Source organism: Bradyrhizobium sp. WD16, assembly GCF_024181725.1.
Taxonomy (GTDB): domain Bacteria; phylum Pseudomonadota; class Alphaproteobacteria; order Rhizobiales; family Xanthobacteraceae; genus Bradyrhizobium_A.
On record NZ_CP028908.1, the window covers coordinates 4,132,839 to 4,186,341 of the forward strand.

Annotated in this window: 66 protein-coding genes (2 of these 66 only partly in view); 54 read left to right on the forward strand and 12 right to left on the reverse strand. The window is 64.8% G+C overall.

The annotated features are described in order from the left end of the window. From fusA to rplQ, 29 genes are all read left to right on the forward strand, one after another. Positions 1-240, forward strand: the final stretch of a protein-coding gene (gene fusA, locus DB459_RS19120; protein ID WP_253706827.1) for an elongation factor G. 1,833 nt of this gene lie to the left of the window's left edge; only the last 240 of its 2,073 coding nucleotides appear in the window; the start codon falls outside the window, past its left edge; the stop codon is at positions 238-240. 39 nt (positions 241-279) lie between these two features. Then, complete coding sequence (tuf, locus tag DB459_RS19125) at positions 280-1,470, forward strand: elongation factor Tu (protein WP_253706803.1); 1,191 nt, start codon at positions 280-282, stop codon at positions 1,468-1,470. A gap of 133 nt (positions 1,471-1,603) precedes the next feature. Next, entirely contained in the window at positions 1,604-1,912 is a 309-nt protein-coding gene (rpsJ, locus tag DB459_RS19130) for a 30S ribosomal protein S10 (protein ID WP_002712302.1), read from the forward strand. Between the two features lie 42 nt (positions 1,913-1,954). Beyond that, positions 1,955-2,668 (forward strand): 50S ribosomal protein L3, encoded by a 714-nt coding sequence (rplC, locus tag DB459_RS19135; RefSeq protein WP_253706828.1) that lies wholly within the window; start codon positions 1,955-1,957, stop codon positions 2,666-2,668. Beyond that, on the forward strand, positions 2,668-3,288 hold the full coding sequence (gene rplD, locus DB459_RS19140; RefSeq protein ID WP_253706829.1) for a 50S ribosomal protein L4: 621 nt from the start codon (positions 2,668-2,670) through the stop codon (positions 3,286-3,288). Before rplC ends, rplD begins: the two co-directional genes overlap by 1 nt. Next, on the forward strand, positions 3,285-3,581 hold the full coding sequence (locus DB459_RS19145) for a 50S ribosomal protein L23 (RefSeq protein ID WP_253706830.1): 297 nt from the start codon (positions 3,285-3,287) through the stop codon (positions 3,579-3,581). Before rplD ends, DB459_RS19145 begins: the two co-directional genes overlap by 4 nt. 12 nt (positions 3,582-3,593) lie before the next feature. Next, positions 3,594-4,427, forward strand: a complete 834-nt coding sequence (gene rplB, locus DB459_RS19150) for a 50S ribosomal protein L2 (protein ID WP_253706831.1) — start codon at positions 3,594-3,596, stop codon at positions 4,425-4,427. Between the two features lie 12 nt (positions 4,428-4,439). Beyond that, entirely contained in the window at positions 4,440-4,718 is a 279-nt protein-coding gene (gene rpsS, locus DB459_RS19155) for a 30S ribosomal protein S19 (RefSeq protein WP_074116739.1), read from the forward strand. Between the two features lie 10 nt (positions 4,719-4,728). Then, entirely contained in the window at positions 4,729-5,109 is a 381-nt protein-coding gene (gene rplV / locus DB459_RS19160; RefSeq protein WP_253706832.1) for a 50S ribosomal protein L22, read from the forward strand. Between the two features lie 21 nt (positions 5,110-5,130). Beyond that, the gene (rpsC, locus tag DB459_RS19165) at positions 5,131-5,835 is read left to right on the forward strand and encodes a 30S ribosomal protein S3 (protein ID WP_253706833.1); all 705 of its coding nucleotides are present in this window, start codon (positions 5,131-5,133) and stop codon (positions 5,833-5,835) included. 46 nt (positions 5,836-5,881) lie between these two features. After that, positions 5,882-6,295 (forward strand): 50S ribosomal protein L16, encoded by a 414-nt coding sequence (gene rplP / locus DB459_RS19170; protein WP_253706834.1) that lies wholly within the window; start codon positions 5,882-5,884, stop codon positions 6,293-6,295. An 11-nt stretch (positions 6,296-6,306) separates the two neighbouring features. Beyond that, positions 6,307-6,519, forward strand: coding sequence for a 50S ribosomal protein L29 (gene rpmC, locus DB459_RS19175; RefSeq protein ID WP_253706835.1), 213 nt, complete (start codon positions 6,307-6,309; stop codon positions 6,517-6,519). A 10-nt stretch (positions 6,520-6,529) separates the two neighbouring features. Next, positions 6,530-6,775 carry a 30S ribosomal protein S17 gene (gene rpsQ / locus DB459_RS19180; protein ID WP_253706836.1) on the forward strand — a complete coding sequence of 82 codons (246 nt, stop codon included), beginning with the start codon at positions 6,530-6,532 and terminating at the stop codon, positions 6,773-6,775. 39 nt (positions 6,776-6,814) lie between these two features. Further along, complete coding sequence (gene rplN / locus DB459_RS19185; RefSeq protein ID WP_042002496.1) at positions 6,815-7,183, forward strand: 50S ribosomal protein L14; 369 nt, start codon at positions 6,815-6,817, stop codon at positions 7,181-7,183. Next, on the forward strand, positions 7,183-7,497 hold the full coding sequence (gene rplX / locus DB459_RS19190) for a 50S ribosomal protein L24 (RefSeq protein WP_253706837.1): 315 nt from the start codon (positions 7,183-7,185) through the stop codon (positions 7,495-7,497). Before rplN ends, rplX begins: the two co-directional genes overlap by 1 nt. Then, positions 7,490-8,047, forward strand: a complete 558-nt coding sequence (gene rplE, locus DB459_RS19195) for a 50S ribosomal protein L5 (protein WP_253706838.1) — start codon at positions 7,490-7,492, stop codon at positions 8,045-8,047. The genes rplX and rplE overlap by 8 nt, the downstream gene beginning before the upstream one ends. A gap of 36 nt (positions 8,048-8,083) precedes the next feature. Continuing rightward, the gene (gene rpsN / locus DB459_RS19200) at positions 8,084-8,389 is read left to right on the forward strand and encodes a 30S ribosomal protein S14 (protein WP_253706839.1); all 306 of its coding nucleotides are present in this window, start codon (positions 8,084-8,086) and stop codon (positions 8,387-8,389) included. A 15-nt stretch (positions 8,390-8,404) separates the two neighbouring features. Next, positions 8,405-8,803, forward strand: a complete 399-nt coding sequence (rpsH, locus tag DB459_RS19205; RefSeq protein WP_253706840.1) for a 30S ribosomal protein S8 — start codon at positions 8,405-8,407, stop codon at positions 8,801-8,803. A gap of 17 nt (positions 8,804-8,820) precedes the next feature. Next, a complete protein-coding gene (gene rplF / locus DB459_RS19210) occupies positions 8,821-9,354 on the forward strand; it encodes a 50S ribosomal protein L6 (RefSeq protein ID WP_253706841.1) in 534 nt (177 codons plus the stop codon). A gap of 11 nt (positions 9,355-9,365) precedes the next feature. Next, complete coding sequence (rplR, locus tag DB459_RS19215) at positions 9,366-9,728, forward strand: 50S ribosomal protein L18 (RefSeq protein ID WP_253706842.1); 363 nt, start codon at positions 9,366-9,368, stop codon at positions 9,726-9,728. A gap of 116 nt (positions 9,729-9,844) precedes the next feature. Beyond that, positions 9,845-10,420 (forward strand): 30S ribosomal protein S5, encoded by a 576-nt coding sequence (rpsE, locus tag DB459_RS19220; RefSeq protein ID WP_253706843.1) that lies wholly within the window; start codon positions 9,845-9,847, stop codon positions 10,418-10,420. A gap of 22 nt (positions 10,421-10,442) precedes the next feature. Continuing rightward, positions 10,443-10,637: a 50S ribosomal protein L30 gene (rpmD, locus tag DB459_RS19225; RefSeq protein WP_253706844.1), complete on the forward strand. Its 195-nt coding sequence runs from the start codon at positions 10,443-10,445 to the stop codon at positions 10,635-10,637. A 12-nt stretch (positions 10,638-10,649) separates the two neighbouring features. Next, positions 10,650-11,141 carry a 50S ribosomal protein L15 gene (gene rplO / locus DB459_RS19230; protein ID WP_253706845.1) on the forward strand — a complete coding sequence of 164 codons (492 nt, stop codon included), beginning with the start codon at positions 10,650-10,652 and terminating at the stop codon, positions 11,139-11,141. A gap of 113 nt (positions 11,142-11,254) precedes the next feature. After that, complete coding sequence (gene secY / locus DB459_RS19235; protein WP_253706846.1) at positions 11,255-12,586, forward strand: preprotein translocase subunit SecY; 1,332 nt, start codon at positions 11,255-11,257, stop codon at positions 12,584-12,586. Further along, positions 12,583-13,563 carry an adenylate kinase gene (locus tag DB459_RS19240; protein WP_253706847.1) on the forward strand — a complete coding sequence of 327 codons (981 nt, stop codon included), beginning with the start codon at positions 12,583-12,585 and terminating at the stop codon, positions 13,561-13,563. The genes secY and DB459_RS19240 overlap by 4 nt, the downstream gene beginning before the upstream one ends. Positions 13,564-13,714: 151 nt before the next feature. Next, the gene (rpsM, locus tag DB459_RS19245) at positions 13,715-14,083 is read left to right on the forward strand and encodes a 30S ribosomal protein S13 (protein ID WP_253706848.1); all 369 of its coding nucleotides are present in this window, start codon (positions 13,715-13,717) and stop codon (positions 14,081-14,083) included. A gap of 123 nt (positions 14,084-14,206) precedes the next feature. Next, on the forward strand, positions 14,207-14,596 hold the full coding sequence (gene rpsK / locus DB459_RS19250; RefSeq protein WP_006021048.1) for a 30S ribosomal protein S11: 390 nt from the start codon (positions 14,207-14,209) through the stop codon (positions 14,594-14,596). Positions 14,597-14,705: 109 nt separating this feature from the next. Then, positions 14,706-15,737 (forward strand): DNA-directed RNA polymerase subunit alpha, encoded by a 1,032-nt coding sequence (locus DB459_RS19255; protein WP_253706849.1) that lies wholly within the window; start codon positions 14,706-14,708, stop codon positions 15,735-15,737. Between the two features lie 42 nt (positions 15,738-15,779). Next, positions 15,780-16,196, forward strand: a complete 417-nt coding sequence (gene rplQ / locus DB459_RS19260) for a 50S ribosomal protein L17 (RefSeq protein ID WP_253706850.1) — start codon at positions 15,780-15,782, stop codon at positions 16,194-16,196. A 116-nt stretch (positions 16,197-16,312) separates the two neighbouring features. Here rplQ and DB459_RS19265 read toward each other — a convergent pair whose 3' ends face one another. Then, a complete protein-coding gene (locus DB459_RS19265; protein ID WP_253706851.1) occupies positions 16,313-17,326 on the reverse strand; it encodes a zinc-binding alcohol dehydrogenase family protein in 1,014 nt (337 codons plus the stop codon). Between the two features lie 129 nt (positions 17,327-17,455). Between DB459_RS19265 and DB459_RS19270 the strand changes: the two genes are divergently transcribed. The 10 genes from DB459_RS19270 (at position 17,456) to blaOXA (ending at position 27,372) form a co-directional block, all read left to right on the forward strand. Beyond that, complete coding sequence (locus tag DB459_RS19270; protein ID WP_253706852.1) at positions 17,456-17,806, forward strand: helix-turn-helix domain-containing protein; 351 nt, start codon at positions 17,456-17,458, stop codon at positions 17,804-17,806. Between the two features lie 103 nt (positions 17,807-17,909). After that, the gene (locus DB459_RS19275; RefSeq protein ID WP_253706853.1) at positions 17,910-19,307 is read left to right on the forward strand and encodes a DegQ family serine endoprotease; all 1,398 of its coding nucleotides are present in this window, start codon (positions 17,910-17,912) and stop codon (positions 19,305-19,307) included. Continuing rightward, a complete protein-coding gene (locus DB459_RS19280; RefSeq protein WP_253706854.1) occupies positions 19,304-20,635 on the forward strand; it encodes a replication-associated recombination protein A in 1,332 nt (443 codons plus the stop codon). The genes DB459_RS19275 and DB459_RS19280 overlap by 4 nt, the downstream gene beginning before the upstream one ends. Positions 20,636-20,765: 130 nt before the next feature. Next, the gene (locus DB459_RS19285) at positions 20,766-21,215 is read left to right on the forward strand and encodes a hypothetical protein (protein WP_253706855.1); all 450 of its coding nucleotides are present in this window, start codon (positions 20,766-20,768) and stop codon (positions 21,213-21,215) included. Positions 21,216-21,340: 125 nt separating this feature from the next. Then, complete coding sequence (locus DB459_RS19290; RefSeq protein ID WP_253706856.1) at positions 21,341-22,819, forward strand: RluA family pseudouridine synthase; 1,479 nt, start codon at positions 21,341-21,343, stop codon at positions 22,817-22,819. A 34-nt stretch (positions 22,820-22,853) separates the two neighbouring features. Continuing rightward, a complete protein-coding gene (locus DB459_RS19295; RefSeq protein WP_253706857.1) occupies positions 22,854-23,174 on the forward strand; it encodes a hypothetical protein in 321 nt (106 codons plus the stop codon). 182 nt (positions 23,175-23,356) lie between these two features. Further along, entirely contained in the window at positions 23,357-24,133 is a 777-nt protein-coding gene (locus DB459_RS19300; protein WP_253706858.1) for an ATP12 family chaperone protein, read from the forward strand. 431 nt (positions 24,134-24,564) lie between these two features. Then, positions 24,565-26,178 (forward strand): flagellar hook-length control protein FliK, encoded by a 1,614-nt coding sequence (locus DB459_RS19305; RefSeq protein ID WP_253706859.1) that lies wholly within the window; start codon positions 24,565-24,567, stop codon positions 26,176-26,178. Beyond that, positions 26,175-26,453, forward strand: a complete 279-nt coding sequence (locus tag DB459_RS19310; RefSeq protein WP_253706860.1) for an EscU/YscU/HrcU family type III secretion system export apparatus switch protein — start codon at positions 26,175-26,177, stop codon at positions 26,451-26,453. The genes DB459_RS19305 and DB459_RS19310 overlap by 4 nt, the downstream gene beginning before the upstream one ends. Before the next feature lie 79 nt (positions 26,454-26,532). Then, positions 26,533-27,372 carry a class D beta-lactamase gene (gene blaOXA, locus DB459_RS19315; protein WP_253706861.1) on the forward strand — a complete coding sequence of 280 codons (840 nt, stop codon included), beginning with the start codon at positions 26,533-26,535 and terminating at the stop codon, positions 27,370-27,372. Between the two features lie 9 nt (positions 27,373-27,381). Here the strand turns inward: blaOXA and DB459_RS19320 are convergent, their stop codons facing one another. Together DB459_RS19320 and DB459_RS19325 are read right to left on the reverse strand one after the other, a co-directional pair. Next, positions 27,382-28,236 (reverse strand): dienelactone hydrolase family protein, encoded by an 855-nt coding sequence (locus DB459_RS19320; protein ID WP_371926781.1) that lies wholly within the window; start codon positions 28,234-28,236, stop codon positions 27,382-27,384. 427 nt (positions 28,237-28,663) lie between these two features. Continuing rightward, positions 28,664-29,062, reverse strand: coding sequence for a DUF4260 domain-containing protein (locus tag DB459_RS19325; RefSeq protein WP_253706863.1), 399 nt, complete (start codon positions 29,060-29,062; stop codon positions 28,664-28,666). Positions 29,063-29,448: 386 nt separating this feature from the next. Here DB459_RS19325 and DB459_RS19330 point away from each other — a divergent pair, with 386 nt between their 5' ends. Together DB459_RS19330 and DB459_RS19335 are read left to right on the forward strand one after the other, a co-directional pair. Then, on the forward strand, positions 29,449-30,981 hold the full coding sequence (locus DB459_RS19330; protein WP_253706864.1) for an acyl-CoA carboxylase subunit beta: 1,533 nt from the start codon (positions 29,449-29,451) through the stop codon (positions 30,979-30,981). Positions 30,982-31,009: 28 nt separating this feature from the next. Beyond that, positions 31,010-31,636 (forward strand): trimeric intracellular cation channel family protein, encoded by a 627-nt coding sequence (locus tag DB459_RS19335; RefSeq protein ID WP_253706865.1) that lies wholly within the window; start codon positions 31,010-31,012, stop codon positions 31,634-31,636. A 75-nt stretch (positions 31,637-31,711) separates the two neighbouring features. Here DB459_RS19335 and DB459_RS19340 read toward each other — a convergent pair whose 3' ends face one another. From DB459_RS19340 to DB459_RS19355, 4 genes are all read right to left on the reverse strand, one after another. Then, positions 31,712-31,999: a GCG_CRPN prefix-to-repeats domain-containing protein gene (locus tag DB459_RS19340; protein WP_253706866.1), complete on the reverse strand. Its 288-nt coding sequence runs from the start codon at positions 31,997-31,999 to the stop codon at positions 31,712-31,714. 155 nt (positions 32,000-32,154) lie between these two features. Continuing rightward, positions 32,155-33,189 carry an alpha/beta fold hydrolase gene (locus DB459_RS19345; RefSeq protein ID WP_305884141.1) on the reverse strand — a complete coding sequence of 345 codons (1,035 nt, stop codon included), beginning with the start codon at positions 33,187-33,189 and terminating at the stop codon, positions 32,155-32,157. Between the two features lie 103 nt (positions 33,190-33,292). Further along, on the reverse strand, positions 33,293-33,580 hold the full coding sequence (locus tag DB459_RS19350; protein ID WP_253706867.1) for a hypothetical protein: 288 nt from the start codon (positions 33,578-33,580) through the stop codon (positions 33,293-33,295). An 85-nt stretch (positions 33,581-33,665) separates the two neighbouring features. Beyond that, positions 33,666-33,953, reverse strand: coding sequence for a hypothetical protein (locus DB459_RS19355; RefSeq protein ID WP_253706868.1), 288 nt, complete (start codon positions 33,951-33,953; stop codon positions 33,666-33,668). A gap of 189 nt (positions 33,954-34,142) precedes the next feature. Here DB459_RS19355 and DB459_RS19360 point away from each other — a divergent pair, with 189 nt between their 5' ends. The 8 genes from DB459_RS19360 (at position 34,143) to DB459_RS19395 (ending at position 43,107) form a co-directional block, all read left to right on the forward strand. Then, entirely contained in the window at positions 34,143-34,361 is a 219-nt protein-coding gene (locus DB459_RS19360) for an ATPase domain-containing protein (RefSeq protein WP_256519212.1), read from the forward strand. 1 nt (position 34,362) lies between these two features. After that, positions 34,363-34,746, forward strand: a complete 384-nt coding sequence (locus DB459_RS19365; protein ID WP_253706870.1) for a response regulator — start codon at positions 34,363-34,365, stop codon at positions 34,744-34,746. Positions 34,747-34,946: 200 nt separating this feature from the next. Next, on the forward strand, positions 34,947-38,435 hold the full coding sequence (locus tag DB459_RS19370) for an indolepyruvate ferredoxin oxidoreductase family protein (protein ID WP_253706871.1): 3,489 nt from the start codon (positions 34,947-34,949) through the stop codon (positions 38,433-38,435). Positions 38,436-38,594: 159 nt separating this feature from the next. Next, a complete protein-coding gene (locus DB459_RS19375) occupies positions 38,595-39,743 on the forward strand; it encodes a thiolase domain-containing protein (RefSeq protein ID WP_253706872.1) in 1,149 nt (382 codons plus the stop codon). Next, positions 39,743-40,129, forward strand: coding sequence for a Zn-ribbon domain-containing OB-fold protein (locus tag DB459_RS19380; RefSeq protein ID WP_253706873.1), 387 nt, complete (start codon positions 39,743-39,745; stop codon positions 40,127-40,129). The genes DB459_RS19375 and DB459_RS19380 overlap by 1 nt, the downstream gene beginning before the upstream one ends. A gap of 59 nt (positions 40,130-40,188) precedes the next feature. Further along, entirely contained in the window at positions 40,189-41,049 is an 861-nt protein-coding gene (locus tag DB459_RS19385; RefSeq protein ID WP_253706874.1) for a MaoC/PaaZ C-terminal domain-containing protein, read from the forward strand. A gap of 12 nt (positions 41,050-41,061) precedes the next feature. Beyond that, positions 41,062-41,880, forward strand: a complete 819-nt coding sequence (locus DB459_RS19390; protein ID WP_253706875.1) for an NUDIX domain-containing protein — start codon at positions 41,062-41,064, stop codon at positions 41,878-41,880. A gap of 21 nt (positions 41,881-41,901) precedes the next feature. After that, positions 41,902-43,107 carry a CaiB/BaiF CoA-transferase family protein gene (locus tag DB459_RS19395; RefSeq protein ID WP_253706876.1) on the forward strand — a complete coding sequence of 402 codons (1,206 nt, stop codon included), beginning with the start codon at positions 41,902-41,904 and terminating at the stop codon, positions 43,105-43,107. A 50-nt stretch (positions 43,108-43,157) separates the two neighbouring features. On the opposite strand, the gene DB459_RS19400 is transcribed toward DB459_RS19395, so the two are convergent. Beyond that, positions 43,158-44,308 (reverse strand): IS630 family transposase gene (locus DB459_RS19400; protein WP_253706060.1). Its coding sequence is split into 2 segments (ribosomal slippage): positions 43,158-43,858 and positions 43,858-44,308, totalling 1,152 coding nucleotides; the frame shifts between segments, so codons are not numbered across the junction. 751 nt (positions 44,309-45,059) lie between these two features. Between DB459_RS19400 and DB459_RS19410 the strand changes: the two genes are divergently transcribed. Continuing rightward, the gene (locus tag DB459_RS19410; RefSeq protein ID WP_253706877.1) at positions 45,060-46,019 is read left to right on the forward strand and encodes a DUF1254 domain-containing protein; all 960 of its coding nucleotides are present in this window, start codon (positions 45,060-45,062) and stop codon (positions 46,017-46,019) included. Next, complete coding sequence (locus DB459_RS19415) at positions 46,009-46,590, forward strand: DUF1214 domain-containing protein (protein WP_253706878.1); 582 nt, start codon at positions 46,009-46,011, stop codon at positions 46,588-46,590. Before DB459_RS19410 ends, DB459_RS19415 begins: the two co-directional genes overlap by 11 nt. A 152-nt stretch (positions 46,591-46,742) precedes the next feature. Here DB459_RS19415 and DB459_RS19420 read toward each other — a convergent pair whose 3' ends face one another. Both DB459_RS19420 and DB459_RS19425 read right to left on the reverse strand, forming a co-directional pair. Continuing rightward, a complete protein-coding gene (locus DB459_RS19420) occupies positions 46,743-47,435 on the reverse strand; it encodes a response regulator transcription factor (protein WP_253706879.1) in 693 nt (230 codons plus the stop codon). Then, complete coding sequence (locus tag DB459_RS19425) at positions 47,432-48,835, reverse strand: histidine kinase (protein ID WP_253706880.1); 1,404 nt, start codon at positions 48,833-48,835, stop codon at positions 47,432-47,434. Before DB459_RS19425 ends, DB459_RS19420 begins: the two co-directional genes overlap by 4 nt. 200 nt (positions 48,836-49,035) lie before the next feature. Here DB459_RS19425 and DB459_RS19430 point away from each other — a divergent pair, with 200 nt between their 5' ends. The 3 genes from DB459_RS19430 to DB459_RS19440 are packed head-to-tail and all read left to right on the forward strand — an operon-like array spanning position 49,036 to position 51,015. Continuing rightward, positions 49,036-49,776: a MotA/TolQ/ExbB proton channel family protein gene (locus DB459_RS19430; protein ID WP_253706881.1), complete on the forward strand. Its 741-nt coding sequence runs from the start codon at positions 49,036-49,038 to the stop codon at positions 49,774-49,776. Next, positions 49,773-50,405, forward strand: a complete 633-nt coding sequence (locus tag DB459_RS19435) for a hypothetical protein (RefSeq protein WP_253706882.1) — start codon at positions 49,773-49,775, stop codon at positions 50,403-50,405. Before DB459_RS19430 ends, DB459_RS19435 begins: the two co-directional genes overlap by 4 nt. Position 50,406: 1 nt before the next feature. Then, positions 50,407-51,015: a hypothetical protein gene (locus tag DB459_RS19440; protein ID WP_253706883.1), complete on the forward strand. Its 609-nt coding sequence runs from the start codon at positions 50,407-50,409 to the stop codon at positions 51,013-51,015. 26 nt (positions 51,016-51,041) lie between these two features. Here the strand turns inward: DB459_RS19440 and DB459_RS19445 are convergent, their stop codons facing one another. Then, positions 51,042-52,700 carry an MFS transporter gene (locus DB459_RS19445; RefSeq protein WP_253706884.1) on the reverse strand — a complete coding sequence of 553 codons (1,659 nt, stop codon included), beginning with the start codon at positions 52,698-52,700 and terminating at the stop codon, positions 51,042-51,044. Between the two features lie 165 nt (positions 52,701-52,865). After that, positions 52,866-53,503, reverse strand: partial view of a bifunctional nicotinamidase/pyrazinamidase gene (gene pncA, locus DB459_RS19450; protein WP_253713635.1) — the 3' portion only. The gene runs 19 nt beyond the window's last position; 638 of the gene's 657 nt are visible here — the last part of the coding sequence; its start codon lies off the right edge, out of view — the gene reads right to left on this strand; the stop codon is at positions 52,866-52,868.

A 53,503-nucleotide genomic window follows, 5' to 3' on the forward strand; every position in this document is an offset into this window, starting at 1 on the left:
GAAGACTACACCGGATCGGTGATTGGCGACCTCAACTCCCGCCGTGGCCAGATCCAGGGGCAGGACATGCGCGGCAACGCCAACGTCATCAACGCGATGGTGCCGCTCATGAACATGTTCGGTTACGTGAACAACCTGCGCTCCATGAGCCAGGGTCGCGCGACCTTCACGATGCAGTTTGACCACTACGCCGAGGCTCCGGCCAACGTGTCAGCGGAAGTCCAGAAGAAGTTTGCCTGATCGCCTTTGACGACTGTCAAAGCCTGAACGGAGAGTGTCATGGCCAAAGAGAAGTTTGAACGTACGAAGCCGCATTGCAACATCGGGACGATTGGTCACGTCGACCACGGCAAGACGTCGCTGACTGCGGCGATCACGAAGGTGCTTGCGGAGACGGGCGGCGCGACGTTCACGGCATACGACCAGATTGACAAGGCGCCGGAAGAGAAGGCGCGCGGCATCACGATCTCGACGGCGCATGTCGAGTACGAGACTGCGAACCGGCACTATGCCCACGTCGACTGCCCGGGGCACGCCGACTACGTCAAGAACATGATCACCGGCGCGGCGCAGATGGACGGCGCGATCCTGGTGGTGTCGGCGGCGGACGGCCCGATGCCGCAGACCCGCGAGCACATCCTGCTGGCGCGTCAGGTCGGCGTTCCGGCGATCGTGGTGTTCCTCAACAAGTGCGACATGGTCGACGATCCGGAGCTTCTGGAGCTGGTCGAGCTTGAGGTCCGCGAACTGCTGTCGAAGTATAACTTCCCGGGCGACAAGATCCCGATCATCAAGGGTTCGGCGTTGGCGGCGCTGGAGAACAAGGATCCGAAGCTCGGCCACGACGCGATCCTGGAACTGATGCGCAATGTTGACGAGTACATTCCGCAGCCGGAGCGTCCGATCGACCAGCCGTTCCTGATGCCGGTGGAAGACGTGTTCTCGATCTCGGGTCGCGGCACCGTGGTGACCGGCCGTGTCGAGCGCGGCGTGATCAAGGTCGGCGAGGAAATCGAGATCGTCGGCCTGAAGCCGACGCAGAAGACCACGGTGACCGGCGTCGAGATGTTCCGCAAGCTGCTCGACCAGGGCCAGGCCGGCGACAACATCGGCGCGCTGCTGCGCGGCACCAAGCGCGAGGAAGTGGAGCGCGGCCAAGTGCTGTGCAAGCCGGGTTCGGTGAAGCCGCACACCAAGTTCAAGGCCGAGGCCTATATCCTGACCAAGGAGGAGGGCGGCCGCCATACGCCGTTCTTCACCAACTACCGTCCGCAGTTCTACTTCCGCACCACCGACGTGACCGGTGTGGTGCACCTGCCGGAGGGCACCGAGATGGTGATGCCGGGCGACAACATCGCCATGGAAGTGCATCTGATCGTGCCGATCGCCATGGAAGAGAAGCTGCGCTTCGCCATCCGCGAGGGCGGCCGCACCGTCGGTGCCGGCGTCGTCGCCTCGATCATCGAGTAAGCGATCGCGCCCTTGAACGGGCGCCGGGTCATCCGCGGTTCGCCGCGGATGACCGCTTTCCAAGAGACGCGAAGACCAAGAAGTTGTGACCGCCTCGCTCCCGAGGGGCGAAGACGAAAGAAAGACAACGGCAATGAACGGCCAAAACATCCGCATCCGGCTCAAGGCGTTCGACCATCGCATCCTCGATACGTCGACCCGTGAGATCGTGAATACGGCGAAACGGACCGGCGCTCAGGTGCGCGGGCCCATCCCGCTGCCGACGCGCATCGAGAAGTTCACCGTCAACCGTTCGCCGCACGTCGACAAGAAGAGCCGCGAGCAGTTCGAGATGCGCACCCACAAGCGCCTGCTCGACATCGTCGATCCGACCCCGCAGACCGTGGACGCGCTGATGAAGCTCGACCTCGCCGCCGGCGTGGATGTCGAGATCAAGCTTTAAGATCAAGGTCCGGTTTCGGACGAAGAGATAGGAAGAACGCCAATGCGTTCCGGAGTGATCGCTCAGAAAGTCGGGATGACGCGGGTCTTTACCGAGACCGGCGAGCATATTCCCGTCACGGTCCTGAAGTTGAGCAACTGCCAGGTGCTGGCGCACCGCACCAAGGACAAGAACGGCTACACCGCGCTGCAGCTCGGTTCCGGCTCGCGCAAGTCGGTGTATCTGCCGAAGGCCGAGCGTGGCCAGTTCGCCATCGCCAAGGTTGAACCGAAGCGCAAGGTGGCCGAGTTCCGCGTGTCCGACGATGCGGTGCTGCCGGTCGGCGCCGAGATCCAGGCCGACCATTTTGTCGTCGGCCAGTTTGTCGACGTCACCGGCACCTCGGTCGGTAAGGGCTTTGCCGGCGGCATGAAGCGCTGGAATTTCGGCGGTCTGCGCGCCACTCACGGCGTGTCGATCTCGCACCGTTCGATCGGTTCGACCGGCGGCCGCCAGGATCCCGGCAAGACCTTCAAGAACAAGAAGATGCCCGGCCACATGGGTGTCGACCGCATCACCACGCTGAACCTGCGTGTGGTGTCGACCGACGTCGAGCGCGGCCTCGTCCTGGTGGAGGGCGCCGTTCCGGGCTCCAAGGGCGGCTGGATCACCGTGCGCGATGCGGTGAAAAAACCGCTGCCGAAGGATGCGCCGAAGCCCGGCAAGTTCAAGGTAGCCAATGGCGGCGAAGCCGCCGTCGAGAAGGAGGGCGCGTGATGGAACTGAACGTCACCACGCTCGAAGGCAAGGCCGCCGGGTCGGTCAAGCTGTCGGATGAGATCTTCGGTCTCGAGCCGCGCGCGGATATCATCCAGCGCTGCGTGATCTGGCAGCTCGCCAAGCGCCAGGCCGGCACTCACAAGGCCAAGGATCGCGCCGAGGTCTGGCGCACCGGCAAGAAGATGTACAAGCAGAAGGGCACCGGCGGCGCCCGTCACGGCTCGGCCCGCGTGCCGCAGTTCCGCGGCGGCGGTCGTGCCTTCGGTCCGGTCGTGCGCAGCCATGCCATCGATCTGCCGAAGAAGGTGCGCGCGCTGGCCCTGCGCCATGCGCTCTCCGCCAAGGCCAAGGATGGCGGGCTCATCGTGCTGGATAGCGCCGAGCTCAACGACGCCAAGACCAAGGTGCTGTCCGGGCATTTCTCGGGCCTCGGCCTCACCAACGCCCTGATCGTCGACGGTGCCGAAGTGAACAACGGCTTCGCGGCTGCGGCGCGTAACATCCCCAATATCGACGTGCTGCCGGTCCAGGGCATCAACGTCTACGACATCCTGCGCCGTCGGAAGCTGGTTCTGACCAAGGCGGCCGTCGATGCGCTGGAGGCGCGCTTCAAATGACCATCGATGCGAAGCATTATGACGTGATCGTGGCGCCGGTCATCACCGAAAAGGCGACGACTGCCTCGGAACACAATCAGGTCGTGTTCAAGGTGGCGCCGAAGGCGACCAAGCCGCAGATCAAGGAAGCAGTCGAGAAGCTGTTCGACGTCAAGGTCAAGAGCGTGAATACGATTGTCCGCAAGGGCAAGACCAAGGTCTTCCGCGGCACCTTCGGTACGCAGTCTGACAGCAAGCGCGCAATCGTGACCCTGGAAGAGGGCCACCGCATCGACGTCACGACCGGATTGTAAGGCGACACGACGATGGCACTGAAGACATTCAATCCCACGACGCCGGGCCAGCGCCAGCTGGTGATGGTCGATCGTTCCGCGCTCTACAAGGGCAAGCCGGTCAAGACGCTGACCGAGGGCAAGTCCTCGAGCGGCGGTCGCAACGCCACCGGGCGCATCACCGTGCGCTTCCGCGGCGGCGGCCACAAGAAGGCCTACCGCGTCGTCGATTTCAAGCGCGCCAAGCAGGACGCGCCGGCGACCGTGGAGCGGCTGGAATACGACCCCAACCGCACCGCGTTCATCGCTCTGATCAAGTATCAGGACGGCGAGCAGGCCTACATCCTGGCGCCGCAGCGCCTCGCGGTGGGTGACACCGTCGTCGCCGGCAACTACGTCGACGTCAAGCCGGGCAACGTGATGCCGCTGGGCAACATGCCGGTCGGCACCATCGTCCACAACATCGAGATGAAGATCGGCAAGGGTGGTCAGATCGCCCGGTCGGCCGGCACCTACGCCCAGATCGTCGGTCGCGACCAGGACTACGTCATCCTGCGTCTCAACTCGGGCGAACAGCGCCTGGTGCACGGCCGCTGCATCGCCAGCATCGGTGCGGTGTCCAATCCGGACCACATGAACACGTCGATCGGCAAGGCCGGCCGCAAGCGCTGGCTTGGTCGCCGCCCGCACAACCGCGGCGTCGCTATGAACCCGATCGATCACCCGCACGGCGGCGGCGAAGGCCGCACTTCCGGCGGTCGTCACCCGGTCACCCCGTGGGGCTTGCCGACCAAGGGCAAGAAGACCCGCAAGAACAAGTCCACCACGAGATTCATTCTCGCCAGCCGCCACAAGCGGAAGAAGTAAGGATCGCACGCCATGGTTCGTTCGGTGTGGAAAGGCCCGTTTGTCGAGGGCTCACTGCTGAAGAAGGCCGATGCCGCGCGCGCGTCGGGCCGTCACGACGTTATCAAGATCTGGAGCCGTCGCTCGACGATCCTGCCGCAGTTCGTTGGCCTGACCTTTGGCGTCTACAACGGCCAGAAGCACGTGCCGGTTGCGGTCAACGAGGAAATGGTCGGTCACAAGTTCGGTGAGTTCTCGCCGACCCGCACCTTCCACGGCCATTCGGGCGACAAGAAAGCCAAGAGGGCTTGAGGATTAGGTTATGAGCAAACCAAAGCGCGAACGGAGCCTCGCCGATAACGAGGCCAAGGCGGTCGCCCGGATGCTGCGGGTGAGCCCGCAGAAGCTCAATCTGGTCGCGGCCATGATCCGCGGCAAGAAGGCGTCGTCTGCGCTCGCCGATCTCGAGTTTTCGCGCAAGCGGATCTCGATCGACGTCAAGAAGTGCCTGGAATCGGCTATTGCCAATGCCGAGAACAATCATGACCTCGAGGTCGACGACCTGGTCGTCGCCGAGGCGCATGTCGGCAAGGGTATCGTCATGAAGCGTTTCGCGCCGCGCGGTCGCGGCAGGTCGGGACGCGTGTTCAAACCGTTCTCGCAACTGACGATCGTCGTTCGTCAGGTCGAGGCGAGCGCGTAACGAAGGGCGCAGGAGACAACGATGGGTCAGAAGATCAATCCGATCGGGCTGCGTCTGGGTATCAACCGGACCTGGGATTCCCGCTGGTATGCCGGCAAGGCCGAATACGGCAAGCTGCTGCACGAGGACGTCCGCATCCGCGAGCTGCTGCACAAGGAGCTCAAGCAGGCCGCTGTCGCCCGTATCGTCATCGAGCGGCCGCACAAGAAGTGCCGCGTCACCATCCACTCGGCGCGTCCGGGTGTGGTGATCGGCAAGAAGGGTGCCGACATCGACAAGCTGCGCAAGCGGATTGCCGAGATCACATCGTCGGACGTGGTGCTGAACATCGTCGAGATCCGCAAGCCTGAGCTCGATGCGACGCTCGTCGCCGAATCGATCGCCCAGCAGCTCGAGCGCCGCGTCGCGTTCCGCCGCGCCATGAAGCGCGCGGTGCAGTCGGCGATGCGCCTCGGCGCCGAGGGCATTCGCATCAACTGCTCGGGCCGTCTCGGCGGCGCCGAAATCGCCCGCATGGAGTGGTACCGTGAAGGCCGCGTGCCGCTGCATACGCTGCGCGCCGACGTCGATTACGGTGTCGCCACAGCGTTCACGACCTTCGGCACCTGCGGCGTCAAGGTCTGGATCTTCAAGGGCGAGATTCTCGAGCACGACCCGATGGCGCAGGACAAGCGCCTCGCGGAAGGCGAGGGCTCCAGCCCGAGGTCGCGCCGCGACGCGGCCTGATCTGGTTTTTCGAGAAGGTTTGAAGGCGTAAGCCGGGAACAAGAACATGTTGCAACCAAAGCGCACGAAATTCCGCAAGGCGCACAAGGGCCGGATCCACGGCGTGGCGTCGTCCGGCGCGACGTTGTCGTTCGGCCAGTACGGGCTGAAGGCGATGGAGCCGGAGCGCGTCACCGCCCGCCAGATCGAGGCCGCCCGCCGGGCGCTCACCCGTCACATGAAGCGCGTCGGCCGCGTCTGGATCCGCGTCTTCCCCGACGTTCCGGTGTCGAAGAAGCCGGCCGAAGTTCGCATGGGCTCCGGCAAGGGCACCCCCGAATTGTGGGTGGCGCGGGTCAAGCCGGGCCGCATCCTATTCGAGATCGACGGCGTCACTGACCAGACCGCGCGGGAAGCGCTGACCTTGGCCGCCGCCAAGCTGCCGATCAAGACGCGCTTCGTCGCGCGCATCGCGGAGTGAGGATTTTCGCCATGGCCGAACTGAAACCAGCCGATGTCCGTGCGATGAGCGCCGATCAGATGGACGACGAGATCGTCAAGCTGAAGAAGGAGCGCTTCAATCTGCGCTTCCAGCGCGCAACCGGGCAGCTCGAGAACACCTCGCGCCTGCGCGAAGCCCGCCGCGACATCGCTCGCATCAAGACCATCGCCGCGCAGAAGAAGCGCGCCGCGAAGACCAAGTAAGGGGCCGAAGATGCCGAAACGTACTCTGCAGGGCGTCGTCGTCAGCGACAAGCAGGACAAGACGGTTGTGGTGCGCGTCGATCGCCGCTTCACCCACCCGATCTACAAGAAGACGATCCGCCGCTCCAAGAACTACCACGCTCACGACGAGAACAACGAGTTCTCGACGGGCGACCAGGTCTGGATCGAGGAAAGCAAGCCGATCTCGAAGTTAAAGCGCTGGACGGTCGTCCAGGGCCAGAAGAAAACAGCTTAAGCGCGCAGTAGCGCAGCAGAAAGAGGACGAGGTGCATCAATGATCCAGATGCAGACCAACCTCGACGTGGCCGATAATTCAGGCGCGCGCCGTGTCATGTGCATCAAGGTGCTTGGGGGTTCCAAGCGCCGCTATGCGACCGTCGGCGACATTATCGTCGTGTCCGTCAAGGAAGCGATTCCGCGTGGCAAGGTGAAGAAGGGCGACGTCATGAAGGCGGTCGTCGTGCGCGTGGCGAAGGATATCCGCCGTGCCGACGGGTCGGTGATCCGCTTCGACCGCAACGCGGCCGTGCTGATCAACAACCAGTCGGAGCCGGTCGGCACCCGTATCTTCGGACCGGTGCCGCGCGAACTTCGCGCCAAGAACCACATGAAGATCATCTCGCTCGCGCCGGAGGTGCTGTAATGGCTGCGAAGATCCGCAAGGGCGACAAGGTGGTTGTGCTCACCGGCCGCGACAAGGGTCGCACCGGCGAGGTGTTTGAGGTGCGTCCGTCCGAGGGCCGTGCCCTCGTGCGCGGCGTCAACCTCGTCAAGCGCCACCAGAAGCAGACCCAGAGCCAGGAGGGCGGCATCATCTCCAAGGAGGCGCCCGTCCACCTGTCCAACCTCGCCATCGTCGGCAAGGATGGCAAGCCGACCCGCGTCGGTTTCAAGATTCAGCAGGATGGAACGAAGGTGCGTGTCGCCAAGCGTTCGGGAGCAGAGATCGATGGCTGAGACCGTACAGGTTCCGCGCCTTCGCGCGCAGTACGACGAGGAAATCCGCACCAAGCTGACGGAGCAGTTCGGCTACGCCAACGTCATGCAGGTGCCGCAGCTGTCCAAGGTCGTCCTCAACATGGGTGTCGGCGAGGCGGTCAACGACCGCAAGAAGGTCGAGCTGGCAGCCGCCGACCTCGCGCTGATCTCCGGCCAGAGGCCGGTCATCACCCGGTCGCGCATGGCGATCGCGACCTTCAAGCTGCGCGAGAACCAGCCGATCGGCGCACGCGTCACGCTGCGCAAGGCAAGGATGTACGAATTCATCGACCGCCTGATCAACATCGCGCTGCCGCGCGTTCGCGACTTCCGCGGTCTCAACCCCAAGAGCTTCGACGGCCGCGGCAACTATTCGCTCGGCATCAAGGAGCACCTGATCTTCCCGGAAATCGACTACGACAAGTCCGGCGAGACCTGGGGCATGGATATCACGGTCTGCACCACGGCGCCGACCGACGACGAGGCGCGGGCGCTGTTGACCGCGTTCAATTTCCCTTTCCGGCAGTGAGACACGATCTCAAACGCGGAAATTCAGGAGCCTGATATGGCGAAGAAGAGTTCGATCGAGAAGAACAACCGGCGTCGGCGGATGACCAAGAACGCCGCGGACAAGCGTGGCAAGCTCAAGTCGATCATCAACGACAAGACCAAGCCGCTGGAAGAGCGGTTTGCCGCGACGCTGAAGCTCGCCGAGATGCCGCGCAATTCGTCGGCGACGCGGATCCGCAATCGCTGCGAGCTTACCGGTCGTCCGCGCTCGGTCTATCGCAAGAACAAGCTGAGCCGTATCGCGCTGCGCGAGCTCGGTTCGAAGGGCCTGATCCCGGGCCTCGTCAAGTCGAGCTGGTAAGGAGGGTCGGAAAAGATGTCCACGCACGATCCGATCAGCGATCTCATCACCCGCATCCGCAACGCGCAGATGCGCAACAAGTCCAAGGTTTCGACCCCGGGCTCGAAGATGCGCGCCAATGTGCTCGAGGTGCTCAAGACCGAGGGATACATTCGCGACTTCACCTCGGTGGAGCACACCGGCGGCCGCAGCGAGCTCGAGATCGAGCTCAAGTATTTCGACGGCGAGCCGGTGATCCGCGAGATCGAGCGCGTGTCGAAGCCCGGCCGCCGGGTCTACGCTTCGGTGAAGAACCTGCCGCGCGTCAACAACGGCCTCGGCATTTCAGTGCTTTCCACGCCGAAGGGAATCATGGCTGACCACGACGCTCGCGAGGCGAATGTGGGTGGCGAAGTTCTCTTCACCGTGTTCTGATAGAGAAGGGGATCATAATGTCCCGCGTTGGCAAGAAGCCTGTTGCGGTGCCGTCGGGTGTGACGGCGACCGTCGAGGGCCAGACCGTGAAGGTCAAGGGTCCGAAGGGCCAGCTCCAGTTCGTCGTCCACGACGACGTCGAGGTGAAGCTCGACAACGGCGCGATCACGGTCGATCCGCGCTTTACGACCAAGCGCGCGCGCTCGCTTTACGGCACCGCCCGCGCCCAGGTCGCTAACCTGGTCGAGGGGGTCACCAAGGGCTTCGAGAAGCGGCTCGAGATCACCGGCGTCGGCTACCGCGCCGCGGTGCAGGGCAAGAACCTGCAGCTCGCTCTCGGCTATAGTCACGATGTGCTCTATCCAATCCCGGAGGGCATCGCGATCACCACCCCGAAGCCGACCGAGATCGTCGTCAACGGTATCGACGTGCAGCGGGTTGGTCAGGTTGCCGCCGAAATCCGCGGCTATCGTCCGCCGGAGCCCTATAAGGGCAAGGGTGTGAAGTACGCCAACGAGTTCATCTTCCGCAAGGAAGGCAAGAAGAAGTAACGGAGCGGGTCATGTCGAAACTCAAGGTCACGAATGCCCGTCGCAAGAATCGCGTGCGGCTGCAGTTGCGGCGCACCGGTGCCGGCCGCCCGCGGCTGTCGGTGTTCCGTTCGTCGAAGCACATCTACGCCCAGGTCATCGACGACCTGAAGGGCGTGACGTTGGCTTCGGCCTCGTCGCTGGAGAAGTCGCTGCGCGATGGCAGCAAGACCGGCGCCGACATCGATGCGGCGAGCGCGGTCGGCAAGCTGGTGGCGGAACGCGCCGTCAAGAACGGCGTCAAGGAAGTGGTCTTCGACCGCGGGCAGTATCTCTATCACGGTCGCGTCAAGGCGCTGGCCGATGCGGCGCGCGAAGGCGGGCTGAGTTTCTAAGGGCGTGGTCCGGAAGGCCGGGGTGCCGGATCTTCCGATCGGGGCCAGGCTCAGTGGATTGAAGTTGAACGGACACAGGACAGGGGCGGAGCGCTCCTCAAGGATTGGACAGCACCATGGCAGGTGAACGCGAACGCGGCGGCCGCGAACGGAACAGGGAGCGCGAAGAGCGCGACAGCGAGTTTGTCGACAAGCTCGTTCACATCAATCGCGTCGCCAAGGTGGTCAAGGGCGGCAAGCGCTTCGGCTTCGCGGCGCTGGTCGTCATCGGTGACCAGAAGGGCCGCGTCGGCTTCGGCCACGGCAAGGCGCGCGAGGTTCCTGAGGCGATCCGCAAGGCCACCGACTCGGCCAAGCGCAATCTGACGCGGGTGCCGCTGCGCGAAGGTCGCACGCTGCATCACGACATTGCCGGCCGTCACGGCGCCGGCAAGGTCTATCTCCGCGCGGCCCCTCCCGGTACCGGCATCATCGCCGGCGGTCCGATGCGCGCCGTGTTCGAGACGCTGGGCATCCAGGACGTGGTGGCGAAGTCGATCGGTTCGTCGAATCCGTACAACATGGTGCGTGCGACCTTCAACGCGCTCAAGCATCAGGATTCACCGCGTTCGGTCGCCAACCGCCGCAATCTCAAGGTTTCCGTGCTGCAGTCGCGCCGTATCGGCGGCGACGCCGAAGCGGCCGCGGACTGATCGGCGCCGAGGAGTTTGAGCAATGGCCAAGGCCGCAAAGACCATCAAGATCGAGCAGACCGGTAGCCCCATCCGTCGCCACGAGTCGCAGCGCGCGACCCTGGTCGGGCTCGGTCTCAACAAGATCGGCCGCGTTGCCGAGGTGGAAGACACCCCGTCGGTTCGCGGCATGATCCAGAAGGTTCAGCACCTCGTCCGCGTCGTCGACGAGAAGTAAGGAGACAGGGCGATGAAGCTCAGCGATCTCGCCGACAATCCCGGCTCGCGCAAGAAGCGCATGCGAGTGGGCCGCGGCATCGGTTCCGGCAAGGGCAAGACCAGCGGCCGTGGCGGCAAGGGTCAGACCGCACGCAGCGGTGTCCGCATCAAGGGTTTCGAAGGCGGTCAGATGCCGTTGCATCGCCGTCTGCCGAAGCGCGGTTTCAACAACATCTTCCGGCTCGACCTCACCGAGGTCAATCTCGACCGGATCCAGGCGGCGATCGACGCCAAGAAGCTGGACGCTGGAGCGACGGTCGACGCCGCGGCGTTGGTCGAGGCCGGCGTGCTGCGCCGCGCCCGCGACGGCGTGCGCCTGCTCGGCCGCGGCGAGCTCAAGTCCAAGATCACGGTCGAGGTCCATGGCGCCTCCAAGTCCGCCGTCGAGGCGGTGGAGAAGGCGGGTGGCTCGGTCAAGATCCTGGCGCCGCGCGAGGCCGAAGGCGAGCAGAAGGCGTCTTAAGAATGCGTCAGGCCCGGCCTTGTGCCGGGCGTCCGCGTCTTTACCTGTGTCACTGCAGAAGACGGGGATGGCCGCTGCCTGGCGGCCATGATGAGTGAAAGGACCGGGGTTACATGGCCTCCGCAGCAGAACAACTTGCCGCCAACCTGAACTTTTCGGCGTTCGCGAAGGCCGACGAACTCAAGAAGCGCATCTGGTTTACTCTGGGTGCGCTGCTTGTTTATCGGCTCGGGACCTATATCCCGTTGCCCGGCATCGATCCTGCCATTTGGGAACAGGTGTTTCGCACCCAGCAGGGCGGCATTCTCGGCATGTTCAATATGTTCGCCGGCGGCGGCATCCACCGCATGGCGATCTTCGCGCTGAACATCATGCCGTACATCTCGGCGTCGATCATCATTCAGCTGCTGACGACGGTGTCGCCGTCGCTCGAGGCGCTGAAGAAGGAAGGCGAGGCCGGCCGCAAGACGCTGAACCAGTACACCCGCTATCTCACGGTGCTGCTGGCGGCATTCCAGTCCTACGGCATCGCCGTTGGTCTCGAAGGGGCAGGTAACGTGGTCGCCGATCCGGGCATGTTCTTCCGGGTCTCCACGGCCATCACCCTGACCGGCGGAACCATGTTCCTGATGTGGCTCGGCGAGCAGATCACCTCGCGCGGCATCGGCAACGGCATCTCGCTGATCATCCTGTCCGGCATCGTCGCCGAGTTGCCGTCGGCGATCGCCGGCACCCTCGAGCTCGGCCGCCAAGGCGCGCTCTCCACCGGCATCATCCTGCTGATCATGGTAATGGCCGTGGCGGTGATCGCCTTCATCGTCTTCATGGAACGGGCGCAGCGCCGGCTGCTGATCCAATATCCGAAGCGTCAGGTCGGCAACAAGATGTTCGAGGGCCAATCCTCGCATCTGCCGCTGAAGCTCAACACCTCGGGCGTGATCCCGCCGATTTTCGCTTCGTCGCTGCTGCTGTTGCCGACCACGGTTGCGAACTTCAACGCCGGCAAGGGGCCAGAGTGGTTCCAGTGGCTCACGACCCAGCTCGGCCATGGCAGGCCGTTGTTCCTGGTGCTCTACCTGGCGTTGATCGTGTTCTTTGCCTTCTTCTACACCGCCATCGTGTTCAACCCGACCGAGACCGCGGACAACCTGAAGAAGCACGGCGGCTTCATTCCGGGCATCCGCCCCGGTGAGCGCACCGCGGAATACATTGACTACGTGCTGTCGCGAATCACTGTGCTCGGCGCTATCTATCTGGCGATCGTCTGCCTGATCCCGGAAATCCTGATTTCCTACGCCTCGGTGCCGTTCTACTTCGGCGGCACCTCGCTTCTTATCGTGGTCAGTGTGACGATGGATACCGTCGCCCAGGTGCAGGGCTATCTGTTGGCCCACCAGTACGAAGGGCTGATCAGGAAATCAAAGCTGAGGGGCCGTCGTCGATGAGATTGATCCTTCTCGGGCCGCCGGGAGCCGGCAAGGGAACACAGGCGAAACTTCTGGTCGAACGTTATGGCATCGTGCCGCTGTCCACCGGCGACATGCTGCGGGCGGCTGTGGTCGCCGAAACGCCGATCGGGCTGAAGGCCAAGGACATCATGGCGAGCGGCGCCTTGGTGCCCGATGACGTCGTGATTGGCATCATCGCCGATCGCATTGCCCAGCCGGACGCCGCCAAGGGCTTCATCCTTGATGGCTTTCCGCGCACGGTGCCGCAAGCCGAAGCGCTCGATGCGCTTCTCAAGGCGCGGGGCCTGAAGCTCGACGCGGTGATCGAACTGCGGGTCAACGAGAGCGCGCTGCTGCAGCGGGTCGAAACCCGGGTGGCGCAGATGCAGGCCCGCGGCGAAACGGTGCGGGCCGACGACACTCCCGAAGTGCTGTCCAAGCGCCTGGGGGCCTATCGTGCCCAGACCGCGCCGCTGGTGCACTATTATTCCGAGCGTCGGATGCTGGTGACCATCGACGGCATGATGTCGATCGATGAGGTCACCCGCGAGATTGCCCGGGTGCTGGACGCCGTTGTTGGCCGCGATACCTTGAAAAAAGGGGCAAAGCCGGCTCGCAAGCGCTCGGCGAAGAAGGCCGGTGCCCCCCGGAAGCCGGTCAGGCCGGCGGTGAAGGCTGGCGCGAAAAAGGCTGCCAAGGCCGGCCGCAAGACGGGCAAGGCCGTACCGGAGACCGCGAAAAAGGCCGCCAGGAAGGCCTCCAGCGGGAAGAAGGCGGTGAAGAAGGCGGCCAAGAAATCCGCCGCGAAACCGGGCAGGGCAGCTGCTCGCAAGGCGGGGCGGGGTGCGGGGAGCCGGAAGGTGACCAAGGCGGCCCGGAGTACCGCCAGAACGGCAAAAAACGCGAAAAAAGCCGGCCGGAAGGTCGCCAAAACAAGGACCAAGGCATCCAGACGGTTGACGAAACGCCGTTGAATCCTTTAATAAGCCCGCATCCAGTCGGATACGTTTCGGACGATGCCGGGCCCCGAGAGCAACCAGGGCAGGGCGTCGTGTTTGCGTTTGTGAACACCGCCCGACGACAGAGCAAGATCCGGCCACTAGGCTGGTAACAGGAGTGAAGACCGTGGCCCGTATCGCCGGTGTCAATATCCCGACCAACAAGCGCGTGCTGATTGCGCTGCAGTACATTCATGGCATCGGCCAGAAGAACGCGGCCGATATCCTCGACAAGGTGAAGATTCCGGTCGATCGCCGCGTCAACCAGCTCACCGACCAGGAAGTGCTGCAGATCCGCGAAGTCATCGACCGCGACTACCTGGTCGAGGGCGATCTGCGCCGCGAGGTCGGCATCAACATCAAACGTCTGATGGACCTCGGCTGCTATCGTGGCCTGCGCCATCGTCGCGGCCTGCCGGTGCGCGGTCAGCGCACCCACACCAACGCGCGCACCCGCAAGGGTCCCGCGAAGGCGATTGCCGGCAAGAAGAAGTAAGTTTCGGCCGGCGCTAGCGCCGGCTTTCGTTGAGATCGACGGTCCCGCGTTTCGCTCGGCCGAACGAAGAAAAGTTGTATTCCCCAGCGTCCGGAATCACGGACGCGCTTGAAGGAAGAGAAAATGGGTAAAGAGGCCACCCGCGTCCGTCGCCGCGAGCGCAAGAACATCGCATCCGGCATTGCGCACGTGAACTCGTCGTTCAACAACACGACCATCACCATCACCGACGCGCAGGGCAACACCATTGCCTGGTCGTCGGCTGGTACCATGGGTTTCAAGGGCTCGCGCAAGTCGACCCCCTATGCGGCGCAGGTCGCCGCCGAGGACGTGTCGAAGAAGGCGCAGGAACACGGCATGCGCACCCTCGAGGTCGAGGTTGCCGGACCGGGGTCCGGTCGTGAATCGGCGCTGCGCGCGCTGCAGGCGGCGGGCTTCACCGTCACCTCGATCCGCGACGTGACCACCATCCCGCACAACGGCTGCCGGCCGCGCAAGCGCCGCCGCGTGTGAGGGCAGACGGCGGACGGCTCGGCCGTCCGCCTTGCTTTTGAAGACATTTGTTGCGCGGACAGATCCGCTATCTCAAGCGCCAGTATCCTCCAACGCCAGCTAAGATGGCATGGGTGAGACAGTGACGATCCAGAAGAATTGGCAAGAACTTATTCGTCCCAACAAGCTCCACGTGACGCCGGGCGGCGATGCCAGCCGCGTCGCGACCGTGGTGGCCGAGCCGCTTGAGCGTGGCTTCGGTCAGACGCTCGGCAACGCCCTGCGCCGCATCCTCCTGTCCTCGCTGCAGGGCGCGGCGGTGCAGTCGGTGCACATCGACGGCGTGCTGCACGAATTCTCCTCGATCGCCGGCGTGCGCGAGGACGTTACCGATATTGTCCTCAACATCAAGGACATCTCGATCAAGATGCAGGGCGAAGGCCCCAAGCGGATGGTCGTGAAGAAGCAGGGCCCTGGTGTCGTCACCGCCGGGGATATCCAGACCGTCGGCGACGTTGTCGTGCTCAACCCGGAACTGCAGATCTGCACCCTCGACGAGGGCGCCGAGATCCGCATGGAGTTCACCGTGAATTCCGGCAAGGGCTACGTGGCCTCCGAGCGCAACCGCCCCGAGGACGCGCCGATCGGCTTGATCCCGGTGGACAGCCTGTTCTCGCCGGTCCGCAAGGTCTCCTACAAGGTCGAGAATACCCGTGAGGGACAGATCCTCGACTACGACAAGCTGACCATGACCATCGAGACCAACGGCGCGATCACGCCGGAGGACGCGCTGGCCTACTCCGCCCGCATCCTTCAGGATCAGCTCAACGTCTTCGTCAACTTCGAGGAGCCGCGTAAGGAAGTGGCGGCCGAGGTCATTCCGGATCTCGCCTTCAACCCGGCCTTCCTCAAGAAGGTCGACGAGCTCGAATTGTCGGTGCGTTCGGCGAACTGCCTGAAGAACGACAACATCGTCTACATCGGCGATCTCGTGCAGAAGTCGGAAGCGGAAATGCTCCGCACCCCGAATTTCGGTCGCAAGTCGCTGAACGAAATCAAGGAAGTGCTGGCTCAGATGGGGCTGCATCTCGGCATGGAAGTGCCGGGCTGGCCGCCCGAGAACATCGACGAGCTCGCCAAGCGCTTCGAAGATCATTATTAAGTTCGGTTAAGACCGCCCGCGGGCGGCAGCAGGAGAGACGCCATGCGTCACGGCAAGGTTCACCGCAAGCTCAATCGCACCGCCGAGCACCGGCGCGCGATGTTTGCCAACATGTCAGCGGCCCTGATCAAGCACGAGCAGATCGTCACCACGCTGCCGAAGGCCAAGGAATTGCGGCCGATCGTCGAAAAGCTGGTGACGCTCGGCAAGCGCGGCGGCCTCGCCCTGCGCCGCCAGGCGATCGGCGAGCTGCGCGACGTCGAGCAGGCCAAGAAGCTCTTCGACGTGCTGGCGCCGCGCTACAAGGACCGCAATGGCGGTTACCTGCGCATCATCAAGGCCGGCTTCCGCTACGGCGACAACGCGGCGATGGCGGTGATCGAGTTCGTCGACCGCGACGTCGACGCCAAGGGCCGGGACTCCGGTCCGGTGCAGGAGCGGGTTGAAGAGGCGGCCTGAGCCTCGACGCTTCCTTCGACGACGTTGCCTTCAACGACGTCCCCTTGAACTGAGTTCTGAAAGCGGCGCTTCGGCGCCGCTTTCGCGTTCCGGATGGTGGCTCGGCGCTGCCGAGGTCACCAGCCCTCCAGCACCAATTTGCCGGTGGTGCGGCCGCCTTCGATCGCGGCGTGGGCCTTCTTCAGCGTCGCCGCATCGATGCGGCCGAGCACCTTGTCGAGCGTGGTGCGCAGCACGCCGTTGTCGATCAGGCTGGCTGCGTCATTGAGCAGGCGGTGCTGGGCGATCATGTCGGGTGTCTGGAACGACGATCGCGTGAACATCGATTCCCAGTGCAGCGAGCCGGCCTTGCCCTTGAGCAGCGTGGCGTCGAGACTCGTCGGATCGTCGATCAGGCCGATCTTGCCCTGGGGCGCCAGAATGTCGGTGAGGGCGCGATAGTGTTGGTCGGTGTTGGTCAGGCTGGCGATCAAGCGCACCGGCGGCAGCTTGAGCCCCTCGACCTGCTCCCTGAGCGGCTTGGAATGGTCGATCACCGCATGGGCGCCGAGGTCGTGGCACCATTTGGTGGATTCGGGGCGCGAAGCGGTGGCGACCACGGCGAGGCCGGTCAGGCGCCGCGCCAGCTGGATCAGCATCGAGCCCACGCCGCCGGCGCCGCCGACGATCAGCAAGGTCCGCGGGTCGATGCTCTTGCCCGGCTGCACCTCGAGACGGTCAAATAGCAGTTCCCAAGCGGTGATGGTGGTTAAAGCCAGCGCCGCCGACTGGGCGAAGGAGAGCGACTTCGGCTTGCGACCGACGATCCGCTCGTCGACGAGGTGAAACTCGGAATTGGTGCCCTGGCGCTGGATCGAACCGGCGTAATAGACCTCGTCACCCGGCTTGAACAAGGTCACCTCGGGACCGACGGCATCGACGACCCCGGCGGCGTCGAAGCCGAGGATCTTGAATTCCCCGGCTTTCGGCTCGGCCCGCTTGCGCACCTTGGTGTCCACCGGGTTGACCGAGACGGCGCGCACTGCGACCCGCAGATCGCGTGCCTTGGGCTCGGGCTGCGGCACCTCGATGTTGCGCAGCGAATCCTCAGCTTCGATGGGAAGGGATTTGGCGTAGCCGACAGCTTTCATCGGATATCTCCTGAAGGGGAAACGCGCCCCTAAGGGCGGCCATGCCGTTAGATTCCGTGCCAGGGCTATGATTGCAAGTACGGTCCATTAGTGGCTATAGTGCCTAAAGGGATACTATTGGCTCGACCCATGAAGCGGAAGGATTTCGACTGCGCACCGGGCTGCCCGGTGGAGGTCACCCTCGATCTCATCGATGGCAAATGGAAGGGCGTGATCCTCTATCACCTGCAGCAGGGCACCTGCAGGTTCGGCGAACTGCGGCGCCGGCTGCCGCGGGTGACGCAGCGCATGCTGACCAAGCAGCTCCGCGCCCTGGAGCAGGACGGGCTGATCCTCCGCAAGGTCTATGCTGAGGTGCCGCCCCGGGTGGAATACAGCCTGACCGAGACCGGCGAGCGCTTGCGGCCGGTGATCGAGGCGCTGCGCGTCTGGGGTGAGGATTATCGCGACCGCGCCCGCCAGCAGGGCGCCGCGGCCTGACGCGCGGTTCGCCGAAGGCGGGGAACGGACCCCGCGGGACGTGCGTCGAGGCTCCTGAGGCCCTATATACGGCGCGATTTTCCGCCAATTGCAGGACGATTCGATGCTCCGTCAGATTTCCTTTGCCGTCGCCGCCCTGACCTTTGTGGCGCTGGCGCCCCCTGCGCTGGCGCAGGATCGGGTGGTGCCGACCTCCCAGAACCAGCTCCGGCTGTCCTACGCGCCGATCGTCCAGCGGGTACAGCCGGCCGTGGTCAACGTCTATGCGGCGAAGGTGATCCAGAATCGCAATCCGCTGCTCGACGATCCGATCTTCCGCCGGTTCTTCGGCGTACCCGGCCAGCAGCCCGAGCAGATGCAGCGCTCGCTGGGCTCGGGCGTGATGGTCGATGCCGCGGGCCTCGTCGTCACCAACAACCACGTCATCGAGGGGGCCGACCAGGTCAAGATCTCGCTCGCCGACAAGCGGGAGTTCGAGGCGGAGATCGTCCTGAAGGACACTCGCAGTGATCTCGCGGTGCTGCGCGTCAAGGACGCCAAGGAACGTTTTCCGACTCTCGACTTCGCCAATTCCGACGAGTTGCAAGTCGGCGACGTGGTGCTGGCGATCGGTAATCCCTTCGGCGTCGGCCAGACCGTCACCCACGGGATCGTCTCGGCGCTGGCGCGCACCCAGGTCGGTATTACCGACTACCAGTTCTTCATCCAGACTGACGCGGCAATCAACCCGGGCAATTCCGGCGGCGCGCTGGTCGACATGAACGGTCGCCTGGTCGGCATCAACACCGCGATCTTCTCGCGCTCCGGCGGTTCGCAGGGCATCGGCTTCGCCATCCCCGCCAACATGGTGCGGGTGGTCGTCGCCTCCGCCAAGAACGGCGGCAGCGCGGTCAAGCGTCCCTGGCTCGGTGCCCGGCTGCAGGCGGTCACGCCGGAAATTGCCGAGACCATCGGCCTGCCGCGCCCTACCGGCGCGCTGGTCGCGAGTGTCGTCGCCGACAGCCCGGCGGCGCGCGCCGGGCTGAAGCTGTCGGACCTGATCACGGGGGTCGAGGGCCAGACCATCGACGATCCCAATGCCTTCGACTATCGCTTCGCCACCCGGCCGCTCGGCGGCAGCGCCACCATCGATGTGATGCGCGGCGGCAAGACACTTCGCCTTGCGGTTCCGCTGGAAACTGCGCCCGACACCGGTCGCGACGAGGTCTCCATCACCGGCCGCAGTCCCTTCCAGGGTGCCAAGGTGGCCAATATCTCGCCGGCACTCGCGGACGAGATGCATCTCGACGCCGCGGCCGAGGGCATCATCATCACCGGCGTTGCCGAGGACGGGCTTGCGGCCAATGTCGGTTTCCAGAAGGGAGACATCGTCACCGCGGTGAACGGGCAGAAGATCACCCACACGCGCGATCTCGTGCAGGCGACGCGGGAGGCGAGCCGGATCTGGCGGATCACCGTGATCCGTGGCGGCCAGCAGCTCTCGGTTGTGCTCGGCGGATGAGCCGTAACAAGCCGCCGGCACCCTCGCTGTTCGCCGCCGCCGGCCTCGAACAGGACACGCCGCATCCGCTGCCCGACCGGTTGCGCCCCAGGACGCTCGCCGATGTGGTCGGCCAGGACCACATCCTCGGCCCCGACGGCGCGCTGACCCGCATGCTCGAGACGCGCAGCCTTGGCTCGCTGGTCTTCTGGGGGCCGCCCGGTACCGGCAAGACCACCGTGGCGCGATTGCTCGCCGACGCCACCGAACTGCATTTCGAGCAGATTTCTGCGGTGTTTTCCGGCGTCGCCGACCTGAAGAAGGTGTTCGAGGCCGCGCGTGCCCGGCGCGAGAGCGGCAAGGGCACGCTGCTGTTCGTCGACGAGGTCCACCGCTTCAACCGCGCCCAGCAGGATTCCTTCCTGCCGGTGATGGAAGACGGCACCGTCGTGCTGGTCGGTGCCACCACCGAAAATCCCTCGTTCGAGCTCAACGCCGCTCTATTGTCGCGCGCACGGGTGCTGGTGTTCCGTTCGCTCGACGCCGCCGCAGTGGAGAAGCTGTTCGCCCGCGCCGAGGCAGTGGAGGGCAAGCCGCTGCCGCTCGACGCCGAGGCCCGCGCGGCACTGGCGCGCATGGCCGACGGCGACGGTCGGGCGGCGCTGACGCTGGTCGAGGAGGTCTGGCGCTCGGCACGCCCCGGCGAAGTCTTCAATGCCGCGCAACTGCAGGAGATCCTGCAGCGCCGGGCTCCCATCTACGACAAGTCGGCCGACGGCCACTACAATCTGATCTCGGCGCTGCACAAATCGGTGCGCGGCTCGGATCCTGATGCAGCGCTGTATTACCTCGCGCGCATGTTCGACGCTGGTGAGGATCCGTTGTTTCTGGCCCGCCGCGTGGTGCGCATGGCTGTGGAGGACATCGGCCTTGCCGACCCGCAGGCGCTGGTAATCGCCAACGCCGCCAAGGATGCCTACGATTTCCTCGGCAGCCCGGAAGGCGAACTCGCCATTGCCCAGGCGGTGATCTATCTCGCCACCGCGCCCAAATCGAATGCAGCCTATGTCGCCTACGGCGAGGCCATGCGCACTGCCAAGCAGGCCGGGTCGCTGCTGCCGCCCAAGCACATCCTCAACGCCCCGACCTCGCTGATGAAATCGGAGGGCTATGGCGGCGGCTACCAGTACGACCATGACACGCCGGAGGGCTTCTCCGGCCAAAACTACTTTCCGGACGAACTCGGCCGGGTGACGTTTTACGATCCGCCTGATCGCGGCTTTGAGCGCGAAATCCGCAAACGGCTCGATTATTGGGCAAAACTGAGAGCCAACAAGAACGCGCGCTGATTGGTTCCGTTGCGCCCGACGATATCTTCGCATGCTTTGCAGCGGCAGTAACACAGTCCCGCCATTGTTTCGGAATGCAATCGCTGCTTCGAGGAAGGCTCGGGGCTGATCTAGGCGATGGAGCTTTTCGATGTGCGACTACAGCCTGCACCACGTAGCGTCGCGTCCGGCCAAGGCCGGCGATAAGTTGGTATCCTCCAGTTTCTTCAACTCTGTCAGTCGCGGCTTTGCCGATGTCGACGATCCGCATCTCGCCGTATGTCTGCGGCCAGGCACGGAGCTCGCATTCGATCGTGACGTCGAGGTGGAGCCGAACTTCATCCTGTTTCCGCGGCGAAAGATCCGCAGCCGCGTCGCGCGATTCCGCCAGATCGACATCGACAATCCGACCACCCACCACGATGCGCTGGAATTCCCAGACGGCCGGATCGTGATGGTGACGAGGTTGGTGCCGGGGCAGGTCGCGACCGTGTTGCAGATGCCGGTGATGCTGAATCCGACCGAGACGGCCGCTCAGAAGCGCCCGGCGATGACCGAGGAGGCGCGCCGATGGTGGCCCAGCACCGAGCCGCTGCGCTGACGCAAGCGGTGCGGCGAGGGGGAAAGACCTGCTTCCTTTTGCGAAACCAGCGCATTTGCGCTAGGTGAGCAGGGAAGCCGGCGCGACCTGCGGTCCGGTCAATCGGACAACAGGATCGGATCGGCATGAGCCGGCGCGTCAGAAGGCCATTGCAGCCGCGGGGCGGCGACACCCCCCGTGGCGGTTCGCCCAAGGGCGTCAACAAGGGCGCCAACAAGGGCGGCCGCTTCAGGAGCGAGCGTGGCAAGGACGATCGTCCGGCGAGTTCTCGCGGCAACGATCACCGCGACAAGGGCCACCGCGACAACGAGCGTCCGGCCAAGCGTGCCGGAGCGGGCCGCGCGATGCGCGGGCGTTTCGACGAGGAACGCGCCGGCGGCGCCCGCGATGAGCGCAAGGGCGGGCCCAAAGGCGCGGGTTCAGTCTCGCCCTTTTCCGGAAAACCTTCGCAAGCCCCGCCCTCAAAGACCAGGCTGCAATCCAAGCCACATCGAGCCGGAGGGGCCCCGCACACCCCGCGTCTTGATGCCGACCAGGCTGCGCGCAAGCCGGCGCAAGCCGGGGCGTTCGAAAGCCAGCGGCTGATCAACGCCGCCGAGGCGCAGCCATTGCCGAGCAAGGTGCAGACCGTGACCGTCACCGCCGACGAGAACGACATGCGGGTCGATCGCTTTCTCGAGGCGCGCTTTCCCGGGCTGTCCTTCTCCCACATCCAGCGCATCGTCCGCAAAGGCGAGTTGCGCGTCGACGGCAAGCGTGCCGACAGCAAGGATCGTCTGCGCGAGGGCCAGAGCGTGCGTATTCCGCCGCTGCGGCTCGATGCGCCGAATGGCGGCGGCGAAATCTCCGAGGCGCAGCAGAAGACCCGTGAGGCCCTCAAGGCGATGATCTTGTGGGAAGATGACGACGTGATGGTGCTGAACAAGCCGGCTGGCCTTGCCGTGCAGGGCGGCTCCGGCACGACGCGACACGTCGACCAGATGCTCGAGGTGCTGCGCGACGCCAAGGGCCAGCGCCCGCGACTCGTACATCGGCTCGACAAGGAAACCTCGGGCTGCCTTCTGATCGCCAAGACACGCTTTGCCGCCTCGAAGCTCGCGGGCTCGTTCCGGTCGCGCTCGGCCCGAAAGATCTATTGGGCACTGGTCGCCGGCGTGCCGAAGCCGAAGCAGGGGCGCATCTCCACCTTTCTGGCCAAGGAGGAGCGCGAGGACGATTCGGTGATGCGCATTGCCGAGCATGGCGATGAGGGCGCGAGCCATGCGGTGACTTATTACGCGGTCGTCGAAACCTCGGCCCAGAAGCTTGCCTGGGTGTCGCTCAAGCCCGTCACCGGCCGCACCCATCAACTCCGAGCCCACATGGCCCATATCGGCCATCCCATCGTCGGCGATCCGAAATATTTCAACAAGGAGAACTGGCAGCTGCCCGGCGGCCTGCAGAACCGGCTGCACCTGCTGGCACGGCGCATCGTCATTCCCCATCCGCGCGGTGGCGTCATCGACGCTACCGCACCGCTGCCGCAGCATATGCAGCAGTCCTGGAACTTGCTCGGCCTGGAGGCCGATCGCTTCGATCCGATCGAAGATGCGCCGGAAGAGTGAGCTTGCACCGGCGTTGCGCCGTGCCGATATGCAGATGATGAATCCGGTCCGTCATTTCGCCGTCATCGCCGCCGCGATGCTGCTATTTCCGCTGTCGGTTGCGTCCGCCCAGTACGTGGACATCCCGGTGGCGCCCGGCGTCGGACTGCCGCCGCCGCCACCTCCGCCGCCACCGCCGAAAATCGAGGTGCTGCCGGTGCCCAAGATGGACGCGCCGCTGCCGGCGCCGAGGGCCAACCTGCCGCAGCGGCCCTCGTTCAGCGACCGCGTGGCACGCTGCCTCGACGAGGCCGCCGCCATGGGGCTCAATACCGGCGATCGCGCCGAATATTCCCGCTCTTGCGCCCAACGCTAGTGTCCCGTCTCCGAATTACCGCTTCGTTTGCCTCACCCTCGCACGGTCATTCGGAGACATCGGGATACTAGCAAAATCAAAAAGCTAGTGTGGCTTATGTCTCGCAATTGCCTACAGGGGCTTGCCGCAAAGGGCATAGGCAATTGCGAGACGCCACACTAGAATCATAACTGGATCTGATCATGCGTGAATTGTTCGACGAAGTGGCAGGCAAATCGCCGCTTGATCCCAATGAGGCGGCACGCCAGTCGTCGCGGCCGGTGCTGCGCCGGCGCTTCTACGCCGAGGCCGAAGTGGCGTCGGCGGAAGAAGGGAGCTTCGTCGTAACGCTGGACGGCCGCACCATCAAGACACCGGCCAGGCGGGTGATGAGTGCCCCGGCGAAGGAGATCGCAGAAGCTATCGCCGTCGAATGGCGGTCGCAGGCCGAGACGGTCGACCCCGCATCCATGCCGCTGACGCGGCTCGCCAACAGCGTCATCGACGGCGTCGCTGACCGCGCCGACGAAGTCGCCGACGACATCGCCAGGTATTTCGGCTCGGACGCGCTGTTCTATCGTGCCGAGCATCCGCAGGCGCTGGTCACGCGCCAGGCGCAGCATTGGGATCCGGTCCTGTTCTGGGCGGCAGATGAACTCGGCGCGCATTTCATCCTTGCCCAAGGCGTCATGCATGTCGGCCAGCCCGAAGCCGCGATTGCCGCTGTCCGTGCCGTGTTGCCGGAGGATCCCTGGCGGCTCGGCGCCATGCATGTGGCCACGACGCTGACCGGCTCGGCGCTGCTGGCGCTGGCCCTGCTGCGCGGTCGTCTCGATGCCGACGCGGTCTGGACTGCCGCCCATGTCGACGAGGACTGGAATGTCGAGCAGTGGGGGGCCGACGAGGAGGTCAGCGCGCGGCGCGCGGCACGGCGGACCGAATTCGATGTCGCCAGCCGCATCCTTGCCGCGTTGGGCTGAGCTCGCACCGAACCGCTGGTTCCACAGCGGTTAACGGCAGTTTAACGCCAGCGACCTAGTGTCCTGTCTCCGAATTACCGCTTCATTTGCCTCACCCTCGCACGGTCATTCGGAGACATCAGGACACTAGTGTGGTGGATCTGACGCTCGTTTCAGTATTGCAGCGAGTTCTTCGAACGAGCGTCAGATCCAAAACCACACTAGAATCATAATGATGCTAGTGTCCCCTTGTTTCCAACGTTCGTATGAGCGCCTGCTGCAATGGGATACGAACGTTGGAAACAGGATACTTGCAAAATCAAAAAGCTAGTGTGGCTTATGTCTCGCAATTGCCTACAGGGGCTTGCCGCGAAGGGCGTAGGCAATTGCGAGACGCCACACTAGTGTGGTGGATCTGACGCTCGTATCAGCACGGGAGCGGATGCAAGGCCATGGTGGACGCCGTCAGTTCTGTGCTTCCGGTGATCGGCGTTCAGGGCATCTCCGACGCCGTGCTGCAGCCGGGCGCCGTGATCGAGGCCCGGGTGGTGCAGGTGCTGGAGGCTAGTCTGGTGCGTCTCGCCATTGCCGGCCTGTCCATCGACGCCACCACGCAAGTCCCGCTGCAGGCCGGCACCTCGCTCAAGCTCGCCGTTGCGCAGAGCGCTGATGGCCTGCAACTCGCGATTGTCTCGGCCGAGGGAAGCGGCGCCCTGGCGGCCGCGCCCGCAACCGACATCTCGCGGATCGCCATGATCGCGCCCGATGATCCGATCCGGGCGCCATTGACGCCGGCCGAGGCCGCGGCCGTGACGACCGCCGCCCAGTCCGCGGCGGTCAAGCAGGCTGGGTTGTCACCACTGTTCGCCGATCTTGCCGCTGCCGTGGATCGTCTGCCGACATCGCTGCAAGGCGTCGCCATGGCGCTGCTGGCGGCAAGACCCGAACTTTCCACGGCGCTCAACGGCGACACCCTGAAGTCCGCCATGCGGTCCTCCGGCCTGTTCCTCGAGGCCAATCTCGCCGCCGGCACCATGGCGCCGGGCTCCAGCCTTGCCGATCTCAAGGCGGCCCTGCTGGTGTTTCGCCAGACCCTGTCGAACTGGCTCGGCGGGAGCGCGGAGATCGGGACCGCGGCCTCGGCGCTGTCCCCCCCGATCGTGCCCTCCGCGGCCTCGGCCGATGGTTGGGCGGCCCTGGCGGGGACCGATCCGGCCATGGGCCTCGCAGCCGCGGAAGGCGCGCTTCTGGTGCCGGATCTCGAAATCGAAGAAGCATTTCTGCCCAAGGCGCTGCTGCCCTTTGCCGATGAGCTTGCCAGCGGCGCCGCGGCGCAGGTGCCGATGACACCGGGGGCCCGGGCAGCGGCCGCGACGCTTGCGCTCAACCTTCTCCAGGAGGCGGGCCAGACGACCGACCAGGATGCGCCGCATGGCGTGTCGTCATCGTCCGGCCGCGGCGCGCCGCAAGGCGCAGAAGCCCTGATGGCGCGCGGTGTCGTGCCGCCGCCGCTGCGCGGCGCGACGCCCGTGGCCCAGCCGGTCGCAGCAGCCAGCATTGCGGCCGATGCCGCGCCGGACGAAGTGCTGCATCGCCTGATCGATGCGGCCGACGGCGCCATCGCCCGCCAGACTCTCATGCAGATCGCCTCGCTACCCGATCGCATTGACAGCCGCGGCATCGATCCTGCCGGCGCGCGCTGGCAATTCGAAATTCCCTTCGCCACGCCCCAGGGGACCGCGGTGGCCCAGTTCGAAATCGCCCGTGACGGCGGCGGCCAGACAGTCGCGGCCGCGAGCGAACGAAGCTGGCGGGCGCGTTTCTCTCTCGACGTCGAGCCGGCCGGGCCGGTGCATGCGCTGGTGTCGCTGTCGGGCGGCGCCACCTCGGTGCGAATGTGGGCCGAGCGACCGCTCACCGCGGCGCGACTGCGGGCCGGTGCCGCCGACCTGACGAGCGCCCTGCGTGAGGCAAGTCTCGAGCCGGGCAATATCGTCATCGGTGACGGCGCGCCGCCACAGGTCGTCGTCGCCAGGGCCGGCCACTTTCTGGACCGGGCGACATGAGTGTCTCTCGCAACGATCCGGCGCGATCGCTCGCGATCGCGCTGCATTACGAGCGCGGTAAGGGAGCGCCGCGCGTTGTCGCCAAGGGCCGCGGCACGGTCGGTGAAAAGATTGTCGAGATTGCGCGGGCCAACAATGTGCCGATCGAGGAGAACGAGATCCTGGCCGGCGCGCTGTCCCATGTCGAACTCGGCGACGAAATTCCCGAGGATCTCTACAAGGCCGTAGCCGAGGTGCTGGTGTTCGTGCTGCGGCTATCCAAACCGGGCCGCTGACGGGCCTGCGATTGTCATTGTTTGAACACGATGGCCGAGGTAGTGGAGGCCTCGTCATCCTGTATTTTCGGACCCGCCCGTGATCACTCGTCGTCTCGCCCTCGGACTGCCGCTGGGAGCGTTGTTCTCACGCCTCGCGCCGGCCGCCGCCCACGTCGCGCCGATGAAGAACGTCATCCAGGGCAGCCTCGCCAAGCATTTTACCGACAACGGCACAGCAGGCACCTTCGTCGCCTACAAGGTCGAGGACTATGCCGTAATCGCCTCGGACGCCGAGCGCTCGGGCGAGGCGATCCTGCCGGCCTCGACCTTCAAGATTCCGAATTCGGTAATCGCGCTCGACACCGGCGTCGTCGCCGATCCCGACAAAGACGTCTTCAGATGGGATGGCGTCACCCGTTTCATCCCCGAATGGAACAAGGATCAAACCTTGCGCTCGGCGATCGCGGTCTCGGCCGTGTGGGTCTATCAGGAGATCGCGCGGCGCATCGGCGAAGAGCGCATGCAGAAATACGTCGACGCCTTCGAGTACGGCAACCGCAATATCGGCGGCGGCATCGACCGCTTCTGGCTGTCGGGCGACTTGCGCATCGATCCGGTGCAGCAGATTGATTTTCTCGACCGGCTGCGGCGCGGCGTCCTGCCGGCCTCGGAGCGGGCGCAGGCGCTGACACGCGACATCCTGCCGGTGACGAAGGTCGGCGACGCGGTGATCCGCTCGAAGACCGGCCTGATCGGGGTCGATAACAAGCAGCCTGGCGAGGAGGTGCGCTCCAGTGTCGGCTGGATCGTCGGCTGGGTGGAGAAGGGCGCGGACGTCACCGTGTTCGCACTCAACATGGACATCCGCGACGGCCATCACACCGCGGCGCGCATGACCATCGTCCAGCAGTGCCTCGCCGAAATCGGCGCGCTATAGCAATCTCGGCTACTTGAGCTTGAACAGATCCTTGATGAAAGCGCCAACCGCCTGACGGGCGGCAGCACCGGCCTCGACGTCGCCGCCGAAATGCGGATCGCGCGCCACGCAGCCATCTTCGTAGCTGAACGGCTGGTTGGTGGCGGTATTGGTCAGCACACCCGGCTCGGTTTCGCGGATGGTGCAGCCGCGCACCGTCTGCGCCTTGACGGCCACGAGTGTGCCGACGGGGAAAGGCGTATCGAAGAAATGATCGGCACCGGCAAATCCGGTTATGGTCGCATCGCGGCCCGCAGTCTTCAGCCGTGCTATGACGGCGTTGCAGGTCGCCATCGGATTGTAGTCGTCGGCGGTCCCGTGGAATACCCGGATCGGCTTGGGCACCACCGCGGTCTCGTCCATATAGCTGGTGGCGCAGTCGGGATAGAACGGGATGTAGGCCGCGAAATCGATGCCTGATGCGTTCCAAAGCTTGTGGAAGCGGGCGATGCTGGCATAGAGGGCGGCCTGACCTCCACGTGAAAAGCCGATCAGCGCGATGCGCTGGGGATCGACCCGCGGGTGTTTCGCCAGGATCTCCAGCACGCGATAGATGTCGAGAATGAAATTCAGACGCCCGAGTTGCGCCTGATTGGTGCTGGTCGCGGTGATGCCGCGGCCGGTGAAGCCGTCGATGATGAACACCGACACGCCCATGGCGTTGAGCTCCTCGGCCCAGGGCTCGATGTTGGCTCCGACGCCGCCGGAGCCGTGCATCAGCACCGCGACCGGAAGCCGGCCGGAGCCTTGTGCGATGCGGAATTCGCCGGCGAGCGTCACCGGCTTGCCGCTGCGATCGCCGGTGAGGAATTGACTGTCGCTCAAGGTAAGGGATGTGAACGGATGCAGTTCTATCCGCTGCGGCAGCGTCGGGTGGACCGGGCTTTGCGCACTTGCGGCGGGAGGCAGGACTGCCACGTATGCTGCGAGCGAAGCGGCCAGAACGGCAGCGTGCACGAGACGCATCATTCTCTCCCTCATGATCGTGTTGACTCGTTGCTGCTGGTCAGTGCGATGGCAATGCCAAGCATTAAATCATTAGAGGCGGGGCCGGCGATATCGTCAATGGATCTGTGCATCCCGTGCTGGACAGCTCGCATCCGCACGCTTTCAATGCAGTGCAACGAGGCCCGTCGGAAGCAGGGCCGGCAAATGCACAATGAACAGGACAGCGAATAAACGACCAGACAAAAAGGGAATCGCCGCGGTCTTGTCGCCGCCGGCGACCGGCAAAGAGCCGCGCTCGCCCCTGTCAGCCGGCCCGGCCGATGCGGCCGAGATGGGTGAAGCCGAAGCCGGCGGGATATTTCAGGCCGTAGCCGAGGGCCCGGTCGAGGCCGATATGGGCAAGCCAGATGGCGGTGCATTGGGCGAACAGCGGTTCGCGCAAGGCGGCGGCGAGGGCGCCGAGCAGCGCCGGGCCGAGGGTCACATGTACTGTGTTGTAGGCGACGGCCCCTGTGCGCGGCGAGACGAGATAGCCCAGCATGGACAGGTCGGGAATCAGCAACAGCACGGCGAACATCGGCCAGGAGCCGCCCGTCCAGCGATAGAGCGCCAGCGCAGCACCGGCGAGGGCGAGACCTTCGAGGCGGAGCAGGATGCGCGCCCAACCCGTCACCGCGCCCGACTGTCCTGCTGCCTCGGCCATGAACGCCCCCCCGCCTGACTATGCCGACTTGGCATATGCAAATCCCGCCGCTCCCCCGCAAGGCCGAAATCGGTTTAGGGGCAACTTCAGCAGCGAACTCGCATGTTAGATGCGGTCCGGTCGTGTTGCTACTGAATATGGGTGTCTCGGTCGGCGGGCGTTTAAACGATGCGCCCGACCGGGGCCGATCTCGGGCCTCATCGCCTTCATCCGGCGCCCGCCGACCGGCTCACAGTCTACGAGGGCCGGAGGTGCTGCTAAAGGCGATAGGCGGAGCGGTTTTCCCGGCCGCGCAACGCGTGCTAGACACGGTGGGAACAGTCAGGCCGGAATGGCGCGGCTGCCCCGACGGGAGTGGTGGGCGAGAGGCAGGAAGGCATCAGGGCATGAAAGATATTGTCGAAAAACTCGAGGCGCGGCGCACCGGCGCCAAGCTTGGCGGCGGGATCAAGCGGATCGAGGCGCAGCACGGCCGCGGCAAGCTGACGGCGCGCGGGCGCATCGAGCTCCTGCTCGACAAGGGCTCCTTCGAGGAATTCGACATGTTCGTCGAGCATCGCTCGGTCGAGTTCGGCATGGAGAAGAGCAAGATCCCCGGCGACGGCGTGGTCACCGGCTGGGGCACCATCAACGGCCGCAGGACCTTCGTCTTCGCCAAGGACTTCACCGTGTTCGGCGGCTCGCTCTCGGAAACCCACGCGCTGAAGATCACTAAGCTTCAGGACATGGCGATGAAGGCACGCGCGCCGATCATCGGGCTCTATGATGCCGGCGGCGCCCGCATTCAGGAGGGCGTTGCGGCGTTGGCGGGCTATTCCTACGTCTTCCGCCGCAACGTCCAGGCGTCCGGCGTCATTCCGCAGATCAGCGTCATCATGGGCCCCTGCGCCGGCGGCGACGTTTATTCGCCGGCCATGACCGACTTCATTTTCATGGTGAAGAACACCAGTTACATGTTCGTCACCGGTCCCGATGTGGTGAAAACGGTGACCAACGAGGTGGTGACGGCGGAAGAGCTCGGCGGTGCCAGCGTCCATGCCACCAAATCGTCGATCGCCGACGGCGCCTACGACAACGACGTCGAGACGCTGCTGCAGATGCGCCGGCTGATCGATTTCCTGCCCGCCAACAACCGCGACGGCGTGCCGGAGTGGCCGAGCTTCGATGACATCGAGCGCGTCGACATGTCGCTCGACACCCTGGTGCCGAACAATCCCAACAAGCCCTACGATATCAAGGAATTGATCCTGAAGGTCGTGGACGAGGGCGACTTCTTCGAGATCGCCGAGGCATTCGCCAAGAACATCGTCACCGGCTTCGGCCGCGTCGCCGGTCGCACCGTCGGCTTCGTCGCCAACCAGCCCATGGTGCTGGCCGGTGTGCTCGACAGCGATGCCTCGCGCAAGGCGGCGCGTTTCGTGCGGTTCTGCGACGCCTTCAACATTCCGATCGTCACCTTCGTCGACGTGCCGGGCTTCCTGCCGGGTACGGCGCAGGAATATGGCGGCCTGATCAAGCACGGCGCCAAGCTCTTGTTCGCCTATTCGCAATGCACGGTGCCGCTGATCACCGTGATTACCCGCAAGGCCTATGGCGGCGCCTTCGACGTCATGGCCTCCAAGGAGATCGGCGCCGACGTTAATTACGCCTGGCCGACGGCGCAGATCGCGGTGATGGGCGCCAAGGGCGCGGTGGAGATCATCTTTCGCCAGGACATCGGCGACGCCGAGAAGATCGCCGCACGAACCAAGGAATACGAGGATCGCTTCCTGTCGCCCTTCGTCGCCGCCGAGCGCGGCTATATCGACGACGTGATCATGCCGCACTCCACCCGCAAGCGCATTGCGCGGGCGCTTGCCATGCTGCGCGACAAGCATGTCGAAGTGCCGGCCAGGAAGCACGACAATTTGCCATTGTGAGCACGCGGCAGCGGCGTCCAGGCGATCCATGGTTCAATCCGAAGCCCTGCTGTTGCCGCTGTCGCTGGTCGGAATCGTCGCCGCCAGCATGACCGCGGCGCTGGCGGCGGGACGGCGCAGCATGGATTGGGTCGGCGTCGTGCTGCTCGGCAGCGTCACGGCGCTCGGTGGCGGCTCGGCCCGCGACATGATGCTCGGCAACTATCCGCTGGTCTGGGTGCACGAGCCCTATCTGTTGGCGGTCACCAGCGTGGCGGCGCTCGCCACCATCATGCTGTCGCCGGTCATCCACCGCTTCCGCAATCTGTTCTTGGTCCTCGACGCCGTCGGCCTCGTCGCTTTCACGATTGTCGGCTGCGACGTGGCGCTCAAGGGTGGCCAGCATCCAGTGATCGTCATCGTCGCCGGCATGATCACCGGCTGCGTCGGCGGCGTGTTGCGCGATGTGCTGTGCAATGACGTGCCGCTGCTGTTTCGCAGCGAACTCTATGCCAGCGTGGCTGTCGTCACCGGGCTGCTCTATGTGATCGGATTGCGGATCGGCTTCAATCCGGACCTCGTCAGCGCGGTGGCGCTGACGGCGGGCCTTGCCTTTCGTCTGCTGGCGATCCGCTATCGCTGGGAAATGCCGAAATTCGTCTACGAGCGCGATTGAGGCTTCCTCGTCCCGAGCAGCAAAAAAGCCCCGCGTCTTGCGGGGCTTTTCTCGTCGGCGCAGCGATTGCCGCGCTCAGTGGGGCCGGCAGCGGCCGTAGCGGCCCATGAAGGTTCCGGGCGGGCAGCGGCGGACAAAGGGTGCAGGCGCGAAGTGGCGCCGCGGCGGCACGACGACCACGGGGCCGCGGCTGGGACGGCAGCCGCCATAGGGGCCGCGGTGGAAACCGGGGCCGCAGCCGCCGGCGACCTTGACCACGTCCGCATTGCCGCCCTGGCCGGTGGGAGCGAGCGGCATGGCGTTCGCAAAACTCGTGCCCGCGATCAGGCTGCCGAGGAGCGTGGCGGCGACAATAAGTTTCATGGAGCATTTCCTTTGTTGGACTCCGCACAACTGCGGGCGTGACGAACGTTGGCGAGGATCGGCGGCATTGTGGTCATGATGTGACCGTTGTCCGGATCCGATCTGGTTCGCTGCAGCGTCGCATCGTCGCAGTGAATGGCCCATGAACGGCGCGGTCACGGCGTGGCAAGGAATCCGAGCAGGGCCTTGTTGAACTCGGCCTCGGCTTCGAGAAACACCAGGTGCCCCACGCCCGGGACCACCTGGGCCTTGGCGTTCGGCATTGCCTTGGCGAAGCTCTGGGCCAGCTCGGCGTTCTGGCCCATCTTGGGGCGCAGGGCTTCGGGCGCGTTCGGGCGGCCCGGGGCGTTATGATCATTTTCGCCCATGAGGAAAAGCGTCGGCTGGGTGATCAGCGCGATCTCGTGGGCGACCGGTTCGCGATAGATCATCTGTGCCGAGCTGACGAAGGCGCGCAGCCAGCGCGGATAGTCCGCCGCGCCCTTGATGTTGAAGCGGGCGTCGATGAACGGCGTGATCGCCTCCGGCGGCAAGGTCAGCGAGTAGTTCGTGACCAGTTGCTTGCGGTAGGCCTCGGCCGTCAACCGGTCCTCGTTTTCCAGAATCTTTTCAGTCGGGGTTGGCGGGACATATCGGCGATAGTCCTCTAGGCCGATCGGCGCCACCAACATGAGGCGGTGGAGGCGATCGGGATAGGCGCGGGCGATCCGCACGGCCAGCATGCCGCCGAGCGAATGGGCGACGATGTCAACGTCATTGAGCTGCAGATGGTCGAGCAGGGCGATCGTATTGCGGGCCAGCGTGTCGAAATGGAGTTCGCCCGTCGGCTTGGCGGACTTGCCGAAGCCGATCTGGTCGGGGACGACCACGCGATAGCCCGCGGAAGCAAGCGTCTTGATCACCGGCGCCCAATAACTCGAGGGGAAATTCCGCCCGTGCAGCAGCAACACGGTGCGGCCGTTCGGCGCTGCGGTCGGCGCAACATCCATGAAGGCCATACGAAGCTGTTCGCCGTCATTGGCGACGTTGAACATCTCGACCGGATAGGGATAGGCGAAGCCTTCGAGGCCAATGCCGTAGGGCTCCCGCACGGTCGCTTTGCTGAGTGCGGCGGGCGGGCGCGGGGTGTCCTCGGCCAATGCTGGCGTGAGCAGGAGGGCGAGGACAAGGACAGCGGTCGGCGATTGCATCGGAAACTCCAGGATGATCCAGCGAATGCCGAGCTTACGCAAAAAGAAACATGGCGGCCATGCACTGGCCGTCACGTTCGCTTCATGAATGCCATCGCCGAGATCACCGATTGGGCGTTCCCGGTCCCGCCGGTGACGGATTGGCCGGCGCGGCTGGCGTGTTCGCGGCGGTCGAAGACGGCGGGTTCGATGATGAATTCGATGCGGTGTGGCTGACGCCATAGAGTACGGCTCCGACGATCAGGATCGCAGCGATGGCGTAGGCGGCGACGCGGCCGGGGCTCGAAGGCCCTTCGGCGAGTTCGGGGTCAGGCTGCAATTCGTTGTCCATGCGGGGAGGCAATTCATTCGGCGTCCGGTAATCGGCGTCGGGATCACGCGGAAAGGCCATGCTGTCCTCACGGGCTGTTGGTCTCGGTCAGTGTTGTCAATGGCCTCGCATATTGCCGGTTCCTCTCTCGCTTGCGACACTCACGTCAGCGCGTTTCGTGCAGCGCTGAATCTTCCGCAGGTGCGTAATGGGCGTGATGTCCAACTACGGTCCGTGCGATCCAGGTGTCGAGGTGGTAATAGACGTAGAACGACAGGGAAATTGCCAACATCGCCGCAAGCCCAAGCAGCGCCTTGCTCGGCTTGACCCGGTTTTGATCAGGACAGGCAAAGGGTGAGGGTTCCAGGCCGACGGAACTCGCGCTGCCTTCCACCGGCACATCTTTCGGCGCGACGAACGCGCGGCGCTCGGTCTGCGATGGAGAGTTGTTCATATCGCCTCCCGCGTGTGTTTCCTCCATCTCGAGAACGGGCGCAGGACCGGCGCTGTTCCATGGAGCGCATGGTCTGCCTTGGCTCTTATCCGGAACACTTCGGGCATGGCAGACGTTGTGCCCAATTGCGCGGGTCTGGGGGTGAAGGCTCTCGCAGCGTATGGATCTGCCGGGGCGGGGTTAAATCACATGAAGAGTGCAAGTGAGAGGCTGCCGACCGGGATCGCAGGATTGGATGCGGTCCTCGGCGGCGGAGTCATCGACGGCGGCATCTACATCATCCAGGGCGCCCCGGGCGCGGGGAAGACGATCCTCGGCAATCAGATCTGTTTCGCCCACGGAGCGCACGGGCGGCGCGCGCTTTACGTGACGCTGCTGGCCGAAAGCCACTCGCGCACGGGAGCGTGACGTGAAGACGGTGCTGGTGGTCGAGGACGAATGGGCGATCGCCGACTGGCTCGAGCTGATGCTCGGCGAGAATGGCTTCCATGTGCTGCTGGCCGGCAATGGCCGTCAGGCCCTCGATATCCTGCATCACGAGACGCCCGATGTGGTGTTGACCGACTTCATGATGCCGTTCGTGGACGGCGGCGGGCTCATGGCAGCGATGGCCGAGGACCCGCGAACCCGATCCATACCGGTCGTGGTGATGACCTCGCTGCTTGAGAGTGCGGTGCGGGAGCGCGCGACCAGTTACCGGGCTGTGCTGCGCAAGCCGTTCCGCGAGGCGGATCTGCTCGAGGTGCTCGGCGACGTCCTTGGCGGCGGGGAGCGAGCAGCGGAGCCGAGCTGAATTTTCAGTCGCCGGCGAGGGCCTTGGCGACACAAGGCGAAACCGGCGAGCCGGCTTGCGGAAACGAAATTGCGAAACCACATCAAGAGTCTGGCGAGATCCGAATCTTGATGCGAGGCGGCCTGGAAGCGACATAGACTGTTGTCGGATTCGGCAGGCATCCGCGCCAGCCGCAACAAAAAGCCGGGAAGAGCGCTTCAATGGGTATTAATCAAGGGCCGATCAGCCTCGACCAGAAATACACGCAGGCGTCGGGGCATGTCTTCATGACCGGAATCCAGGCGCTGGTCCGCCTGCCGATGGCCCAGATCCGCCGCGACCGCGCCCAGGGACTGAACACCGCCGCCTTCGTCTCGGGCTATCGCGGTTCGCCGCTCGGCGGCTACGACCAGCAGCTGATGGCCGCCCGGGCGCACCTCGCGCAATACGACGTCAAGTTTCAGCCCGGCGTGAACGAGGATCTTGCCGCGACCGCCATCTGGGGCTCCCAGCAGCTCCACCTTTCGCCCGGCGCCCAGCGCGACGGCGTCGTCGGCATCTGGTACGGCAAGGGCCCCGGCGTCGACCGCTGCGGCGACGTCTTTCGCCACGGCAATGCGGCGGGCTCGGCGAAACATGGCGGGGTGCTCTGCCTCGCCGGCGACGACCACGGCGCCAAGTCTTCGACGGTGCCGCATCAGTCCGACCACGCCTTCGTCGCCGCCTTGATGCCTTTCCTCTATCCCTCGAGCGTCCACGAGATGATCGAGATGGGCCTGCTCGGTATCGCCATGTCGCGCTATTCGGGTTGCTGGGTCGGCATGAAAGTGATCACTGAGACAGTGGAGACCACAGCCGAGATCGACCTTACCGACGAGATGAAGCCATTCGTGATCCCGTCGGATTTCGAGCTGCCGCCGGACGGGTTGAACCTGCGCTGGCCCGATGATCGCTTCGCTCAGGATCGTCGGCTGCAGGACTACAAGGGCTTCGCTGCGATCGCCTTCGCCCGCGCCAACCGCGTCAACCGCGTCACCATGGACTCGCCCAAGGCACGCTACGGCATCATGGCTTCCGGCAAGAGCTATGAGGATGTCCGCCAGGCCCTGCGTGAACTCGGCATCACCGAGGAGGTCGCTGGCAGGATCGGCCTGCGGCTCGGCAAGATCGGCATGCCCTGGCCGCTGGACCCGGTCTGGGTGCGCGAATTCGCCGTCGGCCTCGAGGAGATCCTCGTCGTCGAGGAGCGGCGCGAGATCGTCGAGAACCAGGTCAAGTTCGAGCTGTTCGGCTGGCGCGACGACGTCCGGCCGCGCGTCGTCGGCAAGATGGACAATCGCGACAAGCGCTTCTTCCCGTTTTCACAGGAGCTCAGCGTCGCACTGATCGCGACGTCGCTGGTCGACCGGCTTTTGATGCTCGATCTCAACCCTGAAATCGTCGCTATGCTGCGCGCCAAGGCCGACTGGTTCCACGGCCGCGAAGCCTCGCAGGTGCAGGCGGTGGCTCCTGTCACCCGCACGCCCTATTTCTGCTCGGGCTGCCCGCACAACACCTCGACCAAGGTGCCGGAAGGCAGTCGCGCGATGGCCGGCATCGGCTGTCATTTCATGGCGCAGTGGATGGATCGCAGTACCGAGACCTTCACCCAGATGGGCGGGGAGGGGGTGCCCTGGACGGCGATCGCGCCCTTCACCAACGAGAAGCACATCTTCGTCAACCTCGGCGACGGCACCTATTTCCATTCCGGCAGCCTTGCGATCCGCCAGGCACTCGCCGCCAAGGTCAATATCACCTACAAGATCCTTTATAACGATGCCGTCGCCATGACCGGTGGCCAGCACGTGGACGGTGACCTCTCGCCCCAGCAGATCACCTTCCAGCTCCACAGCGAAGGACTGCGCAACATCTATCTCGTCTCGGAAAGCCCCGACGTCTATCCGGCTTCCGATCTCGCTCCCGGGGTCAAGCTCGCCCACCGCGACGAACTCGATACGGTGATGCGCACCTTGCGCGACACCCCGGGCTGTTCGGCCATTGTCTTCGTCCAGACCTGCGCGGCCGAGAAGCGCCGCCGCCGCAAGCGCGGTCTGCTCGAGGATCCGGCGCGGCGGGTGGTGATCAACGCCGCCGTCTGTGAAGGCTGCGGTGACTGTTCGGTGCAGTCGAACTGCATTTCGGTGGAGCCGCTGGAAACCGAACTCGGCCGCAAGCGCACCATCAACCAGTCGAGCTGCAACAAGGACTTCTCCTGCCTGAAGGGCTTCTGCCCGTCCTTCGTCACCGTCGAGGGTGGCCGGCTGCGCAAGCGAGCGCCGCTCGACCCCTCGGCCATCGGCGATCTGCCGCCGGTGCCGGCGCTGCAGCCGCTGGATCGGCCCTACAACATCGCGGTGGGCGGCGTCGGCGGCACCGGCGTCCTCACCATTGGCGCGTTGCTCGGCATGGCCGCTCATGTCGAGGGCAAGGCCAGCATGATCCTCGACATGTCCGGCCTCGCCCAGAAGGGCGGCGCCGTGCTCAGCCACGTACGGATCTCGCAGAATCCGGCCGAGGTGACCTGCTCGCGCATCGTCACCGGCACGGCCGATCTTTTGATCGCCGCCGACGAGGTGGTCGCGATCGCCAAGGAGACCATTACGCTCTGCGAGACCGAGCGCACTCACGGCATCATCAATACCCATCTGATCCCGATCGCCGATTTCATCCGCAACCGGGACTTCGATTTTCAGCGCCGCAAGGTCGATGCCGTGCTGGAGAGTGCGATCCGCAAGGATTCCATTTTCCTCGACTTCACCCATGCCGCAGAAGCGCTGCTCGGCGATTCCATCGCCACCAACGTGATGATGCTGGGCTATGCCTGCCAGCGGGGGCTGCTGCCGGTCGGGCCCGAGGCGATCGCCAAGGCGATCGAGCTCAACGGCGTTTCGGTGAAGATGAATTCGCTGGCCTTCGCCCTCGGCCGGCTCGCCGCCGCCGATCCGGAGCGGCTCCACGCGATGCTCAAGGACGAGGCCGCCGCGCCCAAGTCCCTCGACGAGCTGACTCTCGACGAGATCATCGCCCATCGCAGCGCACTGCTGCGCGATTACCAGAACTCCCGGCTTGCCGGCCGCTATCAGCGTCTGGTCGGCAAGGTGCGCAAGGCCGCCGATGACGGTGGCTACGGCGAGGCGCTGCCGCGGGCCGTCGCCATCAGCTATGCCAAGCTGCTTGCCTACAAGGACGAATATGAGGTGGCGCGGCTCTATACCGACGGCCGTTTCGCGGCCAGCGTCGCCGAGCAGTTCGAGGGTGATTTCACCCTTAAATTCCATCTGGCGCCGCCGCTGCTGTCGTCGGGCACCGATCCGCTCGGCCGGCCGCGCAAGCGGCAGTTCGGTCCCGCCATGATGCGCGGCTTCAAATGGCTCGCCCGTTTCAAATTCCTGCGCGGCACGCCATTCGATCCGTTCGGTTACTCGGCGGATCGCAAGCTGGAGCGGCAGCTGGTCGCCGACTACGAGCGCGATGTGGAGACGGTACTCGCCAAGCTGGCGCCACAGACCGTCGATGCGGCGGTCGCTCTGCTCGCTCTGCCGGAGACCATTCGCGGCTACGGCCCGATCAAGGACAAGGCGGCGAGCGAGGCGCGTCGCCGCCGCAGCGAATTGCTGGCTGCCGTCGACGAGCCGGCGCCGGTGGCGCCACGTCAGCTGGCGGCGGAGTAGGAGGATTCCCTCAGCCGCGTCAGCCTCTGAGCCCACCACTGCACGCATACGCCTATTCCGTTTCGCGTGGCGGAATAGGGCGCGCCTGATCCTGCTTGCCATTCCCTCGTCGGCGGTTCACAAAATCCGGAATGCTTCAGGGAGCAACCGGAGAGGGAATTGGGCATCAAGGGCAAGGCGTATATCGCCGGCATCTACGAACATCCGACGCGCCATGCGCCCGACAAGTCGATCGCGCAGCTCCATGCCGAGTGCGCCGCCGGCGCGCTGGCCGATGCCGGCCTGACCAAGGACGACGTCGACGGCTATTTCTGCGCCGGCGACGCACCGGGCGGGCCGATGGCCATTGCCGATTACATGGGCCTGAAGCTGCGCCATTTCGACGGAACGGATTCCGGTGGCTGCTCCTACATCATCCATCTCGGTCATGCTGCGGAGGCGATCGCCGCCGGCCGCTGTTCGGTGGCGCTGATCACGCTCGCCGGCAAGCCGCGCACCGCCGCACCGCCGCCCCGGGCGGTCGGGCCCGAACTCGATTTCGAGGCCGCCTATGGCGCTACCACCCACAACGTCTACGCCATGTGCGCGCTGCGCCACATGCACGAATTCGGCACCACCAGCGAGCAACTGGCCTGGGTCAAGGTCGCGGCCTCGCACCACGCCCAGTACAATCCGCATGCGATGCTTCGCGAGGTGGTCACCGTCGATGACGTGATTCAGTCGCCGATGATCGCCGATCCGCTGCACCGCCTCGACTGCTGCGTCGTCACCGATGGCGGCGGCGCCGTCATCGTCACCACGCCCGAGATCGCGAAAAGCCTGAAGCGGCCGCTCGTCCGTCTGATCGGCGCCGGCGAGGCACTCAAGGGCCCACGCGGCGGAAAGTCGCTGGATTTGACCCATTCGGCCGCGGTGTGGTCGGCGCCGCCGGCCTACGCCGAGGCGGACGTGACACCCAAGGACATCAAATATGCCTCCGTCTACGATAGCTTTACCATCACCGTGGTGATGCAGCTCGAGGATCTCGGCTTCTGCAAGAAGGGCGAGGGTGGCAAGTTCGTCGCCGACGGCAATCTGATCTCCGGGGTCGGCAAATTGCCCTGGAACACCGATGGCGGCGGTTTGTGCAGCAACCATCCGGTCAACCGCGGCGGCATGACCAAGATCCTCGAGGCGGTGCGGCAGCTTCGCGGCGAGGCCCATCCCAAGGTGCAGGTGGCCAATTGCGACCTCGCCCTGGTGCACGGCACCGGCGGCATGCTCGGCATCCGCCACGGTGCCTCGACCGCGATCCTGGAGCGCGTGTGATGAGCGACGTGAAGTATCCCGCCCCGCAGGGCAATCCCGAGACCAAGCCGTTCTGGGATGCAGCCGCGCAAGGCAAATTCCTGATCAAGCGCTGCCTCGCCTGCAAGGAGCCGCACTACTTCCCGCGGGCGATCTGCCCGTTCTGCTTCTCTGGTGAGACCGCCTGGGAGGAGAGTTCGGGCGAGGGCGAGATCTACACCTTCAGCATCATGCGCAAGTCGCCGATCGGGCCCTACGCCATCGGCTATGTGACGCTGAAGGAAGGCCCTTCGCTGCTGACGAATTTCGTCGATTGCGATTTTGCCAAGCTGAAGATCGGGGCCAAGGTCAAGGTGGTGTTCAAGCCGACCGACGGGGCACCGCTGCCGTTCTTCACCACAGCCTGAACAGGTCAGGCGACAGAGCGGGGGCAACCCGCCCATCATCGAAACGGAGGAAACGCCCGATGGCCATCGATTACCCGGCAATCCTGTCGATGAAGCGGGAAGGCGAGGCCTATGCGTATACCGATCGCGAGGTGATGCTCTACGCGGTCGGCATCGGCATGGGCGCCGATCCCATGGACGAGCGTGAACTCGGCTTCGTCAACGAGGCGGCGTTTCATCCGCGACCACTGAAGGTGATGCCGACTTTCGCGTCGGTCGCGGCCTGGGGTGCCGGGCCCGGCGATCTCGGCATCAACCGCCTGCTGCTGGTGGACGGCGAACGCGACATCAGCTTCCATCGGCCGCTGCCGGTGGCGGCGAAGATCACCGCCGATTCCCGCGTGGTCGCCGCCTATGACAAGGGCAAGGACAAGGGCGCGGTGATCATCCGCGAGACCGTGCTCAGGGATGAAAGTGGCGACAAGCTCGCCACGCTGGTGGGGGCCGCCTTCGCTCGGGGCGACGGCGGTTTCGGCGGTCCCTCGGACGGCCAGCCGCCGCCGCACAAGGTGCCGAGCCGCGCGCCGGATCGCTCGGTCGACATCGTGACGCGGCCGGACCAGGCGCTGACCTATCGGCTGTGCGGCGACCGCAACCCGCTGCATAGCGATCCCGAATTTGCCCGCCGGGCGGGTTTTCCCCGGCCGATCCTGCACGGCATGTGCACCTATGGCCTGACCTGCCGGGCGGTGCTGCAGACCTATGCCGATTACGACCCCGCAGCATTCCGCCGTCACGCTGTGCGCTTCTCCTCGCCGGTGTTTCCGGGCGAGACGGTGACCGTGGACCTCTGGAAGGACGGCGAGGTCGTCTCTTTCGAGGCAAGGGTGAGGGTGCGCAATGTGACTGTCATCAAGAACGGCATGACGGTTCTCGGATAGGGACGCACGACCATGACCTCAAACGCAGCGACCTCCGAGCCGAAGCCCCCAGCGACGGCCCGTCTTGCCGCCACCATCCTGCTGCTGCGCGAAACCGGTGGCGGCATGGAACTCTTCATGGTGGTGCGCCATCATGAGATCGATTTCGCTTCCGGCGCGCTGGTCTTTCCCGGTGGCAGTGTCGAGCCGGGCGATCGGACCCTCGCCGGCAAGGCCGAGCTTCTGACCATGACGGCTGGCCTCGACGAGGCGACGCTGGCGCTGCGCATTGCGGCGGTGCGCGAGACGTTCGAGGAATGCGGTATCCTGCTGGCGCGGCCGCGCGGCTCGGAGCACGTCGTCGACGCTGTGCGTCTCGCCGGTCTCGAGGCGGTGCACCGCGCCGCGCTCACGGCGGGCACGCTCGCCTTTGCCGACTTCGTCGCGCGCGAGAAGCTCGTTCTTGCGCTCGATCTGCTGGTGCCCTTCGCCCATTGGATCACGCCGCTGAAGATGCCCAAGCGCTTTGACACCCATTTCTTCCTCACGGTGGCGCCATCCGATCAGGTCGGCGCCCATGACGGGCGCGAGGCGGTGGATTCGGTCTGGATCGCGCCGCGCCGCGCGCTCGAGGAGGCGAAGGCTGGCCGCTACAAGATCCTGTTCCCGACCGAACGCAACCTGATCCGGCTGGCGCGGGCGACGACGGCGGCGGAAGCGATCGCGGCGGCGCGCACCGAGTCCATCGTCACGGTGATGCCCGAACTGACCCGGACCGCCGATGGCCGCCGGCAGCTGCGCATCCCTGCGAATGCGGGCTATGACGGCGAGGTCTTCGACGTTGATTTTTGATGCCCAGGGACGGTGGTGGCGATGACTGACAATCTGTTCGCCGGGCTGAAGGTGATCGACTGCGCGAGCTTCATCGCCGCTCCGGCGGCGGCGACCACGCTGGCCGATTTCGGCGCTGACGTCATCAAGATCGAGCCGCCGGGCGAGGGCGATCTCTACCGCGCGCTGCGGGCGGCGCCCGGTTATCCGGTCAGCGATTTCAACTATCCGTGGATCGTCGACAATCGCAACAAGCGCAGCATTGCCCTCGATCTGAAGACGACTGAGGGCAATGCCGTTCTCCATCGCCTCGCCGAGCAGGCCGACATCTTCATCACCAACATGCCGCCGCCGGTGCGCGAGCGCCTCAAGATCCGCTACGAGGATCTCGCCCCGCGCAATCCGCGGCTGATCTATGCCTCCTTCACCGCCTATGGCGAGACCGGGCCGGAGGCAGGCAAGACCGGTTTCGATTCCACCGCCTATTGGGCGCGTAGCGGCTTGATGGACAACGTCAAACCTTCCTTCGATGCGCCGCCGGCGCGCTCGGTCGCCGGCATGGGCGACCATCCCAGCGCCATGGCGCTGTACGGCGCTATCGTCACCGCGCTCTATCGCCGTGAACGCACCGGCAAAGGCGGCAAGGTGTCATCCTCGCTGATCGCCAACGGTCTGTGGGCCAATGGTGTGCTGGTCCAGGCCCAGCTCTGCGGCGCCACCATGATTCCGCGACCGCCACGCGAGCAGCTACCCAACGCCTGCACCAACATGTACCGCTGCCGTGACGATCGCTGGCTGACGCTGAGCGTGCTCAACGAAGCCCGCCAGTTTGAACCCTTGCTGCTGGCTCTGGAGCGCCCGGACATTGCCGACGACCAGCGCTTCGCCACGCAGGAAGCGCGGCGCCGCAATTCGCGGGCGCTGATCGCGCTGTTCGACGAGATCTTCGCCTCGCGGGATCTCGCCGACTGGCGCCTGCGCCTCGACGCCGCCGGGATCACCTTCGGCGTTACCGGCCGGCTCGAGGACATCCCCGACGACCTCCAGATGCGCGAGGCCGGCGCCCTGGTGCCCTATGGAGACGGCGACGTGCTCACGGTCAGCAGCCCCTTCACCGTCGATGGGCTTCGGAAGGAGCCGGCCCGCCCGGCGCCCGAGATCGGCGAGCACGGTGACGAGATTCTGCGCGAGTTCGGCTATGACGCCGCCGCGATCGCGGCCCTGCGCAAGTCCGGCGCGCTGGGGTGAGCGGGAAGGCAGGCCGCCGGCGGCCTGCTCGCGCTAGTCGCCCGATTCATTCAGATTGAAGGGTAAAGGTGCTTGAGTTTGATGCGAGCATTGGGAGTTGTGAAGTGCCAGTTTGCCTTGGTGTGGTTGGCATTGCGGTCTTTCTCCCAGGCGGCGATTTCCTCGGCGAGGGTCTGTTTGTCGGGAATCCGTCGATCGAGGCATTGGGACGATAGGACGCCGAGTTCGGACTCGGCGAGATCAAGCCAACTGCCGTGCTTTGGTGTGTAATGCCATTCAAAGCGCTCGACCAGCCGCCTGGCCTCAGGGGCCGGAAAGGCTTCATAGAGTGACGCCTTGCTGTGGATGTTGAGATTGTCCTGGATCAGAACGATGGTCTTGGCGCCGGCGAAGTGGACATCGGCCAAGTCCTTCAGGACGTGAGCATAATCCACGGCGGTATGGCGATCGGTGACTTTGACATGGCGCCAGCCTTCGAGCGGAGCAAACATCATGAAGAGATTGGCGGTGCCGTTGCGTTTGTACTCGTAATCGCAACGAGCCGGGCGCCCACGCTTCATCGGAATCGGCATGCGCGTCTCGGCGAGGAGTTGCTTTGAGCTCTCGTCCAGGCAAACCAGCGGGTAGTCGGGATCGCGTGGCCGGGTGTAGACGGCCAGCACGTCCTCCATGGCGGCTACGAACGCACTATTGGCTTTCGGCGGGATGACCCAGCACTGTCGGCGATGGGGCTGGAGAGTGTTTTTTTTAGTGCCCGCCCGATCGTCGAGTCGCTGGCACGATCAACAATATGGAGTTCTACGACTTTTTGCTCCAGTAGCCGCAGGGTCCAGCGTGCGCGTCCCTTGGGAGGTTCGGAACAAGCCAGGGCAATCAGTTTGGCTTCCTTCTCACCGTCAAAAATCCGCGCAACCCCCGGTGTTGCGCGCTGCTTACGGCTCAATACCGCCTCGAAGCCTTCTTCCACCAGTTGCTTCCGCACTCGGTAAACCATGGAAACGCTGGTATCGAACGCCTTAATGATCCGGCTGTCACTCCAACCTTCGCCGGCTTCCGAGACATCGGCCTTCAACAATATTCGCGCCTTCAGCAGCTTTTGAGCTGCGCTCTTGCCCTTCCGTATCAGCGTTTCAAGCTGTTCGCGTTCCTCGCCGCTCAGCCGCACAACATACTTCTTTACCGAAATTTCCGTCGCAGCCATGATCCTCTCCGGCGCTCGCGTCGAGACGATCGAATCGAATCACAAATTCTCCATCCTTTCAAATTATTTGAAGCGAGCGACTAGTGTCCCATCTCCGAATGACCGCTTCATTTGCCTCACCCTCGCGCGGTAATTCTGCGAGCACGGTAGGGATAGGGGCTGAAGCAGATCGGATCGCTGCGATTGATGGCGATCCATTCATGGTCGGCGAGTTCGTAGCGCATCATTCGAGCGCCCAGTTTGGAAGCTTGAATCACGGGGGCTTGCCAGACGCTGCGCTTCCGAGCAGGCGCGCCGGTTGGACGTTCACGGGTTGGAAGCGGGCATCAGCAGCAACGATCTCCGGTGAAACCGTCGAAAATGATCCATTTCGGACAGAGCTTTGACCTGTTGATCTGGGTCAACGCGAAGATCGATTTTAATGGAATTAGTCGTTCTAAACGGACGAGGCGAAAACGAAGCTCTCATTCGCAATAGCGACTACGCTGCTGATAAGGGTTCGTAGCCGCGAGTACTGAGAAAGCCAGCGCTGTGGTGTACCGCACGTACGTTGATTATCCCGCCAATTGCGTCGTACGGCCGGGTGTAGTGCAGCGGTCGCGGGCCGTTGCACGACAAGCGGCGGTGGGTGCTGGGACTGTAAATCGCAGTGGTCCGGTCAATCGCGCTGGCAGACGTTGACTGGTCATTTTGCGAGATTTGCAGCCTGCACGAAATCCCAACAATCATGGGATTTCCGCAGGACTGTTCTATGAGTTCAACATCTGACAAGACGGGCCGCATCATGAAACTAGTGGCATCAGTGGTTTCTGCGCTGTCTTTCGTGGCGCTTTCGGCAATTCCGCTCAACGCTCAGCAATACAAGATGCAAACGCCGATACCGCCGGGCGTTGCAATTCCGGACAAGGTGGAGACCCGCCTCGGGACGCTGAACTTCTTCGACGGCTTTCCCGACGATGCGACCGTGGAAAAGCTCTACGACAATCTGGACTTCCAACACGCCGTCCAAGCCTACCTGTTGGCCCTGGCTCCAGTGAGCCAATTGGCAAATCGAAAGGGAGTCGCGGAACTGGGTCCGCTCAATCTAACGGTTCCGATCTTCGAGGATAGGATGGACTCGAAGTCGCTTTTTCTCACTCCGAACAACAACACGCCGTACACTTGGTTTTGGCTCGACCTGCGCGACGGGCCACTGGTGCTCGAAGTGCCACCCAATGTGCTCGGCCTCATCAACGACATGTGGTATAATTTTATTACTGATGTCGGGTTCGTTGGGCCGGACAAGGGTGAGGGCGGCAAGTACCTGATCCTGCCGCCCGGCTACGACGGCGAGGTGCCGACCGGATATTTTGTCGTGAAGCCGGCGACGTTCAGCGTCTGGGTTCCGTGGCGCTCGTTCTTGGTGAACGGTGATCCGAAGCCAGGCGTCGACTCGGTCGAAAAGCACACGCGAATCTATCGCCTGAAAGATGCTGAAAATCCCCCGAAACTCAATTTCGTGCATGTTTCCGGTAAAGCATTTAGCACGCTGGCGCCGGGAGATTTTCCCTTTTGGGAGTATCTGAATCAGGTTGTGCAGGAGGAGCCGACCGATACAGTTGACCCGGTCACCCTCGGCCGTTACGCGTCGGTCGGCATCCAGAAGGGTAAGCCCTTCGCGCCCGATGCACGGATGAAAAAAAATTCTGACCGAAGCCGCCTTGGTAGGTGACGCCACCGCGCGTACAATCAATAGCCGGTTGCGGATCAAGGAAAGCTACTATTATCCCAACAGCGCGTGGCGAACGGGCTTTTTCGGCGGCTATAAATTCGAGGAAAACGGCGCGCGTATTCTCGACGCCTACTCGGCATTCTTCTTCTACGCGACCGGCGTGACACCGGCGATGGATTCGAAGTCAGTTGGCGAGGGATCGCAGTATATGGCCGCGTTCGTTGATAGCCAAAACAAGCCACTCGACGGCGGAAAAAACTACAAGCTGCACTTGCCGCCCAATATCCCAGTCAAGCAATTCTGGTCGGTCATCCTCTACGACAATCAGACCCGCTCTATGCTGCAGACCGACCAGCGTTGGCCAGCCGCAACCAGCCAGAACCCGAAACTCTTGCCGAACGCGGACGGGTCCGTGGACATCTATTTCGGGCCCAAGGCGCCGGCCGGCAAGGAGGACAACTGGGTTCAGACTATCCCCGGCAAAGGATGGAACACGCTCCTGCGCCTCTACGGCCCACTCCAGGCGTGGTTCGACAAAACTTGGCGGCCCGGCGAGATTGAGCCGCTGTAGCAACGAGGAGGTTGCAGCTTCGGCGCGCGCCTCCTCATTTCCGGTGGTTGGCCCATCGCGGCATATTGCGCTGCCGCACTAGCGGGCCGCTTCAGGGGCATAGCGGACATTGCCTTCGCCGAGTCATGCTGTTGTGTTAATGAGTGCACGGCCTAGTGCTCCTGCTCTACAGCCGCGGCGTCACCGCGATGCAGATAAGCGTCCGCATCCGCCTGGATCAGGCCGGCGCGGACCGCGAGCCAGACCAGATGGGCGTCGGTGCGGGCGCCGACCTTGGCCTTGATCTGGTAGTGATAGTTGCGGACGGTCTTGAGGCTGAGATGCAGCGAGGCTGAAATTTCTTCGGCCGACCAGCCCGAGGCGATCAGCCGCAGGATTTCGCTCTCGCGGGGGCCGAGTTCGTCCAGCGGCGAATGGGGGTGGGCGAGGCGCTCCACCGCGATCTCCCGGGCGACGTCGTTGCTCAGCACGCGACCACCCTGGGCGACGACCGCAACGGAACGGACGAGTTCGGCGGCATCGCTGCCCTTGGTGACGTAGCCCGTCGCGCCCGCCTCGAACGCCTTGAGGGCGAAGCCGGCGCCGCCATGCATGGTGAAGATCAGGATGCGGGCGTCGCGATCCCATTGCCGGATGTGGCGCAAGGCCTCGATCCCACCAACGCCCGGGAGCGAGAGGTCCATGATCACGACATCGGGTTTGGTGCGCTGATAGGCCTGATATGCCGACGTGGCGTCGTCGGCCTCGGCCACCACGCGGTAGCCCGGCGTGCGCTCGAGCAGGCGGCGATAGCCCTCCCGCACCACGGGATGGTCGTCGACCAGGAGGATGGTGAGTTCGCTCATGCCATGGCCGCCAGGGCGGGCGCAGGCTGCTGCGCGGCGCCCATCACCGGAATGCGGGCGACGACGCGGATGCCGCGCTTCGCCGGGCCGATCAGCAGGCTGCCGCCGAGCGCCGCCACGCGCTCGCGGATGCCGAGAATGCCGTAGCCCGATCCGGCGTTGAGCTGAGCCGCGTTGCCGCCGCCGTCGTCCTCGACGCTCAGCGCGACGCTGCCGGTCTCTGCTTCCTCGCGCGCGATCTCGAGGCGGACGTCGCGCGGCTTTCCGTGGCGCACCGCATTGGTCAGGCATTCCTGGGCGATGCGGTAGATGTTCAGCGAGATCGCTTCGGGCAGGCCGGCGAGATCGCCGACCACTTTCATGTGGACGGTAGCCTGCGGCGCGCTGCGCATGTTCCAGCCGGCAACGAGCTGGGCGAGGCTCGCCTCGAGCCCCAATTCTTCGACCTGCTGCGAACGGAGCCGGGCCAGCGCGCCGCGCAGGGTGGCCGTCATGCGCTTGGTGACGTCGGCGATGGCGTGGGCGTCCTTGGCGAGATCGGGTCGCGTCGCCGCGGCCTCCATCTCGATCACGGTGGCGAGGGCCCCCACCGCCGCGAGGCACTGGCCGAATTCATCGTGGAGATCCCGCGCCAGTGCGCGGCGCTCATCCTCCTGGACCTGGAACAGGCGGTTGGTCAGCGCCACGCGTTGCGCCGTCGTTTCGGCCAGGCGTTCGGTAAGATCGTTCACCGCGCGGGAAATGTGGCTGAATTCCGCGGTGCGGCAGGGCGGCAGGCGATAACTGTAATCGCCGCGCTCCAGCCGGCGCAGGCCGCCGATGATGGTGCGGGCCGGCAGCAACGACTGACCGATGAAGAAGGTGGCGAGGATGGCGATTCCCGACGCGAGCATCGCGGCGACGCTGAGCACCATCTTGATCTGATCCCAAGCCTGACGCACCGCGGCGCCGGCGTCGACCTCGGCGGCGACCACGCCGGCGTGAGGCTGCCGCGTCGTCAAGGGGCGCTCGACCGGTACAGAGGGGCCGAAGAGATAGTCATAGGCGGCCTTGAACCAGTCCGGCGCGGCACTGCCGATGGTCTCCACTTGACTGCACAACCGCCTCGGCGCCTCGCTGTTTGGGGCGAAGGTGATGCATACGCCCGGTGCGATCACCCGCATGGTCGCCAATGTCTCCCAGTTGGGAATGGGGACCAGGTGTTCCCGGCCGAGCCCGTTGCGCCACAGCAATTCGCGCCAGTAGAGGTTGGCGAAGGCGGCGGCAGCCCGATCGGCGGAGGCCGAGGCGCCGGCTTCGATGCTGCGGTGCGTCTCGAACAGCACCCAGCCGACGGTGCAGGTCAGGCAGACCAGCACGACGCCGGCCAGCCGCACGACAAGATGAGCGAACAGGTTCATGTTTCACTCACGCCTGAATTGAGGTTCATCAATCATGAGCGTCAATGCCCTGGCAGGCAAGCGCAAAGGGCTGCGGTTTTCAGGTTGCCGGCGAAGGTCGGGCATATTGCCCAAGGCGCCGCGGGATCGCTGCCCTTGGCCGGTCCAGGCACGCCTTCTAGCTTGAAGGAGCCTCAATCCGGTCGGGGAACCACATCTTGATGAGCGAGCGCAAAATTGAACTGCCGGGGCGCGATCCGCTGCCGCTCTGGCTGATCTTCACCGGAGTCAGCGTCTTCGCCTTCATTCTATTGTGGTATTTCGGCCTGATCGCGCGGATGGTCGCGGGCGACCGCACCTACATCTCTTCGGTCATCGCCGTGCTCTACGTCGCCACCAGCCTGCATTGCCTGTGGCGCATCCTCGCGGTAGCGCATGAGGGCGATGCGGCCGTGCGCACCGCACAAAGCATTACCCAGGACCACGGCAGGATCTTGAAAGCCCGCAGCACGGAGACGCTGCCGCCGGGGCTCGTTGCCGGCCATGTGCGCGATCTCATCGCCAAGGCCGCAGCGCAGGGCGCCTCGCGGCTCGATCAGACGCTGCTGCTGCGCGTGCTCGCCGCGAGGCTGCGCGGCTCAAACCAGTTCGGCGATTTCGCCAGCGACACCCTGATGAAGCTCGGCCTGCTCGGCACGATCATCGGCTTCATCATGATGTTGGCGCCGATCGCCGGGCTCGACACCGAGAACAAGGAGGCGGTCCGCTCGTCAATGTCGCTGATGAGCGACGGCATGGCGGTCGCGATGTATACGACGCTTGCCGGATTGGTGGGGTCCATCCTTCTCAAGATCCAGTACGCGATGCTGGATAGCGCGACGACGAACATCTTCGCCTTCGCCGTCGATCTCACCGAGGTCCATGTGGTCTCGCTGCTGGACAGCCGGGCGGCTGCCGAATGATCGACGATTTCGATCTCCTGCCGCGCAGCGCGCCGTTCGATCCGTTCAGCGTCGTCTTGTTCAAGGCGCTGCAGGCGCTCGCGTGCCTGTTCTTCATCGTGCTGCTGGTGGTGGCGCCGAAGGCCAAGGATGGAAAGATCGACAGCAAGGCCGAATTCCTCGTCAGCATGGACTGGCCGGACAACCATCCCGACGACGTCGACATCTTCGTTCAGGATCCGCTCGGCAACATCGTCTGGTATCGCCGGCGCGATGCCGGCTTCATGGTGCTCGAGCGCGATGATCGCGGAGGCGTCAACGACTTCGTCCTCGTCAACGGCAAGAAGGTGCCGACGTCGACACGGCAGGAGTTGGTCAGCATCCGCGGCATCGTCGCCGGCGAATACACGGTGAATGTCTATCATTTCGCGGCTTTGACCGGGCGCCCGGTGCCGGTGACGGTGATGGTGCAGAAGCTCAATCCGGTCGTCACCATCGTCGCCAAGGAAACGATCGATCTCGACCAGGGCGGCTCCGAGCGGACCGCGGTGCGCTTCACCATCGATGGAAGCGGCGCTGTGACCGAGACCAGCCGGATCGCGCGGTCGATCCTGCAGACCTTCTACAGCGCCAGGCGCAACGGCGGATAACATGGCGCTGCAGACCAATGTCTTGTTGCTGGTGCTGGCCTATGTGCTGCTGAGCGTGCTGCTGCTGGTGGTGATCGCCCAGCTGAGGCTTCCGCGCCTCGTCAAGATCGGCGCGATCGTCCTCGCCAGCGGCTTCTACATCGTCGTCTTCTACGCCAGCCAGGGGCTGCTCGGCTGGTCGGCACCGGTGGTGGTGCCGGCCCGTTTCCAGGTGTTGTGGACGCGGGTCATCGAGCCCAACCCGTCGCGCCAGCAGCCTGGCGCCGTTCATCTGTGGCTGGAGGAGCTGGACGACGCCAACCTGCCGAGCGGCGTACCGCGCAGCTATGTCCTGCCGTATTCGCCGCAGCTGGCGGGTCGGGTCTCGGCGGCGCAGGCGGAGATCGAAAATGGCCACCCGCAAGGCGGACGGGCGCAGTTTTTCGGCAGCCCTTCGGATGCGGCTCTGCCGGATGGGCTCTCAGTCGACACGTCGATGCGGGCCGCTCCTCCCGGAGGCGATGCGCCGAGCGGCGGGCTGCTCGATCCGGCGTTCCTCGGCGGCCAGTCCAAGTCGGTCGAGCTCGTTCCGCTGCCGAGGCCTGAACTGCCGCCCAAGGGCCTGCCGTAAGGTGCCGTGCAGAACCTGGCGGGTCGTCACGTTCCGCTGGTGACCGTCGTCTGCACCGGCAGCACGGTGTCCGGTGTGCGGTCGGGCGTGTCGTCCTTCCAGCGTACCGAGCCGAACGGCCGTTCCAGCATGCGCCGGATGCGGATCGGCTCGGGACCCATGTGGAAGTCGATGGCCTGGCGGTGGAGCGCCCGTTCCGACTGGGTCGGACGGTTGCGCTGGCGCAGATAGTCGGTCCAGGTCGGGCAATGATAGCGCTCGATCCAGATCTCGGGATTGGCGAGGTCGCGCGCCACCGACCAGCCATAGGCGCCGTTGCGCTGCCGGCTGAGCTGGACGTCCTGAAGCAGTGTATAAAACGCGCGTGCCCGCTCCGGGTCGACGCGGTATTCGATCTCGATGACGATCGGGCCCGAGCGCGAGGTGATCGGCAGGTGCACCTCCGGGTCGGCGAGGGGATCGAGGGCGCCCTCGTCGCGGCCCTCGCGGTCGGGCAGCCGCAGCCAGAGGCCGAGCACGGGGGAGGCGAGCATTACTGCCGCCGAGAGCATCAGGGCGTGATCGGTGCCGATGGCGTCGGCGGCGCGGCCCCACAGCCAGCTGCCGATGGCGACGCCGCCGGAAATCGCCGCCTGGAAGATGGCCAGCGCCCGTCCTGCCACCCAGCGTGGTGCGGCGAGCTGGATGTGGACGTTGAAGAGCGTGATCGACAGTGTCCACCCGGCACCGGCGATCACCAGCGCCGCTGCGGTGAGCACCGGACTGCGGCTCAGCGACACCGCGCCGATGCCGAGCCCCATGGTCAGAAGGCAGGCCCGGATCGCCCCTTCGCTCGAAAACAGCTTGCGCACGGTGCCGACATTGAGGGCGCCGACCACTGCGCCCATACCGAAGGCGCCGAGGATGATGCCGAAGGTCTGGGCGCCGCCGCCGAGCAGGTCGCGGGCGATCAGCGCCATCAGGCCGAGCAGCGAAGTGCCGCCGATGCCGGTGGCCAGCGTTCGCCACAGCACGACGCGCAGTGCCGGCGAATGCACGACATAGCGAACGCCCGAGATGATGGCGCGCGACAGCCGCTCCGGCGGCAGTCGCGACGGCTCGACCTTGCGGCGCCACAGCAACAGCGCGACGATCAGCGGGACGTAGAGGAAGGCGTTGCAGATGAAAGCGGCGACCGCGCCGGCAGTGGCGACGATGACGCCGCCCAGCGCCGGGCCGAAACTGCGCGCCATGTTGTAGCTGATGCCGTTCAGCGCCACCGCCGCCGGCAGCGTCTCGGTCGGCACCTGTTCGCTCACCGAGGCCTGCCAGGACGGTCCGAACAGCGCCATGCCGCTGCCGATCAGGAAAGTGAAGGCGAGGATCAGGTTCGGCGTCAGCAGCCCGAAATGGGTCAGGATCGACAAGGTAGAGGCGCTGGAGAGCCCGATGGTGAGGGCGCACAGTCCGACCAGGCGACGGTCGAACATGTCGGCGATCGCGCCGGCGGTGACCGAGAGCAGCATCACCGGCGCCATCAGCGCGGTCTGCACCAGGGCGACCATGTCGGCCGACGAGGTCATCTGGGTCATGGCCCAGGCGGCACCGACGCCGTGGATCATCAGGCCGAGATTGGACGACAGGCTGGCGAGCCAGATCCGGCGAAAGACGGCGATGCGCAGCGGAGCGCCGATACCGTTGAGCACCTTGGAAAACCTTTCGAATCGGCCGGACGAGGAGGCGGCAATTTATCGCCGGGACGGGGGCGATAACACCCCTGGAACGCTTTTCCGCGGTGCACATTCGAGCGCCCGCTGGCCTGTGCGCGCGGGGCACCCTGGGTCACCTGCCCCCGGAGGACCCGGGCGGGCTCAGGTCGGGATCGTTCCGGCAGGGATCTTGGCCGCCGTCGTACAGCGAACGCCGAGCGCGGCGAAGCTTTCGCGCGTCGCGGCCATCGAGCCGGCGACATCGATGCCACGGCAGGCGTCCTCGATCACGATGGCCTCGAAGCCCTGCCTGCGGGCGTCTTCCGCCGAGTAGCGGACGCAGAAGTCGAAGGCGAGGCCGACGCTGAACACGCGGCTGATGCCGCGCTCCCGCAGATACCCGGTGAGTCCGGTCGGTGTCCGGCGGTCATTCTCGAAAAACACCGAGTAGGAATCGATCCCCGAGTGGTAGCCCTTGCGCAGCACCAGCTCGGCATGGGGGATCGAAAGATCGCTGTGCAAACCGGCGCCGGATGTGCCCTGGACGCAGTGGTCCGGCCACAGCACCTGGGTGCCGTAGTCGAGTTCGATGGTCTCGTAAGGCGCCTTGCCGGGGTGTGAGGACGCGAACGAGGTGTGGCCGGGCGGGTGCCAGTCCTGGGTCAGAACCACGTGGCGGAAGGCCTTGGCGAGGCGATTGATGACTGGCACCACCTCATCGCCGCGGGGTACCGGCAGGTTGCCGCCCGGGCAGAAATCGTTCTGGATGTCGATCACCAGCAGAATGTCCCGATCGTCGA

Excerpts from the sequence above, each read along its gene's own strand:
- tuf (WP_253706803.1), top strand. The coding sequence starts at position 280 with ATGGCCAAAGAGAAGTTTGAACGTACGAAGCCGCATTGCAACATCGGG.
- rpsJ (WP_002712302.1), top strand. The coding sequence starts at position 1,604 with ATGAACGGCCAAAACATCCGCATCCGGCTCAAGGCGTTCGACCATCGC.
- rplC (WP_253706828.1), top strand. The coding sequence starts at position 1,955 with ATGCGTTCCGGAGTGATCGCTCAGAAAGTCGGGATGACGCGGGTCTTT.
- rplD (WP_253706829.1), top strand. The coding sequence starts at position 2,668 with ATGGAACTGAACGTCACCACGCTCGAAGGCAAGGCCGCCGGGTCGGTC.
- DB459_RS19145 (WP_253706830.1), top strand. The coding sequence starts at position 3,285 with ATGACCATCGATGCGAAGCATTATGACGTGATCGTGGCGCCGGTCATC.
- rplB (WP_253706831.1), top strand. The coding sequence starts at position 3,594 with ATGGCACTGAAGACATTCAATCCCACGACGCCGGGCCAGCGCCAGCTG.
- rpsS (WP_074116739.1), top strand. The coding sequence starts at position 4,440 with ATGGTTCGTTCGGTGTGGAAAGGCCCGTTTGTCGAGGGCTCACTGCTG.
- rplV (WP_253706832.1), top strand. The coding sequence starts at position 4,729 with ATGAGCAAACCAAAGCGCGAACGGAGCCTCGCCGATAACGAGGCCAAG.
- rpsC (WP_253706833.1), top strand. The coding sequence starts at position 5,131 with ATGGGTCAGAAGATCAATCCGATCGGGCTGCGTCTGGGTATCAACCGG.
- rplP (WP_253706834.1), top strand. The coding sequence starts at position 5,882 with ATGTTGCAACCAAAGCGCACGAAATTCCGCAAGGCGCACAAGGGCCGG.
- rpmC (WP_253706835.1), top strand. The coding sequence starts at position 6,307 with ATGGCCGAACTGAAACCAGCCGATGTCCGTGCGATGAGCGCCGATCAG.
- rpsQ (WP_253706836.1), top strand. The coding sequence starts at position 6,530 with ATGCCGAAACGTACTCTGCAGGGCGTCGTCGTCAGCGACAAGCAGGAC.
- rplN (WP_042002496.1), top strand. The coding sequence starts at position 6,815 with ATGATCCAGATGCAGACCAACCTCGACGTGGCCGATAATTCAGGCGCG.
- rplX (WP_253706837.1), top strand. The coding sequence starts at position 7,183 with ATGGCTGCGAAGATCCGCAAGGGCGACAAGGTGGTTGTGCTCACCGGC.
- rplE (WP_253706838.1), top strand. The coding sequence starts at position 7,490 with ATGGCTGAGACCGTACAGGTTCCGCGCCTTCGCGCGCAGTACGACGAG.
- rpsN (WP_253706839.1), top strand. The coding sequence starts at position 8,084 with ATGGCGAAGAAGAGTTCGATCGAGAAGAACAACCGGCGTCGGCGGATG.
- rpsH (WP_253706840.1), top strand. The coding sequence starts at position 8,405 with ATGTCCACGCACGATCCGATCAGCGATCTCATCACCCGCATCCGCAAC.
- rplF (WP_253706841.1), top strand. The coding sequence starts at position 8,821 with ATGTCCCGCGTTGGCAAGAAGCCTGTTGCGGTGCCGTCGGGTGTGACG.
- rplR (WP_253706842.1), top strand. The coding sequence starts at position 9,366 with ATGTCGAAACTCAAGGTCACGAATGCCCGTCGCAAGAATCGCGTGCGG.
- rpsE (WP_253706843.1), top strand. The coding sequence starts at position 9,845 with ATGGCAGGTGAACGCGAACGCGGCGGCCGCGAACGGAACAGGGAGCGC.
- rpmD (WP_253706844.1), top strand. The coding sequence starts at position 10,443 with ATGGCCAAGGCCGCAAAGACCATCAAGATCGAGCAGACCGGTAGCCCC.
- rplO (WP_253706845.1), top strand. The coding sequence starts at position 10,650 with ATGAAGCTCAGCGATCTCGCCGACAATCCCGGCTCGCGCAAGAAGCGC.
- secY (WP_253706846.1), top strand. The coding sequence starts at position 11,255 with ATGGCCTCCGCAGCAGAACAACTTGCCGCCAACCTGAACTTTTCGGCG.
- DB459_RS19240 (WP_253706847.1), top strand. The coding sequence starts at position 12,583 with ATGAGATTGATCCTTCTCGGGCCGCCGGGAGCCGGCAAGGGAACACAG.
- rpsK (WP_006021048.1), top strand. The coding sequence starts at position 14,207 with ATGGGTAAAGAGGCCACCCGCGTCCGTCGCCGCGAGCGCAAGAACATC.
- DB459_RS19255 (WP_253706849.1), top strand. The coding sequence starts at position 14,706 with ATGGGTGAGACAGTGACGATCCAGAAGAATTGGCAAGAACTTATTCGT.
- rplQ (WP_253706850.1), top strand. The coding sequence starts at position 15,780 with ATGCGTCACGGCAAGGTTCACCGCAAGCTCAATCGCACCGCCGAGCAC.
- DB459_RS19265 (WP_253706851.1), bottom strand. The coding sequence starts at position 17,326 with ATGAAAGCTGTCGGCTACGCCAAATCCCTTCCCATCGAAGCTGAGGAT.
- DB459_RS19270 (WP_253706852.1), top strand. The coding sequence starts at position 17,456 with ATGAAGCGGAAGGATTTCGACTGCGCACCGGGCTGCCCGGTGGAGGTC.
- DB459_RS19275 (WP_253706853.1), top strand. The coding sequence starts at position 17,910 with ATGCTCCGTCAGATTTCCTTTGCCGTCGCCGCCCTGACCTTTGTGGCG.
- DB459_RS19280 (WP_253706854.1), top strand. The coding sequence starts at position 19,304 with ATGAGCCGTAACAAGCCGCCGGCACCCTCGCTGTTCGCCGCCGCCGGC.
- DB459_RS19285 (WP_253706855.1), top strand. The coding sequence starts at position 20,766 with ATGTGCGACTACAGCCTGCACCACGTAGCGTCGCGTCCGGCCAAGGCC.
- DB459_RS19290 (WP_253706856.1), top strand. The coding sequence starts at position 21,341 with ATGAGCCGGCGCGTCAGAAGGCCATTGCAGCCGCGGGGCGGCGACACC.
- DB459_RS19295 (WP_253706857.1), top strand. The coding sequence starts at position 22,854 with ATGATGAATCCGGTCCGTCATTTCGCCGTCATCGCCGCCGCGATGCTG.
- DB459_RS19300 (WP_253706858.1), top strand. The coding sequence starts at position 23,357 with ATGCGTGAATTGTTCGACGAAGTGGCAGGCAAATCGCCGCTTGATCCC.
- DB459_RS19305 (WP_253706859.1), top strand. The coding sequence starts at position 24,565 with ATGGTGGACGCCGTCAGTTCTGTGCTTCCGGTGATCGGCGTTCAGGGC.
- DB459_RS19310 (WP_253706860.1), top strand. The coding sequence starts at position 26,175 with ATGAGTGTCTCTCGCAACGATCCGGCGCGATCGCTCGCGATCGCGCTG.
- DB459_RS19325 (WP_253706863.1), bottom strand. The coding sequence starts at position 29,062 with ATGGCCGAGGCAGCAGGACAGTCGGGCGCGGTGACGGGTTGGGCGCGC.
- DB459_RS19330 (WP_253706864.1), top strand. The coding sequence starts at position 29,449 with ATGAAAGATATTGTCGAAAAACTCGAGGCGCGGCGCACCGGCGCCAAG.
- DB459_RS19335 (WP_253706865.1), top strand. The coding sequence starts at position 31,010 with ATGGTTCAATCCGAAGCCCTGCTGTTGCCGCTGTCGCTGGTCGGAATC.
- DB459_RS19340 (WP_253706866.1), bottom strand. The coding sequence starts at position 31,999 with ATGAAACTTATTGTCGCCGCCACGCTCCTCGGCAGCCTGATCGCGGGC.
- DB459_RS19345 (WP_305884141.1), bottom strand. The coding sequence starts at position 33,189 with ATGCAATCGCCGACCGCTGTCCTTGTCCTCGCCCTCCTGCTCACGCCA.
- DB459_RS19350 (WP_253706867.1), bottom strand. The coding sequence starts at position 33,580 with ATGGCCTTTCCGCGTGATCCCGACGCCGATTACCGGACGCCGAATGAA.
- DB459_RS19355 (WP_253706868.1), bottom strand. The coding sequence starts at position 33,953 with ATGAACAACTCTCCATCGCAGACCGAGCGCCGCGCGTTCGTCGCGCCG.
- DB459_RS19360 (WP_256519212.1), top strand. The coding sequence starts at position 34,143 with ATGAAGAGTGCAAGTGAGAGGCTGCCGACCGGGATCGCAGGATTGGAT.
- DB459_RS19370 (WP_253706871.1), top strand. The coding sequence starts at position 34,947 with ATGGGTATTAATCAAGGGCCGATCAGCCTCGACCAGAAATACACGCAG.
- DB459_RS19380 (WP_253706873.1), top strand. The coding sequence starts at position 39,743 with ATGAGCGACGTGAAGTATCCCGCCCCGCAGGGCAATCCCGAGACCAAG.
- DB459_RS19385 (WP_253706874.1), top strand. The coding sequence starts at position 40,189 with ATGGCCATCGATTACCCGGCAATCCTGTCGATGAAGCGGGAAGGCGAG.
- DB459_RS19390 (WP_253706875.1), top strand. The coding sequence starts at position 41,062 with ATGACCTCAAACGCAGCGACCTCCGAGCCGAAGCCCCCAGCGACGGCC.
- DB459_RS19395 (WP_253706876.1), top strand. The coding sequence starts at position 41,902 with ATGACTGACAATCTGTTCGCCGGGCTGAAGGTGATCGACTGCGCGAGC.
- DB459_RS19410 (WP_253706877.1), top strand. The coding sequence starts at position 45,060 with ATGAGTTCAACATCTGACAAGACGGGCCGCATCATGAAACTAGTGGCA.
- DB459_RS19420 (WP_253706879.1), bottom strand. The coding sequence starts at position 47,435 with ATGAGCGAACTCACCATCCTCCTGGTCGACGACCATCCCGTGGTGCGG.
- DB459_RS19425 (WP_253706880.1), bottom strand. The coding sequence starts at position 48,835 with ATGAACCTGTTCGCTCATCTTGTCGTGCGGCTGGCCGGCGTCGTGCTG.
- DB459_RS19430 (WP_253706881.1), top strand. The coding sequence starts at position 49,036 with ATGAGCGAGCGCAAAATTGAACTGCCGGGGCGCGATCCGCTGCCGCTC.
- DB459_RS19435 (WP_253706882.1), top strand. The coding sequence starts at position 49,773 with ATGATCGACGATTTCGATCTCCTGCCGCGCAGCGCGCCGTTCGATCCG.
- DB459_RS19440 (WP_253706883.1), top strand. The coding sequence starts at position 50,407 with ATGGCGCTGCAGACCAATGTCTTGTTGCTGGTGCTGGCCTATGTGCTG.